Origin of the sequence: Halomonas rhizosphaerae (assembly GCF_030010555.1) — a bacterium.
Taxonomy (GTDB): Bacteria; Pseudomonadota; Gammaproteobacteria; order Pseudomonadales; family Halomonadaceae; genus Halomonas; species Halomonas rhizosphaerae.
This window is the reverse complement of the sequence record NZ_JASCQP010000009.1, coordinates 1-53,547: the sequence shown is the minus strand read 5'-3', so window position 1 is coordinate 53,547 and position 53,547 is coordinate 1. Positions and strand designations below refer to the sequence as shown.

The window sequence follows — 53,547 nt, the reverse complement described above, 5'->3', positions numbered from 1 at the left end:
GTGGTCGGCCCGGTCTGCGAGACCGGCGACTTCCTGGGCAAGGAGCGTGTGCTCGCCATCGCCGCCGGCGACCTGCTGGCGGTGCGCTCCGCCGGCGCCTACGGCTTCGCGATGGCCTCGAACTACAACAGCCGCCCGCGCCCCGCCGAGGTGATGGTCGACGGCGACCACGCCCACCTGGTGCGCCGCCGCGAACGGCTGGAGGACCTTTGGGCCGGCGAGTCGCTGCTGCCCGACGACGAGCGGGAGGCGCGCTGATGCTGCTGCATTTCACCAAGATGCAGGGGCTGGGCAACGACTTCATGGTGGTCGACCTGGTCACCCAGCGGGCACGCCTGACCGACGACCAGATCCGCCAGCTGGCCGACCGCCGCTTCGGCATCGGCTTCGACCAGCTGCTGGTCGTGGAGCCGCCGCGGGACCCGGAGATGGATTTCCGCTATCGGATCTACAATGCGGACGGCAGCGAGGTGGAGAACTGCGGCAACGGCGCTCGCTGCTTCGCCCGCTTCGTGCGCGACCAGCGCCTGACCCACAAGCACGAGATCCATGTCGAGACCGCCGGCGGCCCGCTGACCCTGGTGGTCGAGGACGACGGCCGGGTGCGCGTCGACATGGGGGCGCCGCGCTTCGCCCCCGAGGCGCTGCCCTTCGAGGCCGCCGAGGACCGCCCGCTCCAGCCGCTGGAGGTGGACGGCGAGTGCCTCGAGGTGGGCGTGGTCTCGATGGGCAACCCCCATGCGGTGCTGCGCGTCGACGACGTCGACACGGCCCCCGTCGAGCGCCTGGGGCCGGCGCTCGAGGCCCATCCGCGCTTTCCGCGGCGGGTCAATGTAGGCTTCATGCAGGTGGTGACGCCCCACGAGATTCGCCTTCGCGTGTATGAACGCGGGAGTGGCGAGACCCTGGCCTGCGGCACCGGCGCCTGCGCCGCGGTGGCCAGCGGTATCCGCCAGGGGCTGCTGGAGAGCCCGGTCACCGTGCACCTGCGCGGCGGCGACCTTTGCATCGAGTGGGCCGGCGACGACGCCTCCCTGATCATGACCGGTCCCGCCGAGCGCGTCTTCGACGGCCGCGTCGTCCTGAACTGAGTCGCCCTGCCACCAGAGGAGAAGCTCCCATGACCCGAGCCGCCCCCGACCCGCGCAAGACCCTCGACCCCGATCGGGTGGCCCAGTGGCTGGCCTGTCACCCGGACTTCTTCGTCGGTCGCGAGGGGCTGCTGCAGCAGCTCAAGGTGCCGCACCCCGAGGCCCGCGGCGCCACCTCGCTGCTCGAGCGGCTGGTCCACGACCTGCGCTCCCGCGCCGAGCAGGCCGAATGGCGCCTGGAGCAATTGCTGGAGTCGGCCCGCCATAACGAGGGCCAGTATCGCCGCACCCGCGAGTTGGTGCTGGCGCTGCTCGAGGCCGAGGACAACGACGCCCTGGGCCAGGCGCTCGCCACCCAGCTCGCCGAGCGCTTCCATACTCCGGCGGTGGCCCTGTGGTGCCCGGCCAGCCTGACCGATGCCGAGCCCCGTCCCCCCCAGGCCCCGCGCCAGGTCCTCGACGACCATGCCGGCCAGCGCCTGGCCGCGCTGCTCGACGGCCGCACCAGCCGCTGCACCCGTCTGACGCCGACCGACTGGAAGCGCCTGCTGCCCCATGTGCCGGCGCCCGACAAGGCCGGCTCCTGCGCCCTGTCGCGGCTGACCCTGGGCGAGCCGCTGGGCTACCTGGTGCTGGCGAGTCCCGACCCGGACCACTTCCGCGCCAGCATGGATACCCTGTTCACCGAGTACGTGGGCGAGGTGGTGGCGCGGCTGCTGGTACGCCTGGCCCCGGCCGCCCCGTGACCGGACACGCGCTGGACTCCGAGGTCGAGGCCTTCCTGGCCGGGCTGGCCCGCACCGCCAGTCCGGCCACGGTGGGCGCCTACCGGCGTGACCTGGCGGCCCTGGCGGCCTTCCTCGAGGCCGAGGCCATCGACGACTGGTCAGCGCTGGATGCCGCCCTGCTGCGCCGCTTCCTGGGCAGCGAGCGCATGCGGGGCCAGGCGCCGCGCAGCCTGGCCCGGCGGCGGGCGGCCATCTCGGGCTTCGCCCGCTACCTGGTGGCGGCCGGCCGGCTCCGCCACAACCCGGTGCCCCTGGTGCGGACGCCCCGCCAGCCCCGGCACCTGCCGCGGCCCCTGGACGTGGACCAGCTGGCCCGCTTCCTCGACACGCCCCACGACGACTCGCCCCTGGCCCGACGCGACCAGGCGATGCTGGAGCTCTTCTATTCGAGCGGCCTGCGCCTGGCCGAGCTGGCGGCGCTGGACCTCGGCGACCTCCAGCCGCAGCGGGTGCGGGTGCTGGGCAAGGGCGGCAAGCCCCGCCAGGTGCCGGTGGGGCGCCGGGCGCGCCAGGCCCTGGACGCCTGGCGGGCGGTCCGCGGCCAGCTGGCCGATCGCGACACGCCGGCGCTGTTCGTCGGGGTGCGCGGGGCCCGGCTGGGCCATCGCGCCATCCAGAAGCGGCTGGCCGAACTGGCCAGGGCCCGGGGGCTGGCCGAGCACCTCCATCCGCATCGGCTGCGCCACTCCTTCGCCAGCCACCTGCTGGAGTCGAGCCAGGACCTGCGGGCCGTGCAGGAGCTGCTGGGCCATGCGGACCTCGCCACCACCCAGGTCTACACCCGCCTCGACTGGCAGCACCTGGCGGCGAGCTACGACGCGGCCCACCCCCGGGCACGACGCCGCGCCGACGATGCCGGGGAGCCGTCATGACCCTGCAGGCGATCACCTTCGACCTAGACGACACCCTGTGGGACAACCGCGGCGTGATGGCGCGCACCGAGACCGGCCACTACGCCTGGCTCGACGCGGCCCTGGACGCCTGGCTGGCGCGCCGCAGCGAAGCGCATCTCGGCCGCTTCGCCGAGCGCTTCCCCCTGGCGGCCTACCAGACTAGCCGCCGCCGCCTCGCCGAGCGATACCCGCTGCGTCGGGGTGACTTCAGCTGGCTGCGCGAACGCGCCCTCGTCGAGCTGCTGGAGGCCTTCGGGCTGCCGCGCAGTGCCGCCTGGCTGTGGGCCGCGGCGACCATGGCACGCTTCCATGCCCTGCGCCTCGAGGTCTCGCCCCACCCCGAGGTGGAGCCACTGCTCGCCGAGCTCGGCGGCCGCTACCGGCTGGGGGCCATCACCAACGGCAACCTGGCGGTGCACCGCCTGGCGCTGCACCGCCACTTCCGGGTGACCATCGCTGCCGGCGAGATCCAGGCGCCCAAGCCGGACGCCCGCCCCTTCCTCGCCGCCCTGGCGCGGCTCGCCACCCCGCCTTCCCGGGCGCTGCATGTGGGGGATTCCTGGCAGGAGGATGTGCTGCCGGCCCTGCGCCTGGGCATGCACGCGGCCTGGATCGCCGCCGACACGCCCCATGCCGGCGACCTCCCCGCGGGGGTGTTCAGGCTGCAGCACGTGCGGGAACTTCCGGCCCTGGTCCAGCGCCTGGAAGGTCCGGGCTAGGGCCGCGCTCGAACCCCTTGGGGGTCAGCCCTGCTCGGGGGCGAGCAGCCACTGGTCGAGGCGCTCGTGCACCTCCTCGATGCCCTGCTTCTTGAGGGCGGAGAAGAGCTGGATGCTCACCAGGTCCTCCCACTCGCGCAGTTGCGAGCGTACCTGCTGCAGGGCGCTCTTGGCCGCACCGCTCTTGAGCTTGTCGGCCTTGGTCAGCAGGATGTGCACCGGCATGCCCGCCTCGTCGGCCCAGCCGAGCAGGGTCTGGTCGAACTCCGTCAGCGGGTGGCGCACGTCCATCACCAGCACCAGCCCGCGCAGCGAGCCGCGACGCCGCAGGTAGTCGGAGAGGTGGCGCTGCCACTCCAGCTTGACCTGCTCGGGCACCTTGGCATAGCCGTAGCCCGGCAGGTCGACCAGCCGGTGGCCACTGTCCTCGCCCAGCAAGAAGAAATTGATCAGCTGGGTACGCCCCGGCGTCTTGGAGGTGCGGGCCAAAGCCTTCTGCCGCGTCAGGGCATTGATGGCGCTGGACTTGCCGGCATTGGAGCGGCCGGCGAAGGCCACCTCGGCCCCGTCGTCGGGTGGGCACTTCGCCAGGGTCGGGGCACTGGTAAGGAAACGGGAGGCCTGGTAGTTGAGTCGCGACATGGCGGGAAAATCCTGACGTTGATCAAGGGCACCACGGCTTGCATTCCCGCGGCTCGGGTGTTCCGTTATAATGCAGTGTCTTTGTCTGCGACCCGGGGCGCGCCAGTATACCACCGTGCTCCGGCCGTCAGCGACCGACCACAGGGCGTCGGCGACGACCGGCCAGAGGGCACCCGGCCTCGAGGATCGGGCGGCACCCGGGGTACGTACCGGCCAACAACGTAACGGGATAGTGGAACAGCGATGAGAAAGCTACTGGCAAGCCTGGCAATCACCGTGGGCGCCGTCGGCGTGGCCCATGCAGACCTTCAAGCGGATGCCGATGCGGCGGCGGGCAAGGAGAAGGCGCAGGCCTGTGCCGCCTGCCATGGCCAGGAGGGCATCAGCCCGTCCGGCGCCTTCCCCAACCTGGCCGGCCAGCAGGCCTCCTACCTGGCGAAGCAGATCATGGACATCCGCGATGGCGACCGCGAGGTCGCCCAGATGGCCGGCCAGGTGGACAACTACTCCGACCAGGATGCCTGGGACGTGGCGGTCTACTTCGCCGACCTGGACCCGGCCCTGGGACAGGCCGATGCCGACGAGGCGCTGGTCGAGCGCGGCCGTGAGCTGTACCGTGCCGGCGACATGTCCAAGGGCGTCCCCGCCTGCGCCGCCTGCCACACGCCCACCGGCGAGGGCATCGGCAGTGCCGTCTACCCGGCGCTCTCCGGCCAGCATCCCGACTATACCCTGAGCACCCTGCAGGACTTCGCCTCCGGTGCCCGCAACAACGACCCGGCCAACATGATGGGCGACATCGCCTCCAAGCTGAGCGACAGCGACATGGAAGCCGTGGCCAACTATGTGCTCGGCCTGCACTGAGGCGGGCCCGTCGCACGGTGTGCTGACACCCCGAGGGCGGCCAAAGGCCGCTCTCGGTGTCTAGGGGGAACCCCACCCTCGCGGGGGACTCAAACCCAGCGATGTGCCACACCTCGGCACCTGGATCACGATTCATTCAAGGAGAACCCCATGCTCAAGCCCCTGATGCTCGTCTTCGCCGGCCTCGCCCTGCCGGGCCTGGCCACCGCCCAGTCCCTCGTCGAGGGTGAGCACTACGAGGTGCTCGACAACCCGGTGGAGACCCAGGTCGAGGACGAGCGCATCGAGGTGACCGAGGCCTTCTGGTACGGCTGTCCCCACTGCTACAACCTGGAGGACCCGCTCAATGCCTGGGTGGCCGAGCAGCCCGAGGATGTCGCCTTCCACCGCATGCCGGCCACCATGGGCGGCGACTGGAACACCCATGCCTTCGCCTTCTATGCGGCTCAGGAGCTGGAGATCCTAGACGACCTCCATGACGACTTCTTCCATGCCATCCACGAGGAGGGGCGCAGCCTGACCGATCCCGATGCCATCGCCGAGTTCTTCAGCGACTATGGCGTCAGCGAGGAGGAAGCCAAGGAGGCGCTGGGTTCCTTCGGCGTCAAGGGCAAGGTGAACCAGGCGCATGCCCGCATGCGCCAGATGCAGCTGATGGGCGTGCCGGCGCTGATCGTCGACGGCCGCTACCTGGTCTCGCCGAGCTCGGCCGGTAGCCTCGACAACATGCCGCAGGTCGCCGGCGCCCTGGTCGAACAGGTCCGCGAGGAGCGTGCAGACTGAGATGTCCCATCTGGCCGAGGCAAGGACGCCGCTGCTCGAGGGCGGCCACCTCAAGCTGCTCACCTTCAACCTGCAGGTGGGCATCCAGACCTCGGCCTACCACCATTATCTGACCCGCAGCTGGCAGCACCTGCTGCCGCACCCCAACCGGCTGCGGCGTCTGGACATGATCGGCGAGGTGCTCGGCCGCTTCGACATCGTCGGCCTCCAGGAGGCCGACGGCGGGAGCTTCCGCTCGAGCCAGGTCAACCAGGTGGAATACCTGGCCAGCCATGCCGGCTTTCCCCACCACTTCCAGCAGCTCAACCGCAACCTGGGCCGCATCGCCCAGCACAGCAACGGGCTGCTGTCGCGACTGGCCCCGACCCGCATCGAGGAGTACCGCCTGCCCGGCACCCTGCCCGGCCGCGGCGCCATCCATGCCCGCTACGGCGAGGGCCCCGATGCCCTGCACCTGTTCGTCGCCCACCTGGCGCTGAGCCACCGGGGCCGGGTGCGCCAGCTCGACTACCTCAGCGAGATCATCCAGCCGCTGCGCCATGTGGTGGTGATGGGGGACCTCAACTGCACCCCCGATCAGCTCCACGGCCATCGGCGCTTCTGTGCCTCGCTGCCGCTGCACCCGGTGCGCCCGCCACTCAGCTACCCTTCCTGGCAGCCCCGCCGGGCCCTGGACCACATCCTGCTGTCGGAGTCCCTCCAGGCCGACGAGGTGCGGGTGCTCGACCACCTCTTCTCGGATCACCTGCCCATCGCCGTGGACGTGCGGCTACCGGAGGCCTGCCTGGAAGCCTGCCTGACCGCCACCCGGGGCGAGGCCCGACGGCGGCGGCGCTGATGGCCGCCGCGCGGGCACCGTAAAGTCAACGTTGGCTCGCGAGGCTGCTGCCGGAGCGCCGGTGTGCGACCATGAAGCCCCACCAGACGCGAAGACCGAACAGCGAGACCCACACCCATGGCCCAATCCCGCGAGCTGCCAGGTGTCATTGCCTGGCTCGACCGTGCCTCGGAATGGCTCGGCAGGAGCCTCTCCTGGCTTGTCCTGCCGATGATGCTCATCCAGTTCCTGATCGTGGTGCTGCGCTACGCCTTCAGCTTCAACAGCATCCCCATGCAGGAGTCGGTGATGTACATGCACGCCGTGGTGTTCATGCTGGCCGCAGCCTGGACCCTCAAGCATGACGGCCATGTGCGTGTGGATATCTTCTATCGCGCCATGACGCCGAAGCGCAAGGCCCTGGTCGACCTCTGCGGCACCCTCTTCCTGCTGCTGCCGGTGATGGTCTTCGTGATCCTGTCGAGCACGGGCTATGTGGGCAAGTCGTGGCGCATCCTCGAGGGCTCGCCCGATACCGGCGGCATCCCCGGCGTCTTCCTGCTCAAGACGCTGATCCCGCTCTTCGCCGGCCTGATGCTCCTGCAGGGCCTGGTGGAGGCGAGCCGCCACTACCTGGTCCTCACCGGGCGCATGGATCCCCCCGCCCATGACGACGACCCCCATGTCGAGGAGCGCCTGTGATGCTGGAGTTCATGCCGCTGGTGCTCTTCCTCGTCATCTGCCTGGTGCTGATGGCCGGTTATCCCGTTGCCCTGTCGCTGGCCGGCACCGCCCTGGCCTTCGCCGGCCTGGGCCTGGGCCTCGAGGCCCTGGGGGTCGATGCCCACTTCGACGGCGGCTACCTGGGCGCTTTCCCCAACCGCCTCTACGGCATCATGACCAACCAGACGCTGCTGGCGGTGCCGCTGTTCGTGCTGATGGGGGTGTTGCTGGAGAAGTCCAGGGTCGCCGAGAACCTGCTCGACGCCATGGCGCTGCTCTTCGGTTCGCTGCGCGGGGGGCTGGGCATCTCGGTCACCCTGGTGGGCATGCTGCTGGCCGCTTCCACCGGCATCGTCGGCGCCACCGTGGTGACCATGGGCCTGATGTCACTGCCGACCATGCTCAAGCGTGGCTACAGCATGCCGCTGGCCACCGGCACCATCTGCGCCACCGGCACCCTGGGCCAGATCATTCCGCCCTCCATCGCCCTGGTGCTGCTCGGCGACGTGCTCTCCTCCGCCTACCAGCAGGCCCAGCTCTCCATGGGCATCTTCAGCCCCAAGACGGTCTCGGTGGGCGATCTGTTCATGGGCGCCCTGGTGCCGGGACTGATCCTGGTGGTGCTCTACATCGCCTATGTCTCCGTGGTCGCCTGGCTCAGGCCGCAATCCGCCCCGCCCGCCGACCGCAGGGAACTGATGGACGAGTTGGGTCATCAAGGGGGCCTGGGGCTCTTGTTGCTCAAGGGGCTGGTCCCGCCCATCTTGCTGATCGTTGCCGTGCTGGGCTCGATCCTGGGCGGCTTCGCTACCCCCACCGAGGCAGCGGGCGTCGGTGCCTTCGGTGCAATGATCCTGGCCCTGGCCTATCGTCGCCTGGACATCCAGACTCTCAAGGAAGTGCTGCGCTCGACGACCCACGTCACCACCATGGTGTTCATGATCCTGATCGGTGCCGCGCTCTTCTCGCTGGTATTCCGTGCCTATGGCGGCGAGGAGCTGGTCACCGAACTATTCGAGAACATGCCCGGCGGCGTGTTGGGCGCGACGATCATCGTGATGCTGGTGATCTTCCTGCTCGGCTTCATCCTCGACTTCATCGAGATCACCTTCGTGGTGGTGCCCATCGTCGGGCCGATCCTGCTGGCCATGGGGCTCGACCCCATCTGGCTGGGCATCATGATCGCCATCAACCTGCAGACCTCCTTCCTGACGCCGCCCTTCGGCTTCGCGCTCTTCTACCTGCGCGGCGTGGCGCCGGACTCGGTGCCCACCTCGGCGATCTACAAGGGGGTGATCCCGTTCATCGTGCTTCAGCTCTGCATGCTGTTGGCCCTGGCCTGGTTCCCGGAACTGGCCACCTGGCTGCCGGAGCAGTTCTGACCGGTCGACAGGACAAGCAAGGGGCCCTGCCCGCACGGGCCGGTGACGCCAGGACAGTCCGTTTTCCGGCACCCCCCTCGGTGCCAGCCGGTGGCCCCCGTGGCCGCCGGACACACGCCAGCCCTCGCGAGGGCTTTCCACGACAACACCCACAATACCCAGAGGGAAAGCACATGAAACTCAGATCACTCGCCGTCGCCGTCGCCATGAGCGGTGCCGTCTCCGGCCTGATGCTGGTCTCCAGCGTCGACAACACCGCGCAGGCCCAGGAAACCTTCGAGTGGAAGATGGTCACCTCCTGGCCGAAGAACTTCCCGGGCGTCGGCCAGGGCCCCGAGCGCCTCTCCGAGCTCGTCGAGGAGATGTCCGACGGCCGCCTGACCATCGAGGTCTTCGGGGCCGGCCAGCTGGTGCCGGGCTTCGAGGTGTTCGACGCCGTTGCCGAGGGCACCGCGGAGCTCGGCCATTCCGCCTCCTACTACTGGAAGGGCAAGGCGCCGGCCGCCCAGTTCTTCGCCGCCGTGCCCTTCGGCATGAATGCCCAGGAGATGAACGCCTGGCTGCACTATGGAGGCGGCCTCGAGCTGTGGAACGAGCTCTACGACGACTTCGGCGTCGATGTGCTGGTCGCCGGCGCCTCAGGCGTGCAGATGGGCGGCTGGTACAACAAGGAGATCAACTCCGTCGACGACCTCGACGGCCTGAAGATGCGCATGCCGGGCCTGGGCGGCGAGGTGATGGAGCGCATGGGCGTGGCCATCGTCAACATGCCCGGCGGCGAGATCTTCACCTCGCTGCAGTCCGGCGCCATCGATGCCACCGAGTGGATCGGTCCCTACAACGACCTGGCCTTCGGCCTGCACCAGGCCGCCGACTACTACTACTACCCGGGCTGGCATGAGCCGACCGTGATGTTCGAGGCGATCATCAACGAGGAGGCCTATGCCTCGCTGCCCGCCGACCTGCAGGCGATCCTGCGCACCGCGGTGCGCGACATCAATGCCGATGTCCTGGACGAGTACACCGCCCGCAACAACGACGCCCTGGAGACTCTGGTCAACGAGCACGGGGTGGAGCTGCGCCGCCTGCCGGACGACGTCCTCGCCCAGGCCAAGGAGCACTCCGCCGACGTGGTCGCCGAACTCGCCGAGGACAGCGAGATGGCCCGGAAGATCCACGACTCCTACCGGGCCTTCCAGGAGAAGGTGGTCGACTACCACACCATCTCCGAGCAGGCCTACTACAACGCCCGCAACCCGGACGAGAGCACCGGCAACTGAGGTCGCTGCCTCGCCGACACAATCGCCGACACAATGGGCCGCCTTCGGGCGGCCCCCTTGCGTTGCGGCGGTGATCCAGAGCCCGGCGATCAGCGGCAGAGCGGCGCCAGCCAGGCCTGTGCAAACCACAGCACCAGGGCATAGCGCGCCGCCTTGGCCAGGGTGATCAGCAGGATGGCGCGCCACCACGGCAGGCGCAGGACGCCGGCCAGCACGGTGAGCGGGTCGCCGACCACCGGCGCCCAGGAGGCCAGCAGGCTCCACTCCCCGAAACGCAGGTACCAGCGTTCGGCCCGTTCCAGCCCCTGCCGGGACACCGGGAACCAGCGGCGCCCCTGGAAGTGCCGCGCGTAGCGCCCCAGTGCCACGTTGACCAGGCTGCCCAGGCTGTTGCCGAGGGTGGCCACCGCCCACAGCAGCAGGGCCGGCTCGCCGGTGCACCATAGCCGCGCCAGCCACACCTCGGAGCCACCGGGCAGCAGGGTGGCGCTGGCCAGCGCCACCAGGAACAGGGTCAGCATGGCACCGCCCCCTCTCCCTGCAGTAGGCTATTGGCCCCCTTCGATCGCAATGACGTGACGCCGATGGCCGCCTCCCGCTCCATACCCAACACCCTGACCATCGCCGGCTCCGACCCCAGTGGCGGTGCCGGCATCCAGGCCGACCTCAAGACCCTCTCGGCCCTGGGCACCTATGCTACCAGCGTGATCACCGCCCTGACCGCCCAGAACACCCGCGGCGTCACCGGGGTTCACCCGGTGCCCGCCGGCTTCATCGCCGCCCAGCTCGAGACGCTGCTCGATGACATCGCCATCGACGCCGTGAAGATCGGGATGGTGGCCAGCCACGAGGTGGCCGAGGTGATCCGCGAGGGCCTGGCCTCCCGGCGGCCGGGCTGGATCGTGCTCGACCCGGTGATGGTGGCCAAGAGCGGCGACATCCTGGTCGACGATGCCGGCATCGCGGCGGTCCGCGAGTGCCTGGTGCCCCTGGCCGACCTGGTCACCCCCAACCTGCCGGAGGCCGCGGTGCTGCTGGACTGCCCGGTACCGCAGGATCGCGCCGGCATGGAGGCGCTGGCCCCCGGCCTGCGCGCCCTGGGGGCCGGTGCCGTGCTGCTCAAGGGCGGCCACCTGCGTGGCGAGCGCTGCCCCGACCTGCTGATCGAGGGTGACACCCTGCACTGGCTGGAAGGGACACGCATCACTACCGGTAACCTGCACGGCACCGGCTGCACCCTCTCCTCGGCGATCACCGCCCGCCTGGCGCTTGGCGACGCCCCCCGCGACGCGGTGGCCGCCGCCAAGGCCTGGCTGTCGCGGGCACTCGAGGAGAGCCACCGGCTTGACGTGGGTCAGGGGCACGGTCCGGTGCACCACTTCCACGCCTGGTGGTAGCCCGCCGGGCTTGCGCGCTCCCCCCCTGCCGCCCATGCTGAAAACTGTGCCGTGGGGATCAACCTTCCCGGGAGGGAGCCATCATGAGCCAGACCCTGCTGTTCGCCAGCGACCTCTCCGCCGAGAACCGGGCCGCCTTCGCCCGCGCCATACGCCTGGCGGTGGAGAGCGGCGCCCGCCTCGATGTCATCCATGTGCTCGACCCCTACCTGCCGCGACGGGTCCTGCATGACCTGGAGGCGGCCGTGGTGGAGGACATCCGCGCCACCCTGGTCGACATCCGCGAGGACTATGCGCTGCCCGAGCCCCAGTGCCTGATCCAGACCATGGCCGGTGCGCCCTATGCCGAGATCATCCGCGAGGCCCATGAGCGCGAGGCGGACATGATCATCCTCGGTGCCCATCGCAAGCGCGGCCAGCCCGACCTGGTCGCCGGCACTACCCTGGCCCGGGTGCTGCGCAGTGCGCCCTGCCCGGTGCTCTCGGTCAGCCACCTGGCCACCCAGGAGTGGCAGGACATCCTGGTGCCGGTGGACTTCTCGCTGACCTCGCGGCACACCCTGCGCGAGACCCTCAAGCGCTTCCCCGGCGCCCGGCTGACCCTGCTCCATGCCTGGGACATCCCGGGCGAGCGGGAACTGGGCTCCGACAGCGACTATGCCCGCTGGCGCGACCGTGAGGTGGAACGCCTGCGCACCCAGCTCGAACGCGAGACCGAGCAGCTGATGAGCGAGCTCGACGACGTCCCGGAGCTCGAGCTGGTGCTGGAGCAGGGCGAGCCTCTCGAGGTCCTGTTGACCCGCCTGCGCCGCCAGCCACCGGACCTGCTCGCGCTGGGCAGCCGCGGTCAGCTGGGTCGCCACAGCCAGATCACCGAACGCCTGCTCTCCGAGCCCCACTGCGACATCATGCTGTGCCGCGCCTGGTAGGGAGTGCCCTATAGCTATACAGAACCTTTACGAAGGGATATTGTCCGTACAGGACCATTCCCTGTCGCGAGAGGTTTACCATGTCCCTGCCCTGCACCCGAAGCGCCCTTCTGCTGGCGACCCTGACCCTCGCCACCACGGCGACGGCCGAGACGGTGGAGATAAAGGGCGCTCGCTTCCCGGCCGCCCTCGAGACCGAGGATCGCCGCTACGAGCGGATCGGCCACGGCCTCTTCCGTTACATGATCTGGGACGCCTATGCCGGCGCCTACTACCAGGCCCAGGGTTTTCCGCGCCCGGCCCCCCAGTCCGATGTGCCCCGCCGCCTCGAGCTCGAGTACTTCCACGCCATCGAGGCCGAGGAGTTCGCCGAGGCGACCCGGAAGAGCGTGCGCGAGGCCCTCGACGACGCCACCTATGCCGAGCTGGCATCGCCGCTCGAGGCCTTCAACGAGCGCTATCGCGACGTCGCGCCCGGCGACCGCTACGCGCTGGGCTGGGACGGTGACCGGCTGACCCTGGCCCTGAACGGCGAGACCCTCTTCGAGGGCAACGACCCGGCGCTCGCCAACGCCCTGTTCGGCATCTGGCTGGGCGAGGACCCGCTGGGCGAGGCGTTTCGCGACGACCTGCTGGGGCGCTGAGGCGGCGACATGCTAGGCTTGGCGGTCCGAAACGGCAGCCAAGGAGACTCCGCCCGATGAAGGCCCTGATCCAGCGCGTGAAACGTGCAAGCGTCGAGGTGGACGATCGCGAGGTGGGCGCCATCGGCACGGGCCTGCTGGCCCTGGTGGGCGTCGAGAAGGGTGACGACGAGGCGACGGCCGACCGGCTGCTGCACAAGCTGCTGCACTATCGGGTCTTTCCCGACACGGCGGGCAGGATGAACCGCAACCTGCAGCAGGCCGAGGGCGGCCTGCTGCTGGTCTCCCAGTTCACCCTGGCCGCCGACACCCGCAAGGGGCTGAGGCCCAGCTTCTCCAGCGCCGCGCCACCCGCCGAGGGCGACCGCCTCTTCCACTACCTGCTCGGGCGCGCCCATGACGCCTGGCCGAGGGTCGCCAGCGGCGAGTTCGCCGCCGACATGCAGGTCTCGCTGGTCAACGACGGGCCGGTGACCTTCCTGCTGGAGAGCTAGCCGCTGAGCTCGGCCTCCATGGCCTCCAGCGCTTCCTCGGCCTCCAGCCAGGCCTGTTCCAGGGCTTCCAGACGCGACTTGAGCTCGCCCTGACGACCGAGGCGTTCGGTGAGCTCCTCCTTGCGCGCGGGGTCGGTATAGAGCGCAGCGTCGCCCAGCGCCTCCTCCACGGTGGCGAGTTCCGCCTGGACCTTCTCCATGGCCTGCTCGGCGCGGTCCCGCTGCTTCTTCAGGGGCCGCAGCTTCTCGCGCAGCTCGGCGGCGGCGCGACGGGCCGTCTTGCGATCCTCCCTGGGCACGTCAGCCTCGGCCTGGCGGTCGGCCTTGTCGGCCCGGGCCTCGCGGCGCTCGCCCTCCAGCCGCGCCTTGAGCCAGGCCCGATAGTCCTCCAGGTCGCCATCGAAAGGCTCGACGCGATGGTCGGCCACCCGCCAGAACTCGTCCACGGTGGCGCGCAGCAGGTGGCGGTCGTGGGAGACGATGATCACCGTACCCTCGAAGCTCGCCAGCGCCTCGGTGAGCGCCTCGCGCATCTCCAGGTCCAGGTGGTTGGTGGGCTCGTCCAGCAGCAGCAGGTTGGGCTTCTGCCAGGCGACCAGCGCCAGGGCGAGACGCGCCTTCTCGCCGCCGGAGAAGCGCCCCACCTCGGCGAAGACATCGTCACCGTGGAAACCGAAGCCGCCCAGGAACTTGCGGATGTCCAGGTCGGCGGCCGTGGGCGAGAGGCGCTGCACGTGCATGAAGGGGGTGGCGGCCAGGTCCAGCCCCTCCAGCTGGTGCTGGGCGAAGTAGCCGATCGCCAGGTGCTCGCCGGCCACCCGCCTGCCGGACAGCAGTGGCAGGTCGCCGGTCAGCGACTTGATCAGCGTCGACTTGCCGGCCCCGTTGGGGCCCAGCAGGCCGATGCGCTGGCCGGGCAGCAGGGTCAGCTTGACGCCATCGAGCTGCACCGCCTCCTGGCCGGCTACGTCGCGGTAGCCCAGGCGCGCCTCGTCGAGCACCAGCAGCGGGTGGGAGACCTTGTCGGCGGCGGGAATGGTGAAGTGGAAGGGCGAGTCGGCGTGGGCCACGGCGATATCCCCCATGCGCTCGAGGGTCTTGAGTCGGCTCTGGGCGGCGCGGGCCTTGTTGGCCTGGTAGCGGAAGCGGGCCACGAAGCGCTCGATCTCCTCGCGGCGCGCCTGCTGCTTGGCGGCCTCGGCCTGCTGCAGGGCCAGCTTCTCGGCCCGGGTGCGCTCGAAGGTGGAGTAGTTGCCGCGATAGAGCACCAGGCTGCGGCGATCGAAGTGCACGATGTGGTCGCACACCGCATCGAGGAAGTCGCGGTCGTGGGAGATCAGCAGCAGGGTGCCGGGATAGCGGGTGAGCCACTGCTCGAGCCACAGCAGGGCATCCAGGTCCAGGTGGTTGGTGGGCTCATCCAGCAGCAGCAGGTCGGAGGGCTTGAACAGGGTACGCGCCAGGTTGACGCGCATCCGCCAGCCACCTGAGAACGCGGCCAGCGGCCGCTCCAGGTCGGCCTGGACGAAGCCCAGCCCGACCAGCAGCTGGGCCGCCCGGGACGGGGCGCTGTAGCCGTCCAGCGCCTCGATGGCGCCATGCAGCTCCGCCTCGCGATGGGCGTCGCCCTGTTTGCGGGCGGCCTCGAGGGCCTGTTCGGTCTGGCGCAGTTCGCGGTCGCCGTCCAGCACATAGTCGACGATCGAGCGTTCCAGCGCCTCCACCTCCTGGTCCATATGGGCGATGCGCTGGCCGCCGCTCATCTCCACCTCCCCCTTGTCCGGGGAGAGTTCGCCGAGCAGCAGCTTGAACAGGCTCGACTTTCCCGCCCCGTTGGGCCCGACGATGCCCGCCTTGTGGCCGGCGTGCAGGGTCAGGTCGGCCCCCTCGAGCAGGGTCTGGGTGCCGCGTTGCAGGGAAACTTGGCGCAGTGCGATCATGCAGGCTCCACTCGGCAGTCCGTGAGGCTGCCGCCCATCGGGACGACAGCCGTGTCATGACCCACGATTCTACCCAATTGCCGTCCGCTCTGCGGGCCCGGCTGCGTGACGCTCCCCTGTGGGAGTTCGCCCTCGCCCTCTACGGGCGCGACGGCGTCGAGGCGGCCTGCCTGATGCTCCAGGACGAGGCCGGAATCGATGTCTGCGAGCTGCTCTGGCACTGCTGGCTGCATCATCACGGGCTGGCGTGCGACGCATGCCTCGACCCGGTCCGCCGCTGGCAGCGCCAGGTCACCGCCCCCCTGCGCCGGCTGCGCCGGGAGTTGAAGCCCGAGGCCAGTCGGCACGCGTCCGTGGCCGCCCTGCGCCGGACGCTCCAGCAGGCCGAGCTTCAGGCGGAGCGGGAGGCCCTGTCGCGCCTGGAGCGGCTGGCGCTCGAGGACGAGCGGCTATCTGCCCTGCCGAGCTCCTCTACTTGCCTCGCGGAACGCCTCGCCATGCGCCTGCAAGTGCAGAAAAAACCTCATCTTAGCGCCCTGAAAACCCTGGAAAGCCAGCTTGACCCCTCATGACGGCCACGCTAGCCTGAAATTAGCCGAGTGAATGTCATGTTCACCTGTCACCTGTCGATGGCCGCATCCTCCATCACGGGACAAACCTGCAGAGGGACCACAAGAATGAAGTCACACAAGCTGTTGACTGGCGCCGGTATCGGCGCACTGATGTTCGGCATGTCCACCGCTGCTTTCGCCGACAACTGGCGCTATGCCCACGAGGAGTACGAGGGCGACGTCCAGGACGTCTTCGCCCAGGAATTCAAGCGCTACGTGGAGGAAAACTCCGACCACAGCGTCCAGGTCTACCGCTTCGGTGAGCTCGGCGAGTCCGACGACATCATGGAGCAGACCCAGAACGGCATCCTGCAGTTCGTCAACCAGTCGCCCGGCTTTACCGGCTCGCTGATTCCCGAGGCACAGATCTTCTTCATCCCCTATCTGATGCCCACCGACATGGAGCAGGTGCTCGAGTTCTTCGACGAGAGCAAGGCCATCAACGAGATGTTCCCGGAGCTCTATGCCGAGCAGGGCCTGGAGCTGCTCCAGATGTATCCGGAAGGCGAGATGGTGGTCACTGCCGACGAGCCGATCACCTCGCCGGAGGACTTCGAGAACAAGAAGATCCGCACCATGACCAACCCGCTGCTGGCGGAGACCTACAACGCCTTCGGCGCGACGCCCACCCCCCTGCCCTGGGGCGAGGTCTATGGCGGCCTGCAGACCGGCATCATCGACGGCCAGGAGAACCCGATCTTCTGGATCGAGTCCGGCGGCCTCTACGAGGTCTCCCCGCACCTGACCTTCACCAGCCATGGCTGGTTCACCACCGCGATGATGGCCAACCAGGACTTCTTCGAGGGCCTCTCCGACGAGGACAAGGAATTGGTGCGTGAGGCCTCCGAGGCGGCCTACGATCACACCATCGATCACATCCAGGGCCTGGCCGAGGAGTCGCTGGCCAAGATCCAGGAGGCCTCCGACGAGGTCACCGTGACTCGCCTTGACGATGAGCAGATCCAGGTCTTCAAGGAGCGCGCGCCCCAAGTCGAGGAAGAGTTCATCGAGATGACCGGCGAGCGCGGCAAGGAGCTGCTCGAGCAGTTCAAGGCCGACCTCGATGCCGTGACCGAAGACGCGGAGTAATCCCCGCCGGCTTCGACCTTGAAGGGGGGTGGCCTGCCCGGGCCACCCCCCTGTTGTTTCTGGGCATGAGGTTTCCGGGCATCAGGTTTCCATACATGGCAGCGTGCACCCAGCGTTGATGTCGGCGGCCACCGGTCCCCGTCGCCACGCGTATGCTGGCCATAAGGGAATCCTGATTTTCCCGCATCGCAGCCGATAGGGGAGTACGGACATGACCGACGAAGAGTCCGAAAAGCACTATCGCTCGGGTCTACCGGGCATTCTGGGTACCATCGATACCTTCATCAGCAAGCTCGAGGCGGTGATCCTGGCGCTCGGCGTGCTGCTGATGGCCTTCAACACCATCGCCAACGTCATCGCCCGCTTCGTGTTCGGCAACAGCATCTTCTTTTCCGGCGAGATCAACCGCATCCTGATCATCATGATCACCTTCGCCGGGGTCGGCTACGCGGCCCGTCACGGCCGCCATATTCGCATGTCGGCGATCTATGACGCCCTGCCGGTGGGTGGCCGCCGGGCGTTGATGATCTTCATCTCTCTGGTCACCTCGCTGGTGATGTTCTTCCTGCTCTACTACTCGATCGTCTATGTTCTGGACCTGCACTCCAAGGGCAGGATCCTGCCGGCGCTGGGCTTCCCGATCTGGATCATCTACGTCTGGGTACCCCTGGGCTTCCTGATCACCGGGATCCAGTACCTGCTCACCGCGATCAAGAACCTGACGTCACGGGACGTCTACCTGTCGACCGGCGTGCTCGACGGCTACAAGGACACGGAAACGGAAGTCTGACGCAGGGCAGAACGCCCGGGGGAACGCACGATGACGACAATAATGGTTACCACCATGATCGCCCTGCTGCTGCTGGGCTTTCCCATGATGATCCCGCTGATCACCGCGGCGGTCATCGGTTTCTACATGATGTTCAACGGCCTGGGCCAGATGGACACGCTCATCCAGCAGATGATGGCCGGCATCCGCCCCGCCTCGTTGATCGCGGTACCGATGTTCATCCTCGCCGCGGACATCATGACGCGAGGCCAGTCGGCCGAGCGGCTGATCAACATGGTGATGTCCTTCATCGGCCACGTGAAGGGCGGCCTGGCGGTCTCCACGGCGGCCTCCTGCACCCTGTTCGGCGCGGTGTCGGGCTCCACCCAGGCCACGGTAGTAGCCGTGGGTTCACCGCTGCGACCCAAGCTGCTCAAGGCCGGCTACTCGGACTCCTTCACGCTGGCGCTGATCATCAACGCCAGCGATATCGCCTTCCTGATCCCGCCCAGCATCGGCATGATCATCTACGGGGTCATCTCGGGGACCTCCATCGCCGAACTGTTCATCGCCGGCATCGGGCCCGGGCTGATGATCCTGCTGATGTTCTCGATCTACTGCGTGATCTACGCCATCGTGCGCAAGGTGCCCACCGAGCCCAAGTCGAACTGGGGAGAGCGTTTCACCGCGGTTCGCCTGGCCCTGTGGCCGCTGGGCTTCCCGGTGATCATCGTCGGCGGCATCTACGGCGGCATCTTCAGCCCCACCGAGGCGGCCGCGGCCTGTGTGCTCTACGCCATCTTCCTGGAGTTCCTGATCTTCCGGTCGCTGAAGGTCAATGACATCTATGCCATCGCCAAGTCCACCGGCCTGATCACCGCCGTGGTGTTCATCCTGGTAGCGGTGGGCAATGGCTTCTCCTGGATCATCTCCTTCGCCCAGATCCCCCAGGAGATCCTGGCGGCAGCGGGCATCAACGAGGCCGGCCCCACGGGCGTGCTGATCGCCATCTGCGTCGCCTTCTTCGTGGCCTGCATGTTCGTCGACCCCATCGTGGTGATCCTGGTGCTGACGCCGATCTTCGCCCCGGCCGTGGCGGCCACCGGGCTCGACCCGGTGCTGGTGGGCATCCTGATCACCCTGCAGGTGGCCATCGGCTCGGCGACGCCGCCCTTCGGGTGCGACATCTTCACCGCCATCGCCATCTTCAAGCGCCCCTACCTGGACGTGATCAAGGGCACCCCGCCCTTCGTGTTCATCCTGATCCTGGCCGCGGCCCTGCTGATCATGTTCCCGCAGATCGCCCTGTTCCTGCGTGACCTGGCGTTCGCCTGACCCCAAGGAGTAACGACCATGTTCAATCGGATACTGGTCCCGGTGGATGGCTCCAAGGGCGCCCTAAAGGCGCTGGAGAAAGGCGCCGGCCTGCAGTTGCTGACCGGGGCGGAGCTCTACATCCTGTGCGTCTTCAAGCACCACAGCCTGCTCGAGGCCTCGCTCTCCATGGTACGCCCCGACAAGCTGGAGATCCCGGATGATGCCCTCAAGGAGTACGCCACCGAGATCGCGGTCCACGCCAAGTCCCATGCCGTGGAACTCGGGGTGCCGGCCGAGAGGGTACGCGCCTTCGTCAAGGGGGGCCGGCCATCGCGCACCATCGTGCGCTTCGCCCGCAAGCGCGAGTGCGACCTGATCGTGATCGGCTCCCAGGGCACCAACGGCGACAAGAGCCTGCTGCTGGGCAGCGTCGCCCAGCGGGTGGCCGGCTCCGCCCACTGCCCGACCCTGATCGTCTGACCCTCACGCACGTCTCTCGCCGGGCCGGTTTCCCCCGCATGCCATGCGGGTGCGGAACCGGTCCGGCACTGTTAGAGTCCCATGCATTCCATGCATTCCCTTACATCCACCCGAGGCGCGTGCGCGCCAACGTACAAGGTTCCTTCATGAAGACACTGCTGACCTCCGCTTCCCTGGCGGCCCTGCTGGCCGCCACTCCCCTGGCACTGGCCGCCACCCCGGAGACCGACGACGAGAAGCTGGGCTACAGCCTCGGCGTGACCCTGGGCCAGAGCATCCAGCAGGACGTCGAGGACCTGGACATCGACGCCTTCACCCAGGCCATCCGTGACGTCTTCGACGGCGGCGAACTGGAAATGAGCGACGAGGAGATGGCCGAGGCCCTGACGACGTTCCAGCAGGAGGCCATGGCCGCCCGCGAGGCCGAGGCCGAACAGCAGTCCGCGGCCAACCGCGCCGAGGGCGAGGCCTACCTGGCCGAGAACGCCGAACAGGACGGGGTGACGGTCACCGACTCTGGCCTGCAGTATCGCGAGCTGGAGTCCGGTGAGGGTGCGACCCCCGCCGCCGACGACACCGTCGAGGTCCACTACGAGGGCACCCTGATCGACGGCACCGTCTTCGACAGCTCCTATGAGCGCGGCGAGCCGGTGAGCTTCCAGGTCGGCCAGGTCATCGAGGGCTGGCAGGAAGCCCTCCAGCTGATGAGCGTGGGCGACACCTGGGAGGTGGTGATTCCCTCCGACCTCGCCTACGGCGACCAGGGACAGGGTCCCATCGGCCCCCACGAGACGCTGATCTTCAAGGTCGAGCTGCTCGACGTGGCCGGTGAATGATCCGGTCGCGATGAACGCCCTCCGTTGCCTGGCCGCCGCCGGCCTCTGCCTGGGGCTGGTCACCCCGCTGCTCGCCCAGGAACCGCCGGCACAGCTGCCGCGCTTCGGCGTCGACCAGGACGGGGCCAGCGTGCTCGGTGTCTCTTCGGGGGGGTATATGGCCACCCAGTTGGCGGTGGCGTGGCCCGAGCGTTTCGCCGGGCTGGGCGTCGCCGCCGCCGGCCCCTGGGCCTGTGCCCGCGGCTCCCTGGGTCTGGCCCTGGGCCAGTGCATGACGACCCGGCGAGGCATGCCGGACCCGGCGGAGCTGCAGACCCGCTACCGGGAGTACCGCCAGCGCGAGCTGGTCGGCGACCCCGAGGCCCTGTCCGAGCTGCGGGTCTTCATCTGGCATGGCGCGGAGGACGAGACCGTGGTCCCGTCACTGGGTCGCGCCCTGGCCGAGCAGTTCCGCGACTGGCTGGCCTCCCCCGATGACCAGCTGGTGTTCATGGAGAGCGAGGAAGCCGGCCACGGCTGGCCGCTGGCAGCGCGCCCGGGCACGCCCGTGGACGCGCTGGCGGACTGCCGAAGCGGGGGCGGAACCCACCTGCTGGCCTGCGACCTGGACATCGCCGGTGAGATGCTGGACTGGCTGCACGGCGACCAGGTGCCCCCCGAGCCAGGCAAGCCCAAGGGCGAGCTCGTGCGCTTCGACCAGTCGGATTTCGACGCTCGAGGGCTGGGTGACACCGGCTACCTGTTCGTGCCGGCGGGCTGCGAGGACGGCGGCTGTGAGCTGACCATGGCGCTGCATGGCTGTGCCATGGATGTCGAGCAGATCGACCAGGCCTTCGTTCGCTACAGTGGCCTCAACGAGTGGGCCGCCACCAATCGACGGGTGGTGCTCTACCCCCAGGCGGAAACCAGCCTGCCCAATCCCCAGGGGTGCTGGGACTGGTGGGGCTTTGCCGAGAGCACCTGGCAGCTCGACCCCCTGCATGACAGCCGTCAGGGTTCCCAGACGGGCGCGCTGATGGCCATGGTCGAGCGACTGCAGCAGTCACCCGACGAGAAGTGAGACGGCCATTCCCGTGGCGGCACGTCAGCCCTCGGCCAGCGCCTTCTCCAGGGCGGCCTGCAGCGGGCCGGAGGTGGGGGAGTGCAGCACCCGGCGGTGAATCTCGCCGTCGCGGTCCACCAGGAACAGCGAGGCGCTGTGGTCGATGGTGTAGTCCATGGCCGAGTCCGGAGTCTCCACCTTGCGCCAGATCACGCCGTAGCGCTCGGCCAGTTCCTCGAGCGCTTCCTGGCTGCCGGTGGCGCCGATGAACTCCTCCCCGAAGAAGGCCAGGTACTCCTCGAGCCGAGCCAGGGTGTCCCGCTCGGGGTCCACCGAGACCATCAGCGGGACCACCCGGCGCCGCTGTTCGGGGTCGAGACGCCCCATCACCTGACGCACCACGGCGAGGCTCATCGGGCAGACATCCGGGCACCAGGTGTAGCCGAAGAAGACCACCGCCAGCTGGTCATCATCGAGCTGGCTGAGCGAGAACTCGCCCTCGGTCGACGGCAGCTCGATCGGCCCCCCCTGGGGTTCGCCGTTCGCCGGGCCCCTCAGCTGCTGCTGGTAGAGAACGAGGCCAACCGCGACCACCACCAGTATCGCGCCCAGCCCCAGCCAGATGCCTCGCCGCTTCATGATCACCGCCTCGTCACTTCGAAGTCGAACCAGCTTCCCAGACGCCCCTGCGGCGTGTCCACTACCACCTTCGCGCGCCAGGGCATGACCGCCTCGGTACAGATCGCCACCTGCCCCTCCCCGCGGAAGACGCCGCCCCCCATGGCCTCGAGGGGGAAGCGGTGCAGCCCCATGTCCATGTCGCGGCCGACGAAGTCGACGCGGGCGGACTCGGCCGGCATGCCGGTCAGTCGCACCTCCAGCGGCAGGCGCTCCAGGGCCCGGATGGGACCGTCCGACTCGACCGCCAGGCGCAGTGCGATGCCCTGCCCCAGGTTCACCGTGCAGGGGGCCGCATGGAGATTGCAGCGGTCCGCCGCCGGCGGAGACCAGTGCACGCCGGCCTCGTCGCGCAGGCTGTAGCGGGTCAGGTACCAGAGCGCCACGGCGAGGGTCAGCAGGGTGAGAATGATCAGCAGGCGCAGCAGCGGGGGCCGAGCCGCGCCGGTCGACGACAGGATGCGCTGTGGCATGGCGGAGAACAGGGCCTCCATCGGTGGCAGGATGACGGTAAGCTTATCAGCATTTGCCTGCGGCGAAGTGCGCAAGGATGTCGCAGGGGAGACCATCGGGAGGGAGGTGTCATGGAAGGCGTGGGCAATGCACTGGGGCCGCTGTTCCTGCTGATCCTGCTGGGCGCCGGGCTCGGCTGGTGGCGCCAGCCGGGCGGCGACTTCTGGCCGCGCATGGAACGGCTGATCTACTTCCTGCTGTTCCCCGCCATGCTGGTCTCGACCCTGGCCACCGCGGACGTCGGCCAGGTGCCGGTCGCCCGGCTGGCCGTGGCCCTGCTCGGCGCCATGGGCCTGTTCGGCCTGCTGCTGTGGGGGCTGCGAGACCGGCTGCGACTCGATGCCCCCGCCTTCACCTCGGCCTTCCAGGGCGCGCTGCGCTTCAACACCTATGTCGGCGTGGCCGGGGCCGCCGCCCTGCACGGCAGTGCCGGGGCCACGGTGGCGGCGGTCGCGGTGGCGCTGATGGTGCCGGTGGTCAACGTGCTCTGCGTGGCCAGCTTCATCGCTGCCGGCACCCTGGGCTCGGCGAGCCTGGGCAGGAGCCTCGCCGCCCTGACCCGCAACCCGCTGATCCTGGCCTGCCTGACCGGCATCGCCCTCAACCTGAGCGGGATCGGCCTGCCCGGCTGGAGCCAGCCCGGCATGGAGCTGCTGGGTCGTGCCGCCCTGCCGCTGGGCCTGGTGGCGGTGGGCGTGGCGCTGCGCCCCGCCGCCCTGCTGAGACTCGACCGCGGGGTCTGGGCCGCCAACCTGGTCAAGCTGGGACTGATGCCGGCCCTGGTGCTCGCCCTGGTCCTGCTGCTGGGCCTCGATCCGGTGACCCGCGACATTGCCCTGCTCTTCGCCGCCCTGCCCACCGCCACCTCGGCCTATATCCTGGCCCGCCAGCTGGGCGGGGACGCCGAGCTGATGGCGGCCCTGATCACCGGCCAGACGCTGCTGGCCATGGTGACCCTGCCGCTCTGGCTGCGCTTTGCCGGCTGAAGAAACGCTGCTAACGAAAAGCGTTCGCATTTGTATTGACAGCGCAAACGAGAATGGTTACGCTTAAATCGTGGCGTTGATGAGGCGCCACACCGGGCAGGAACCCGCCAGTTTCCTGCCCTGGTTTCTCCCTCTCATTGCTAGTCACGGTCCCTTTGCCGCCCCTCCCGGGGCGGCTTTCTTTTGTCCGGACGACGGCGCCCGGCGCCTGACACGGATTCCGGGGGCGCCGAACGAGAACAGCAGGGCGGAGGTCAGTCGACCCGCTTGAAGATCAGGTCCCAGACGCCGTGGCCCAGCTTCTCGCCACGCGCCTCGAACTTGGTCAGCGGGCGAAACTCGGGGCGTGGCACATAGGGGGCCGTCTCGGTGCCGGCGGTGTTGGCAATGCCGGGGGCGGCGTCCATCACCTCGGCCATCCACTCGGCATAGGCCTGCCAGTCGGTGGCCATGTGCAGGGTGCCACCGAGCTTGAGGCGGGTGCGCACCAGCTCGACGAAGGCCGGCTGCACGATGCGGCGCTTGTGGTGCTTCTTCTTCGGCCAGGGGTCGGGGAAGAACAGCTGCAGGGTATCGAGGCTCGCCTCGGGCAGGCACTGCTCGAGCACCGCCAGGGCATCCTCGCGGTAGACGCGCAGGTTGGTCAGGCCACGCTTGTCGGCCTCGTCGAGCAGCTTGCCGACCCCCGGCGCATGCACCTCGATGCCGATGAAGTCGGTGTCCGGGTGGCGCTCGGCCTGCTCGACCAGGGAGGCCCCCATGCCGAAGCCGACCTCCAGCACCCGGGGCGCCTGCCGTCCGAACAGGGCATCGAGGTCCTGGCGGCCATCGGCGAGGGAGAGCCCCAGGCGCGGCCAGACCTCCTCGAGCCCCCGGGTCTGGGCCTGGGTCATGCGGCCGGCGCGCAGCACGTAGCTCTTGATGCCGCGGCGGTGCAGCGGGGCGTCCGGCCTCTCGGGGCCGGTCATCTTGTCGTCGTGTCGCGGGTCGGTCATGGCGCGGGAGCTCTTGTCGGGAGAAACGCTTGCCTGGAAGCAACTGGGGGCGCGTATTGTAGCGGCTCAGGACGCCGCCGGGTACGGTAGGCAGTCCAAGCTAACGTGACACCCGAGGCTGATCCGGCGCCTCTCGCGAATCCGCGCAACCATAACGGTCAGTCAAGACAAGGAGGGTCAGAATGCAGGACAGGGGATGGTGGCTGGGCACGGCGCTCTCCGGCGCCCTGATGGTGATCGCCGGCGCCTTCGGCGCCCACGCGCTGGAGAGCCAGCTGGCCCCGCGGCTGGCGGCGGCCTTCGAGACCGGGGTGCGCTACCAGGCCTGGCATACCCTGGCGCTGCTGGCGTTGCTGGCCTGGCGGGCATCGCGACCCCAGGCGGGCCAGCGGCTGGCCATGGGGCTCTGGGCAGCCGGCATGGCGCTCTTCTCGGGCTCGCTCTACGCCATGGCGCTGACGAGCCTTGGTGGCCTGGGCATGGTCACCCCGGTGGGCGGTGTGCTGATGATCGGCGGCTGGCTGGCGCTGGCCGTGGCGGTGCTGCGTGCCCGGCCAACGGGTCAGTCGCCGTCCGGCAGCGCATAGGTCGCGGTGACCAGGGCCACCGGCCGCTCGTCGCCGTCGGAGAAGAGCTGCACCTCCCCCACCGCAAGGCGGCGCCCCAGCTTGAGGATCCGGGCGTTGGCGATGATGTCGCGATCGCCCCGGGGCCGGCGCAGGAAGCGGCAGTGCAGGTCGCTGGTCACGGCCATGGGCTCGGGGCCGATCTGGGCCAGTATCGCCACGTAGAGGCAGACGTCGGCCAGCCCCATCAGGGTGGGGCCGGAGACGCTGGCCCCGGGCCGCAGGTGCTCGTCGTCGATGGCCAGGCTCATGGTCGCGCGCATCTCGTCAACGCCCTCGATGGTCCCCATCCGCTGGGGAAAGATCTCGTCGAGAAAGTCCTCGATGGCGGCGGCGGTCATCACGGTCATCGGCAGGCTCCTTGCGGTGGTGGTGGCGAGGCAGGCCCCACGATAGCCGAGCCCGCCCCTGGCCGACAGTCGCCGAACGTCGAGCGCTTCAACGCCGGCCCCATCATGGAAACGCCCCCGCGGCCGATACCGCGGGGGCGTTCTGTACCGGGGCTCGGCGCTGGCCGGCGCCCCATTCGTCGATGGCGTTACTTGGCCTTGTGCACGGCGCGCCAGTGGTGCAGCAGCGGCTCGGTATAGCCGGCGGGCTGCTCGCGGCCCTTGAAGATCAGGTCGCTGGCGGCCTGGAAGGCAGTCGAGGCGGCGAAGTCGGCGCTCATCGGCGTGTACGCCGGGTCACCGGCGTTCTGCTGATCGACCACCTTGGCCATGCGCTCCAGGGTCTCCTGGACCCGGGGGGCATCGACCACGCCGTGGTGCAGCCAGTTGGCGATGTGCTGGCTGGAGATCCGCAGGGTGGCGCGGTCTTCCATCAGGCCCACGTCATGGATGTCCGGCACCTTGGAGCAGCCCACGCCGTGCTCGACCCAGCGCACCACGTAGCCGAGGATGCCCTGGCAGTTGTTGTCCAGTTCCTGCTGGAGCTCCTCGTCGCTCCACTGCGGTGACTCGGCGACCGGCACGGTGAGCAGGTCATTCAGGAAGTCCACCTCGCCCTGGCCTTCCATCTCGCGCTGCAGGGCCGCCACGTCCACCTGATGGTAGTGCAGGGCATGCAGGGTGGCGGCGGTGGGCGACGGCACCCAGGCGGTGTTGGCCCCGGCCTTGGGATGGCCGACCTTCTGCTCGAGCATGGCGGCCATCAGGTCCGGCATGGCCCACATGCCCTTGCCGATCTGGGCGCGGCCGCGCAGGCCGCAGGCCAGGCCGACCTGGACATTGTTCTTCTCGTAGGCCTGGATCCAGGCGGAGCCCTTCATGTCGCCCTTGCGGATCATCGGGCCCGCCTCCATGGCGGTGTGCATCTCGTCGCCGGTGCGGTCGAGGAAGCCGGTGTTGATGAACACCACCCGCGAGCTGGCCTCCGCGATGCAGGCCTTGAGGTTGACCGAGGTGCGACGCTCCTCGTCCATGATGCCCATCTTCAGGGTATCGCGGGCCATGCCGAGGATGTCCTCGATGCGACCGAACAGCGCATTGGAGAAGGCGACCTCCTTCGGGCCGTGCATCTTCGGCTTGACGATGTACATGGAGCCGGTGCGCGAGTTGCGCGGCTCGTTCTCGCCCTTCTTCAGGTCGTGCAGGGCGACCAGGCCGGTGACGATACCGTCGAGGATGCCCTCGGGCAGCTCGTTGCCGTCGGCATCCAGCACCGCCGGCGTGGTCATCAGGTGGCCCACGTTGCGCACGAACATCAGCGAGCGGCCCGGCAGGGTGATGGTTCCCCCGTCGGTGTTGTGCCAGGTGCGATCGGCATTGAGGCGGCGAGTGATAGTCTTGCCGCCCTTCTCGACCTGCTCCTCCAGGTCGCCCTTCATCAGGCCCAGCCAGCTGGCATAGACTCCGACCTTGTCCTCGGCATCCACCGCGGCCACGGAGTCCTCGCAGTCCATGATGGTGGTCAATGCCGCCTCGACCACCACGTCCTTGACGCCGGCCGGGTCGGTCTTGCCGATCGGGTGGCTCGGATCGATCTGGATCTCCAGGTGCAGGCCGTGGTTGGCCAGCAGTACGGACTCGGGGCTCTCGGCCGGGCCGTTGAAGCCCACCAGCTTGCCCGGGTCCTTGAGGCCGGTCTCGCGACCGCCGTCCAGGGAGACCACCAGGTGACCGTCACGCAGGGCATACTTGACGGCATCGTGGTGGGAGCCGGTGGCCAGCGGGGCAGCGCGGTCGAGCACGCCGCGGGCATAGCCGATGACCTTCTCGCCGCGCTTGGGGTTGAAGCTCGCGCCCTTCTCGGCCCCGCCCTCCTCGGAGATGGCGTCGGTGCCGTAGAGGGCGTCATAGAGGCTGCCCCAGCGGGCATTGCCGGCGTTCAAGGCATAGCGCGGGTTGTTGACCGGCACCACCAGCTGCGGGCCGGCCTGGACGGCGATCTCGCGGTCCACGTTGGCGGTGGTCACGCTGACGCTGGCCGGTGCCTCCACCAGGTAGCCGATCTCCTCGAGGAAGGCACGGTAGGCGGCCATGTCGCGGATCGGCCCAGGATGCTCGCGATGCCAGGCATCGAGCTTCTCCTGCAGGCGGTCGCGTTCGGAGAGCAGTTCGCGGTTCTGCGGGGTCAGATCATGAAAGAGGGCGTCGACGCCGGCCCAGAAGGCCTCGGGGTCGACACCGGTGCCCGGCAGGGCCTGTTCGTTGATGAAACGGTCCAGCTCGGCGGCCACCTGAAGGCGATGGCGAGTGATGCGTTGGGTCATGGGTCGTGCTCCTCATGCTTGGCTGCTCGGTGCCCCCTGGCACCGACCGGCCGGACAGGGAATGGTGACTGCGTAGCATCAATTTTGTGGAAAATGCTTCCATATGTAAACCCGTACCTGCCGCCTGCCGCCCCGAGCTAGACCAAATGATGAGGCCGACACCGGTCACCGAGGCATTGCTGGCCGGGCCGTCGGCTTGGCGCTAGCATGAACGGGCATTGCGGAGAAACCGATGAGCGACTTCACCCCCCTGCAGGCCCTGGGCCCCCTCGCCCCTGCGGACCTGTCCGGACAGGACCTCGAGCACTACCTGGGTCACTACGGCCTGGCGCCCCTGCTTGCCGAGCATGTGGGGCTCTATGTGGGGTACCTGGAGGCCGGTGGCTTCCGCCTCTGGACCCAGGTCTGGAGTCCCGACTCGCCCATCGGCACGGCCTTCGTGGTACACGGCTACTTTGACCATCTCGGCCTCTACCGTCACCTGCTGGAGTGCCTGCTCGCGCGGGGCTGGCGGGTCGTGCTCTGGGACCTGCCCGGCCATGGTCTCTCCAGCGGCCGCCGTGCCTCCATCGACGACTTCAAGGACTATGGCAGCTGCCTGCACCACTTGCAGCAACATCTCGAGGAAGAAGGGCTGGCCCCCCGCCCCTGGCTGGGCGTCGGCCAGAGCACCGGGGCGGCGATTCTCGCCACCGACGCCCTGACCCGCGGCGACGATGGTGCCTGGTCGGGCCTGGCGCTGCTGGCGCCGCTGGTGCGTCCCTGGGGCTGGAACCAGTCGAGCTGGCTGCACCGCCTGGTGGGCCCCTTCGTGGAGTCGATCCCGCGCAAGTTCCGCGCCAACTCCACGGATGCCGACTTCGCCGACTTCCTGCGCGAGGGCGACCCCCTCCAGGCGGACCGCCTGGCGATGGACTGGGTGGGGGCCATGCGCCGCTGGATGCCGCAGCTGCTGGCGCTGCCACCGAGCCCGGTTGCCACCCTGATCCTGCAGGGTGAGCAGGACCTGACGGTAGACTGGGAGTGGAACCTCGAAGTGCTGGCGCGCAAGTTCCCTAACGCCGAGATCCATCGCCACCCCGAGGCCCGTCACCATCTGGTCAACGAGGCGGAGCCGATCCGTCGCGAGTTGTTCACGGTGCTCGACCGCTTCATTGCCCGACTGGAACCGGCCGACACCTCGCCCCGGGAGACGACCTCGCCATGAAACCCCACTTGCCCCTGCTGCTGGTGACCCTGCTTGCCGGCTGTGCCGCTGCCCCGGAGCAGCCCGCCACCCTGCGCCAGGCCCTGTTCGGGCTTGGCGAGCGCGCCGCCGAACGGGTCACGGCGACGCCGCCCATGCCCAGACCGGCGGCCGACCAGGTCCTGCTGCTGGCCAGGCCGGAGGTCGACCCCGACCTGGGGCTCGGCGAAGAACGCGTGCTCGAGAGCCTGACCCGTGCCCTGCTGGCGGTTTCAGACGGCCCCCAGGTGCTGGAGTGGCGGGACGCCATGGCCGAGGGGGGCGGCGACAACCAGTGGCGCCTGGAAAGCCGACTCGAGGCCGACGGCCCCCGGCTGCAGCTCTCCGACCGCGAGCTGCTGCCCTATCGACTGAGCCTGGAGCTGCGACGCGCGGGGAGCGACGCGCCAGAGTGGGGCAGCGAGATCAGCGGGGCCCTGGACGCCACCGCCCTCTGAGCGGATTCCCTCACCCCTTGAGCAGGCGATCGAGCTGGCGGTAGCCGATCGCCTCGATCAGCTGGTCACGCCCGGGACGCGCCTCGCCGGCCAGGTCGGCCAGGGTCAGGGCCACCCGCAGGACCCGGTGGTAGGCCCGGGCCGACAGCTTGAGACGCTCCAGCACGCCGGCCAGCCAGGCGCGATCCGTCGCCTGCAGGGCGCAGGCCTCCTCCAGGGCCTGACCGGCCAATTGCGCGTTCAGCGCGCCGCGGGCCGCCTGACGCGCCCGGGCCGACAGCACCCGCTCGCGCACCACCGCCGAGGACTCACCCGGTTCACGGGAGGTGAGCTGCTCCGGGGCCAGCGCCGGCACCTCCACCTGCAGGTCGATGCGATCGAGCAGCGGTCCCGAGAGGCGCGCCTGGTAGCGCTGGATCTGGGCCGCCGTGCAATGGCAGGCCTGGCGCGGGTCGCCCAGGTGGCCGCAGGGGCAGGGGTTCATGGCCGCCACCAGCTGGAAGCCGGCAGGGTAGCGCCGCTCGTGGCTGGCCCGGGCGATATGGATCTGCCCCGACTCCATGGGTTCGCGCATCACCTCCAGCACATGCCGCGGGAACTCGGGCAGCTCATCGAGGAACAGCACCCCGCGGTGGGCCAGGGAGATCTCGCCGGGCCGCGGCCGGGAGCCGCCACCCACCAGGGCCACGGCGCTGGCGGTATGGTGCGGGGCACGGAAGGGGCGCACGCCCCACTGCTCGGCATGCGAAAGCCCGCTGACCGAGCGGATCGCCGCCACCTCGAGGGCCTCCTCCTCGGAGAGCGGCGGCAGGATCCCCGGCAGGCGGCTGGCCAGCATGGTCTTGCCGGTCCCGGGAGGACCGGCAAACAGCAGGTTGTGCCCGCCGGCCGCGGCCACCTCCAGGGCGCGCCGGGCCTGGTGCTGGCCCCGTACCTCCGCCAGGTCGGGGCCCGCCTCGGGTGTCGGGACGACGCTCGATGGCCGATGGGGCGCGATGGGCGCCTGACCCAGCAGGTGGGCCACCACCTCCAGCAGGTGATCCGCGGGCAGCACCTCGAGATCGCCGGCCAGGGCCGCCTCGTCGGCATTGGCCTGCGGCACGATCAGCCGCCGGCCGGCGCGGCGTGTCGCCATGGCCAGCGGCAGGACGCCGGTCACCGGGCGCAGCCGACCATCCAGGGCCAGCTCGCCGGCGCATTCGACGCCCGCCAGCGCCTCGGGCGGTACCTGGCCGGAGGCCACCAGCAGGCCCAGGGCGATGGGCAGGTCGAAGCGCCCCCCCTCCTTGGGCAGGTCGGCGGGCGCCAGGTTGAGGGTGATGCGCCGCAGCGGGAAGTCGAAGCCGGCATTCACCAGGGCACTGCGCACCCGCTCGCGGCTCTCCTTGACGGCGGCTTCCGGCAGGCCCACCAGGGTCATGCCGGGCAGTCCATTGGCCAGGTGCACCTCGACCAGCACCTCGGGCGCCTCGAGCCCGAGGCCGGCCCGGGTGTGGATGATTGCCAGCGTCATCGGCGATCCCTCGCAGCCCGTCTGACCTCAGGCTAGCCCAGGCCGCCGGGATCCGCCCGGCGCCGGCCGGGGATCAGCGGTCGGTCTCGCCAGCGCCGGCATCCTCCTCGGGGCTCGGCGCCTCCGGCAGCGCGCCCGGGGGCTCACTCGGCGCCGCCTCCCGCGACGCATTGCTGTCCAGCGCCGCCTCGAGGGCCGCCACCTGCGTCTCCAGCGCCTCGACACGCGCCCGGGTACGCTGCAACACGTCCATCAGGATGTCGAAATCCTCCCGCGAGACCAGCTCGAGGCGGTCGAAGGCGCCCTTCACCACTTGCTGGATACCCTTCTGCACCTCCTCCGGGGCCTGGGAGGCGCCCTGCAGGCGATCGCCGATCTGCTGGGCCAGGCGGCTGATGCGATCATGGCTCACCATGGTGTCTCTCCTGAATCGTGATGGGATGCCTGCCCACAGGATACGCAAGGCCCCCGCCCGGCGCATTCCCCACCGCCGCCCTCTTGTGGGGCATGCGCACCACGACCGCGCACCACAACAGGGCAGTCGCGACCACGCGGCGGTTGCCCGTGTCGGAAACTCCCCCCGCCTCTCACCTCATGACGCTGATATCAAAGCCATATTCCGGAACATGGCACGGTTTGCGCTTGGGCAGGGCAGCCACCCATCGCGCGGCATCACGCCGCCGACATCCAGCAGGGGAGATCCGGGATGAAGCTGATCACTGCCATCATCAAGCCGTTCAAGCTCGACGACGTGCGCGAGGCACTCGCCGACAACGGCGTTCAGGGCATCACCGTCACCGAGGTCAAGGGCTTCGGTCGCCAGAAGGGCCACACCGAGCTCTACCGCGGTGCAGAGTACGTCGTCGACTTCCTGCCCAAGGTGAAGGTCGAGGTCGCGGTGGACGACTCACGGCTGGAGACGGTGCTCGATGCCATCTGCAGCGCGGCCAACAGCGGCAAGATCGGCGACGGCAAGGTCTTCGTCACGCCGCTGGAGGACGTCATCCGCATCCGCACCGGTGAGCGCGGCGCCGATGCCGTCTGACCGACGCCCCCTTCCCATTCCTGACGTGGAGAGACCCTCATGGTCGAATTACCGGAGCTGAGCTACGCGCTCGATACCTTCTACTTCCTGATCTGCGGCGTCCTGGTGATGTGGATGGCCGCCGGCTTCTCGATGCTCGAGGCGGGCCTGGTACGCTCCAAGAACACCGCCGAGATCCTGACCAAGAACATCGCGCTGTTTGCCATCGCCTGCACCATGTACCTGCTGGTGGGCTACTACCTGATGTACTCCAGCGGCGCAGGCGGCTTCCTGCCCAGCCTCGGCGTGCTGATCGGTAGCGAGAACGGCGTCGACGCGGTGCTGGCCGGCGGTGACGATGCCCCCTACTACTCGATGCGGTCGGACTTCTTCTTCCAGGTCGTGTTCGTGGCCACCGCCATGTCCATCGTCTCCGGTGCCGTGGCCGAGCGCATGAAGCTGTGGTCCTTCCTGGCCTTCGCCGTGGTCATGACCGGCTTCATCTATCCGGTGTCGGGCTACTGGACCTGGGGCGGCGGCTGGCTGGCCGAGGTCGGCTACTCCGACTATGCCGGCTCCGGCATCGTGCACCTGGCCGGCGCCGCCGCGGCCCTGGCCGGCGTGCTGGTGCTCGGTCCGCGCAAGGGCAAGTACGGCAAGGACGGCAGCATCTACGCCATCCCCGGCGCCAACCTGCCGCTGGCCACCCTGGGCACCTTCATCCTGTGGATGGGCTGGTTCGGTTTCAACGGCGGCTCCGAGCTGAAGATGTCCGACGTCGGTTCCGCCAACAACGTGGCCCAGGTGTTCGTCAACACCAACGCGGCCGCTGCCGGGGGCGTGATCGCCGCCCTGGTCCTGGCCAAGCTGTGGTTCCGCAAGGCCGACCTGACCATGGCCCTGAACGGTGCCATCGCCGGCCTGGTGGCCATCACCGCCGACCCGCTATCGCCCAGCGCCCTGGGTGCCGTGCTGATCGGTGCCGTGGGTGGCCTGCTGGTCGTCACCTCCATCGTCGTCCTCGACAAGCTCAAGCTCGACGACCCGGTGGGTGCCATCTCCGCCCACGGCGTGGTGGGCATCTGGGGCGTGCTGGCGGTCCCCTTCACCAACGCCGAGGCCGGTTTCGGCCCCCAGATCATCGGCATCCTCGGGATCTTCGTCTGGGTGTTCGTGGCCAGCCTGGTCGTCTGGCTGATCCTCAAGGCCGTGATGGGCATCCGGGTCACCGAGGAGGAAGAGTACGAAGGCGTCGACCTGGCCGAGTGCGGCCTGGAGGCCTACCCCGAGTTCAGCGCTTCCAAGAAGTGAGGCAGGCCCCAGAGTGAGCTGGCGTGCTCCTCCTGGCCCCCTTCGGGGGGCCTTTTTTATTCCTCCCGCACCGGGTGTATGCTCTGGCACAATGAACGTAGCAGGGGTGGCGGCCAGCGCCACCGACCAACGGACACGACGAGGATCAAGACCATGAAACTGGTGACCGCCATCATCAAGCCGTTCAAGCTCGACGACGTACGGGAGTCGCTCTCCGAGATCGGCGTCCAGGGCATCACCGTTACCGAGGTCAAGGGCTTCGGTCGCCAGAAGGGCCACACCGAGCTCTATCGCGGCGCCGAGTACGTGGTCGACTTCCTGCCCAAGGTGAAGCTTGAGGTGGCCGTGGATGACGAGATGGCCGAGAAGGTGATCGACGCCATCACCCAGGTCGCGAATACCGGCAAGATCGGCGACGGCAAGATCTTCGTCACCGCCCTGGAGCAGGTGCTGCGCATCCGCACCGGCGAGACCGGCAAGGACGCCGTCTAACCGACATCGTCCAGGTCGCACCGACACATTCAGCAAGATCGGCGACGGCAAGATCTTCGTCACCGTGGAGCAGGTGCTGCGCATCCGCACCGGCGAGACCGGCAAGGACGCCGTCTAACCGACATCCTCCAGGTCGCACCGACACATTCAGCTAGATCGGCGACGGCAAGATCTTCGTCACTGCCCTGGAGCAGGTGATCCGCATCCGCACCGGCGAGACCGGCAAGGACGCCGTCTAACCGACATCTTCCAGGTCGCACCGACACATTCAGCAAGATCGGCGACGGCAGGATCTTCGTCACCGCCCTGGAGCAGGTCATCCGCATCCGTACCGGCGAAACGGGAAAAGACGCCGTCTAAGCGCCAAGCGGCCAGGCAGAGTCTTGGTCAAAGTGACAAGTAACCAGAAACCCCACCAGAGGTTAGCCCGGTGGGGTTTGGCGTTTCTGCCTCGCTAACTATCGCGCATCACCGAACAGCTTGGCGGCTCGGCGCTTGTAGCTCGGCGCTGCTTACTTCTCGACGAAGGCCCGCTCGATCACGTAGTCGCCGGGCTCGCCCATGCGCGGCGAGATGGTGAAGCCGAGCTCGTCGAGCAGCGTGCTGGTGTCGTCGAGCATCGCCGGGCTGCCGCAGATCATGGCGCGATCCTGCTTGGGGTCGATGGCCGGCAGGCCGGTGTCCTCGGCCAGCTTGCCGCTGCGGATATGGTCGGTCAGCCGCCCCATGGTGTGAAAGGCCTCGCGGGTCACGGTGGGGTAGTAGACCAGCTTCTCGCTGATCTCCTCGCCGAGGTACTCGTGGGCGGGCAGGTCCTTCTGGATGAAGTCGGCATAGGCCAGCTCGCTGACGTTGCGCACGCCGTGCACCAGCACCACCTTCTCGAAGCGCTCGTAGACCTCCGGGTCCTGGATGAGGCTCATGAACGGGGCCAGGCCGGTGCCGGTGGAGAGCAGGTAGAGGTTGCGCCCCGGCAGCAGGTCGTCGGTGACCAGGGTGCCGGTGGGCTTGCGGCTGACCATGATCTGGTCCCCCACCTGGAGGTGCTGGAGGCGCGAGGTCAGGGGGCCATCGGGCACCTTGATGCTGAAGAACTCCAGGTGGTCCTCGTAGTTGGGGCTGGCGATGGAGTAGGCCCGCATCAGCGGCTTGCCGTTCACCTCGAGGCCGATCATCACGAACTGGCCGTTCTTGAAGCGCAGGCTGCGCTCGCGGGTGGTCCGGAAACTGAACAGGGTATCGTTCCAGTGGTGCACACTCAGAACGTCCTCAAGCGCAAACTTGCTCATGCCGACTCCTTGATATTCCAGAATAGAATAGATCGGACAGCCAATCTTTGAGTGCAATTCTAAGAGCCGGGGCAATATCTGTTAAATGGATTGTATGGATAACACTTATCTATACTATGGATATCAAATCCCCCGAGGAGCGTCATGCGTTACACCCTGCGCCAGCTGGAAGTCTTCGTCGCCGTGGCCCAGCACGAGAGCGTCTCCCGGGCGGCCCGCGCCCTGGCGCTCTCCCAGTCGGCGACCAGTACCGCCCTCGCCGAGCTGGAGCGGCAGTTCGATTGCCGCCTGCTCGACCGCATCGGCAAGCGCCTCAAGCTCAATGCCCTGGGGTTCCAGCTGCTGCCCAAGGCGGTGGCCCTGCTCGACCGGGCCGAGGAGGTGGAGGAGCTGCTGCGTGGCCAGCAGGGCATCGGCACCCTGGACGTGGGCGCCACCCTGACCATCGGCAACTACCTGGCGACCCTGCTGATCAGCGACTTCATGCAGCGCCATCCGGGCAGCCGGGTGCGCCTCTCGGTGCGCAATACCCGGACCATCATCGACAGCGTTCGCCAGCACGGGCTCGACCTGGGGCTGATCGAGGGGCAGTGCGAGGAGGAGGACGTGATCACCCAGCCCTGGGTGGAGGACGAGTTGGCGGTGTTCTGCTCGCCCCGCCATCCGCTCGCTACGGCCGGCCCGGTGGAGCTGGACCGGCTGCTGCGCGAGGCCTGGATCATGCGCGAGCAGGGCTCCGGCACCCGGCTGACCCTGGAGCAGGCGGCCCGGCACCGCCGCGGTCGCTTCAACATCCTGCTGGAGCTGGAGCATACCGAGGGCATCAAGCGGGCGGTGGAATCTGGGCTCGGCATCGGCTGCGTCTCGAAACTGGCCCTGCGCGACGCCTTCCGCCGCGGCAGCCTGGTACCCATCGCCACCCCGGAGCTGGACCTGAGCCGCCAGTTCACCTTCATCTGGCACCGCCACAAGTACCTGGCCACCGGCATGCGCGAGTTCCTCAAGCTGTGCCGGCAGATGACCGAGGGCATCCGTCGCAGCGACCAGATCGACCTGCCTCAGGTGCCCTGACGCAGCGCGGCCCGGCGACAGGGCCGGGCCGCAAGGAAGGCGACAGCGGGAGGCTAGCGGAGGTCGCTGACCGCCTCCCGGATATCGGCGAGGGAGGCCTTGGTGAGATCCTTGGCCAGGGTGTGAATCACCAGCTTGGCGGTGGGGCCATCGACCTTGTCCCGCAGCTGGCCGAGGAAGCGAGGCGGCGCGACCAGGATCAGCTTCTCCATGGTGTTGTCGACGCGCGCGCGATAGAGCCGGTCGGCGACCTCGCGGGCGAAGATCTCCTCGTGGTGCTGGGTTGCGACGTTCTCCCCGCCGGCGCTGCGCGCGGTCGTCGAGGTCGACTCGTGGACGTCGCCACCGCGGTCCGTCACCAGGTCCCCCTCGTGCATGCGCCCCTCGGCATGGACGAGACTGTCCTTCTCGCTGACCTTGAGCCCATCGCGGGTGAACAGTCGCGCCCGCGCCGCATCAGCCACCACGATATAGGTTGTCATAGCCGCTCCTTGATGCTGGTGAGTTGACGGAAGTCCTCCCGACGGGACACCCACTTCCGCCTCTCGTTCCACATTGGCAAGCCCGCTCCCGTTGGTCAACCTGGCGACACGCGATGACTGCAGGGCGGCGGAATCTGGGGTAGCATCCTGCCCTGGCCGGCACGGAAGTCGGCACGACTCATCACCACGATGTGCATCCCCGGGAGGACCCCGATGCGACAGTTCCTGTTTCCCCGCCGGCCGCTGGCCCGCACCACCCTGCTGACCTGCCACCTGCTGCTGCAGTTCGGTCTGCTGGCCGGCGCGGCCCTGTGGCTGGCCCCTCGCACGCCCTGGCTCGCTCCCGTCGACTGGGCCTCCGCCTGGCCCACCCTGGCCCTGGCCGGCGGGGCCTGGCTGCTCGCCGCCGTGGCCCTGCGCCTGCTCGCCGAGCTCTGGCTGCTGCCCCACCACCTGGGCGCCCAGCGCCCCGGTTTCGCCCCCGGCGCCGTGGTCACCCGTTCCTGGGAGCGACGCCCGGCGGTGCATGACCGCGAGGCCGCCTGGACCAGCGCGGCGAGCAGCGTCGCGCCCGAGGAGGAAAGCGTGCTGGGCAGCGCCCGGGTGATGCGCCCCGCCGAACGCCACCGCCCCCAGCGCACCGCCAGCGAGCCGACCCTGGACCTCGCGACCGACGGCCAGGCGGAGCCCGACACCAGCCGTGAGCCGCGCCTCTAGGGGCGCGGCACGCGCCGAGGCGGACGGCGCAGGCAGACCCGGCGGAAGGCATGGAGCAGGACTGCCGCCGAGGCGGCACCCAGGCCGTTGGCCAGGATGTCGGCCCAGTCACCGCCGCTGCGGCCGGGCACCGGGAGCTGGGCAAACTCGATGACGATGCCCAGCAGCAGCACGGCCAGGAAGGCCAGCGGCAGGCGCACACCGGCGAGCCCGACCAGGCCCGCCAGGCCGGCATAGCCGATGAAGTGGCTGGCCTTGTCCCAGGGCAGGGTGTCGGGCAACTCGCTGCCGGGCGTCAGGCTGCCCCAGGCGATCACCAGGGCCGCCAGGCAGGCCAGCACCGCCCAGCGACGGCGCCACCCTCTGTCCTCCCCGGCGGCCAGCCGGTCCAGCCAGTCAGCCATGAGGGATGTTGCGATGGTAAGCCGGGCTCAGGTCATGGAGGGCCTCCATGAAGGCCGTCACATGGTCCGGGTCGGTGAACTGGTTGATGCCGTGCCCCAGATTGAAGACATGGCCGGGCCCGTGGCCGAAGCTGTCCAGGGTGCGCGCCACCTCGGCACGGATCGCCGAGGGGCGGGCAAACAGCACGTGGGGGTCGAGGTTGCCCTGCAGGGCGACGCGATGGCCGACCCGGGCCCGGGCATCGGAGAGTTCGGTGGTCCAGTCCAGGCCGACGGCATCGGAGCCGGCCGCCGCGATGTCCTCGAGCCACTGGCCGCCGTTCTTGGTGAAGAGGATCACCGGCACTCGGCGTCCCTCGTGCTCTCGGATCAGGCCGGCGACGATCTGCTCCATGTAGCGCAGCGAGAACTCCAGGTAGGCCGGCGTGGAGAGCGCACCGCCCCAGGTATCGAAGACCTGGACCGCCTGGGCGCCGGCGCGGATCTGGGCGTTGAGGTAGTCGGTGACGGCATGGGCCAGGGTATCGAGCAGCCGATGCATGGTGTCCGGCGCATCGTAGAGCATCGTCTTGACGTGGCGGAAGTCCTTGCTGGAGGCGCCCTCCACCATGTAGGTGGCCAGCGTCCAGGGGCTGCCGGAGAAGCCGATCAGCGGCACCCGGCCGTTCAGCTCGCGGCGGATGGTCGAGACGGCCCGCATCACGTAGTCAAGGTCACGCTCGGCGTCCGGCGCCTGCAGGGCATCCACCTCGGCCGAGGTGCGCACCGGCTTGCGGAATTTCGGGCCCTCGCCGGTCTCGAAGTAGAGCCCCAACCCCATGGCATCGGGGATGGTCAGGATGTCCGAGAAGAGAATGGCCGCATCCAGCGGATAGCGCTCCAGCGGCTGCAGGGTGACCTCGCAGGCCAGCTCCTGGTTGCGGCACAGGTCCATGAAGCTGCCGGCATGGCCGCGCACCTCGCGATACTCCGGCAGGTAGCGGCCGGCCTGACGCATCATCCACACCGGGGTGCGGTCGACGGGTTGACGCGCCAGGGCGCGCAGAAAGCGGTCGTTCTTGAGTTCCATGCGGGCGCTCGTCCACGGAAAATGTGGGCGCCATTGTACCCCATCGAACGGCCCGGGGATGAGCCCCGTGACACAACGGTGAGCCGGCCAGGCCTTCCTGATAGAATGGCCCTCCACCCGTCGGCAACGCCGTGGTCTTCCACCGAGGTACATCGTGACGATTCGATTCATCGCCGCCTCCCGGCTCCCCACCCCCTGGGCCACCTTCACCATGCATGGCTTCGAGGACGATGCCACCGGCAAGGATCACATCGCCCTGACCCTGGGCGACGTGGCCGATGGCGAACCGGTGCTGGGACGGGTCCACTCCGAGTGCCTGACCGGCGATGCCCTCTTCTCCATGCGCTGCGACTGCGGCTTCCAGTTGCAGGAAGCGCTCAAGCGCATCGCCGAGGAAGGGCGGGGCGTGCTGCTCTACCTGCGCCAGGAAGGCCGCGGCATCGGCCTGCTCAACAAGATCCGTGCCTATCACCTCCAGGATGCCGGCGCCGACACCGTGGAAGCCAACGAGCAGCTGGGCTTCGCCGCCGACCTGCGCCGCTACGATCTCTGCGTGCCGATGCTCGACCATCTGGGGGTCAAGGCGCTGCGCCTGATGACCAACAACCCCCGCAAGGTCGACGCCCTGACCCAGGCCGGCGTGGTGGTCGTGGAACGCGTTCCGCTGACCACCGGTCTAAACCCGCATAACGAGCAGTACCTCACCACCAAGGCCGGCAAGCTGGGCCACATGATGGCGCTGGGCGACTTCACCCAGGCCAGCGACGTGGATATCGAGCGCAAGCCCTGAGCCACCGGGTCCCGGCATCGGGCTGGCTCCTCGACAGGAGGCTCCCCGATGACGCACCCCACCCGCGACGACGAGACACCCTTCACTAGCCTCGAGGAACTGGTGCACAGCATCAGCCATGGCATCGGCGCGGCGCTCAGCCTCGTGGGGGTCGTGGTGCTGCTCGTGCTGGCCAGTATGGCCACCCGGATCGATCCCTGGAAACTCGTCGGCATCGGCTTCTACGGATTCAGCCTTGTGCTGCTCTACACCGCCTCCACCCTCTACCACGGCGTCCGCCACCCGCGGCTGAAGGGCCTGTTCCAGTCGCTCGACCACTGCGCGATCTACCTGCTGATCGCCGGCACCTACACGCCTTTCCTGCTGGTCAACCTGCGCGGTCCGACCGGCTGGACGCTGTTCGCCACCGTCTGGTTCCTGGCCCTGGCCGGCATCGCCTGCAAGCTGGCCTGGCCGCACCGCTTCGCCGGGCTGCGGGTCGCCATCTACCTGGTGATGGGCTGGCTGGTCGTCTTCGCCGGCGACGAACTGGCGGCCCGCCTGTCCGATACCGGCCTCGCCCTGCTGGTCGCCGGCGGCGTCACCTACACCCTGGGCGTGGCCTTCTATGCCATCAGCGCCATCCCCTTCAATCACGCGATCTGGCACCTGTTCGTCATGGGCGGCAGCACCTGCCACTACTTCGCGGTCTACACCGCGGTGCTGCCCTTCGCGGCCTGAGCGTGCCTCACGCCGGTTCGGCCGCGGCACGCTCCCGGGCCACCGCCCTGGCCAGGGCCGGGCGGGAAGCGCAGCGCTGCCGGTAGGCCTCCAGCGCCGCCGGCAGGCGGGTCTTGAACTGCACCGCCCAGCTCAGGGTGTGCCCCAGCAGCAGGTCCGCCAGACTGAAGTGGTCGCCCACCAGCCAGCCCTCGCCCTCGAAGCGCCGCGCCAGGGCCTCGAGTGCCTGCTGGAACTCCCAGGCCGCGGTGGGCAACACCGCCGGCACACGCCGCCCCCGGGGCAGGGCGAACTTGTGCTTGGCCTGGGTCCAGAGCGCCTGCTCCAGCTCGCCCGTGGTGAAGAACAGCCACTGGTCGACCCGGGCGCGATCCTCGAGGGAGGCCGGCAGCAGGCCCCCCGGCTCGCCGTAGCGTTCCGCCAGGTAGCGGCAGATCGCCGCCGACTCGAACAGCGTCAGGTCGCCATCCACCAGCACCGGCACCTTGCCATCGGGATGGCGGTCGAGATGGGCGCCTTGCCGGGCCTCGCCGGCGGCCAGGTCCACGTGCTGGCAGGCGTAGTCGAGCCCCAGCTCCTCCAGGGTCCAGGCGACCCGCAGCGAACGGGAGGAGGGAAAGCTGTACAGGGTAATCATCGGGCGACTCCGTGGGCAGTCCATCGATCCCGATACGCTAGCGCAGCACGCCGCCGGTGGCGAGGCAGATGCCAGCACCGGGCATGGGATGCGGGCGGCTCGGGAGGGGGAGGGAAGCGGCCGCCTGGCCAGCGTCAGGCGGCGCGGGCCTTGCGGATGCGCTCGTAGGCGCTGCCGATCTCGCTGGTGCGCTCCTTGGCGACCTCGCGCATGCTCTCGGGCAGTCCCTTGGCGGCGAGCTTGTCGGGATGGTTCTCGCTCATCAGGCGGCGGTAGGCCTTCTTGATCTCGGCGTCGCTGGCATCCTGCTCGACGCCCAGCACACGGTAGGCATCCTCCAGCGACGGGCCCTGTTCGCCCGCCCCCCGGGGGCCGCCGCGCAGCATGGCCTCGATCTGGGCAATCTCGGCCTCGCTGCACCCCAGGCCCCGCACGACCCGCATCAGCATCTCGTGCTCGGCGGGGTGCAGCTCACCATCGGCGGCGACCGCGGCCAGCTGCACCTGCAGGAAGACCTGGCGCAGCGCGGGCTGGTGTGCCGCAATGCGGCGAATCCTGGCCAGCTCGGCGTCCAGGTCGAAGTCGGGGCTCTTGCCGCGGGTAAAGTCGGCGCGGGCCTGCGCGCGCTGGGCCTCGCTGAGCCGCAGCCGATCCCATAGCTTTCGTGAGGCTTCCAGCTCGTCCTCGGAGACCTGACCATCGGCCTTGCACAGGCACCCCATGACGGCGAAGGTCGATTCCAGGAATTGTGACTGGACGCCGACCAGCTTTTTCATCAGCCGATTTCGCAGGCCCTTGCCCAGCCCGTAGCCCAGGGCGCCACCTACCAGCAGGCCGATGGGGCCGCCGATGGCGAGCCCCAGCAGGGCACCGATCAGTATCAGGAACAGCATCGCAACCTCGTGAGAAAGACGTGACGTGTCAGGGCAGCCGGGCGCGGATCGAGGCCTCGATGCCGTCCGCGTCCAGGCCGCACTCGGCGAGCAGTTCGGCGGGCTTGCCGTGCTCGACGAAGGCATCGGGCAGCCCGAGGTTGAGCACTTCCACCTGGACTCCCTCGGCCATCAGTAGCTCGTTGACCGCACTGCCGGCACCTCCGGCGACCACGTTTTCCTCCAGGGTCACCAGCAGGTCGTGCTCGTCGGCCGCGGCCAGCACGGCGTCACGGTCCAGCGGCTTGATCGAGCGCATGTTGAGGTGGCTGGCGTCGAGGCGCTCGGCCACCTCCGCCGCCGGGCCGTTGAGGCTGCCGAAGGCCAGCAGGGCCACCCGCGTCGCGTTGCCGCTGCCACGACGCCGCCACTCGGCGCGGCCGATCGCGATCGGCTCGAGGTGGTCGGGTGTCGCGACGCCCGGGCCGGTGCCGCGCGGGTAGCGCACCGCGGCGGGGCCGGGATGGTGGTAGGCGGCACTGAGCATCGCCCGGCACTCGGCCTCATCGGCGGGAGCCAGCACCACCAGCCCCGGCACGCAGCGCAGGTAGGAGAGATCCAGGCTGCCGTGGTGGGTAGGGCCGTCCTCGCCCACCAGGCCGGCGCGGTCGATGGCGAAGGTGACATCGAGCGCCTGCACCGCCACGTCGTGGATCAGCTGGTCATAGCCGCGCTGCAGGAAGGTGGAGTAGATCGCCAGCACCGGTTTCATGGCCTCGCAGGCCAGGCCGGCGGCCAGGGTCACCGCATGCTGCTCGGCGATGGCCACGTCGAAGTAGCGCTCCGGGTACTCCTTCGAGAAGCGCACCAGGTCGGAGCCCTCGCGCATGGCCGGGGTGATGCCGACCAGGCGCTCGTCCACCGCCGCCATGTCGCACAGCCAGTTGCCGAAGACACGGCAGTACTTCTGCTTGCTGCTGGCCGGCGGGCTGGCCGGCTTGAGCGGCGGTGGCGTCTCGCCGTTCTTCTCCAGCTTGGTGATGGCGTGATAGCCGATAGGGTCGGCCTCGGCGGGCAGGAAGCCCTTGCCCTTGCAGGTCTTCACATGGAGGAACTGGGGCCCCTCCAGATCGCGCATGTTGCGCAGGGTCTGTACCAGCAGCGGCAGGTCGTGACCGTCGATGGGCCCGATGTAGTTGAAGCCCAGTTCCTCGAAGAGCGTGGCCGGGCTGATCATGCCCTTCATGTGCTCCTCGGTGCGGCGCGCCAGCTCCAGGGCCCCGGGCAGGTGGGAGAGCACCCGCTTGCCGCCCTCGCGCATGCTGGTGTAGGGCTTGCTGGTGAGGATGCGTGCCAGGTAGCTGGCCATGCCGCCGACGTTCTCGGAGATCGACATCTCGTTGTCGTTGAGCACCACCAGCAGGTTGGCATCCACGTGGCCGGCATGGGCCAGGGCCTCGAAGGCCATCCCGGCGGTCAGGGCACCGTCGCCGATCACCGCACAGACCCGGCGCTGCTCGCCGCGGGTGCGGGCGGCCAGGGCCATGCCCAGGGCGGCCGAGATCGAGGTGCTCGAATGGCCCACGCCGAAGGTGTCGTACTCCGACTCGGTCCGCCGCGGGAAGGCGGCGAGACCGCCATGCTGGCGGATGCCGGTCATCGCCTCACGACGCCCGGTAAGGATCTTGTGGGGATAGGCCTGATGGCCCACGTCCCATACCAGGCGATCGAAGGGGGTCTCCAGCGCCTGATGCAGGGCCACGGTGAGCTCCACCACGCCCAGGCCGGCACCGAAATGGCCGCCGGAGACGCCCACGCTGTAGAGCAGGTAGGCACGCAGCTCGTCGGCCACCTGGGCCAGCTGGCCGGCATTCATCGCGCGCAGCGCGGCCGGAGCGTCCAGGGTATCGAGCAGCGGCGTGGCCGGACGCTCGACGGGAATGTCATCGAACAGCTTCATGTGGGCCCTGTAGTGTCAATGGTCACGCTCGATCATGTAGCGGGCCAGGTCGGCCAGGGAAGTGGCGGCCTCGCCCAGCGGCGCCAGGGCCGCCACGGCCGTCTCGACCAGCTCGTCGGCCCGTCGGCGGGCGCCCTGGAGCCCCAGCAGGCTCGGGTAGGTGGGCTTGGCCCGGGCGGCGTCGGCCCCGGAGGTCTTGCCCAGGGTGGCGGTGTCGCCGGTCACGTCGAGGACGTCGTCGTGGATCTGGAAGGCCAGGCCGATGGCATCGGCATAGGCGTCCAGGGCGACCAGCCGAGGGTCGGCCTCGTCGACGGCGACCAGGCCGCCGAGGCGCACCGCGGCGCGGATCAGCGCGCCGGTCTTGAGGCCATGCATGGCCGCCAGGGCTGCCGCGTCGGGATGCCCGCCGACGGCGGCGAGGTCAAGCGCCTGGCCGGCCACCATGCCGTCTCGCCCGGCGGCCCCGGCCAGGCCGGCGACCAATGCCGGCAGCCGGGGGGGGGCGGCCCGCGCCAGCACCTCGAAGGCCAGGGCCTGCAGGGCGTCACCGGCGAGGATCGCGGTGGCCTCGTCATAGGCCCGGTGCACCGTGGGCTGGCCGCGGCGCAGGTCATCGTCGTCCATCGCCGGCAGGTCGTCGTGGACCAGCGAATAGGCGTGGACCAGCTCCAGCGCCATGGCCGGGGCATCCAGGTCGTCGTCCGCCGCCCCCAGGGCGCGACCGGCGGCATAGACCAGCACCGGCCGCAGCCGCTTGCCGCCCACCAGCAGGCCGTGGCGCATGGCCGCCTCGAGGCGCGGCGAGGGAGCCGAGCGCGCCGCGAAGAGCGCCTCGAGACGGGCATCGACCCGGGAACGATCCGCGATCAGTTGGCTTGCCAGGCGATCAGCGCTCACCATCGTCCTCCGCGGAGGGCGCGGCGAAGGGCTGCAGGTCAACGCCGCCGGCCTCGCCCTCGGTCAGGGTGCGCACCCTGAGCTCCGCCTCGTCGAGCCGACGCTGGGCGTCGCGGGTCAGGCGAACCCCCTGCTCGAAGGCGGCCAGCGACCCCTCCAGGGACAGCTCGCCGGACTCCAGTCGCTCGACGAGCTGCTCGAGCCGCTCGACGGTGGCGGCGAAGTCGGCCGGTGCCGGCTCGTCGCCGCTGCCTTGGCTGTGCTGTTCCGCCATCGCCTCTCTCGCTGGTGGCTGGTTCATGGGCGGACAGTATACACGCTCTCCCCGGGGGGTCGTCTGCCCCGGCCGGCCCCCGGACAACTTGCATGCCATTCATCCATGGCGCTTAGCATTTTCATCCTCGCTCATGGCGGCTGTGGTAAGCTATCGGCCCTGTTTCGAGCCTGCCCTTGGGCCCCAGGCTCTTCAGCATCTTCATGACACATGCATGCGGCGCGCGCCGACGAAGGGGTTGAATCGACCATGGCCAAAACGTCCCTGGACAAGAGCAAGATCAAGATCCTGCTGCTCGAGGGCGTCCACCAGAGCGCGGTGGACAACCTACTCAATGCCGGTTACACCAACATCGAGCACCTGCCGACCTCGCTGGACGAGGCGACGCTGATCGAGAGGATCCGCGACGTCCACTTCATCGGCATCCGCTCGCGCACCCAGCTCAACGAGCGCGTCTTCGACGCGGCCGAGAAGCTGGTGGCGGTGGGCTGCTTCTGCATCGGGACCAACCAGGTGGATCTCGATGCCGCCCTGGTGCGCGGCATCCCGGTCTTCAACGCCCCCTTCTCCAACACCCGCTCGGTGGCGGAGCTGGTGCTGGCCGAGGCGATCATGCTGCTGCGCGGCATCCCTGAGAAGAGCGCCCGCGCCCATCAGGGCGGCTGGCTGAAGTCGGCGAAGAACGCCCACGAGGCGCGCGGCAAGTCGCTGGGCATCATCGGCTATGGCAGCATCGGTTCGCAGCTTTCGGTGCTCGCCGAGTCGCTGGGCTTCGACGTCATCTACTACGATGTGGTGACCAAGCTGGCGATGGGCAACGCCCGCCAGGTGGCCAGCCTCGAGGAACTGCTGGCCCGCGCCGACGTGGTCAGCCTGCACGTGCCGGACCTGCCCTCCACCCGCTGGATGATCGGTGAGGCCGAGATCGCCCTGATGAAGCCGGGCGGCATCCTGATCAACGCCTCCCGCGGCAGCGTGGTGGTGATCGAGGCCCTGGCCGAGGCCCTGAAGGCCGGCCGCCTCAACGGCGCCGCCATCGACGTCTTCCCGGTGGAGCCCAAGGGCAATGACGAGGAGTTCGAGAGCCCGCTACGCGGCCTGGCCAACGTCATCCTCACCCCGCACATCGGCGGCTCCACCCTCGAGGCCCAGGAGAACATCGGCATCGAGGTCTCCGAGAAGCTGGTCACCTACTCCGACAACGGCACCACCGTCAGCTCGGTTAACTTCCCCGAGGTGGCCCTGCCGGCCCACCCGGGCAAGCACCGCCTGCTGCACATCCACGAGAACGTGCCCGGGGTCCTCTCAGAGATCAACCGCGTGCTCTCCGAGAACGACATCAACATCCTCGGCCAGTACCTGCAGACCAACGAGCGCATCGGCTACGTGGTCATCGACGTGGACAAGGCCTACGGCTCGCGGGCGCTGGAGGCCCTGCGCCAGGTGAAGCAGACCCTGCGCGTGCGGGTGCTCTACTCCGAGAGCCGCTACGCCGACTGACCCCGTCTCATTCCGGCAGACCGGAGCCGCCGCGTCGATGACGCGGCGGCTCTTTTTTCATGCATGGGGTGCCCGCAGCAGGCTTGCTTTCCTGCACGCCTTCCCCTCCTGACAAGACCATGCCAACCGGTCCGCTCTCGAGCGGAGGAGCGTTGAGTATCACGGTCTTGACAGTTGTCCCGAAGCCTCCCATTTTGTACACAATATATGCCGTGCATTGGCTGACACCGTAAGTACACACATGATGTCGAAGGCACCTGAACCAAGACGCCGCTGCCCGGCCATGCTTGGGTAACCCTTTGTCCATTCAGCGGCCGCTCGACGGCCCACCGGGAGGACAACATGCCCCAGCCCAACCCGACCCTGTGGATCCGCCGGCCGCTCGCCTGCAGCGATGCGCACGCCGCCGGCGGCGTGGTGATTCAGGGAGGACGTATCGTGGAAGCGGTGCCCGCTGGTGCCGCACCGACAACGCCGGTGGATGAGGTCTTCGACGCCTCGGCGCATGTGCTGTTACCGGGGCTGGTGAATACCCATCATCACTTCTACCAGACCCTGACCCGGGCCTACTCGCCGGCCCTGAACAAGGAACTCTTCCCCTGGCTGACGACCCTCTATGACGTCTGGGCCAACCTCACCGAGCGCCAGCTGGCACTCGCCAGCGAACTCGCCATGGTCGAGCTGCTGATGTCCGGCTGCACCACCGTGGCAGACCACCACTACGTCTTCTCCGGCGCGCTGGAGAGCGCCATCGACGTCCAGGTGGAGACCGCCCGCCGCCTCGGTGTGCGTGCCGCCCTGACCCGGGGTTCGATGAGCGTGGGCCGCGACGATGGCGGCCTGCCGCCCCAGTCGGTGGTGCAGGACGAGGCCACCATCCTCGACGAGAGCAGCCGGCTCATCGACGCCCACCACCAGCGTGGCGACGGCGCCATGACCACCATCGCCCTGGCCCCCTGCTCGCCTTTCTCGGTGAGCCGCGAGCTGATGCAGGAGAGCGCCCGACTGGCCGAGGAAAAGGACGTGCGCCTGCACACCCACCTGGCCGAGACCGAGGACGAGACGGCCTACTGCCAGCGGCTCTTCGGCATGCGCCCGCTGGACTACCTGGAGGCCACCGGCTGGCTGGGGCCGCGCACCTGGCTGGCCCATGGCATCCACTTCACCGACCCCGAAATCGCTCGCCTGGGGCAGGCCGGCACCGGCATCGCCCACTGCCCGTCGTCCAACATGGTGCTGGGCTCCGGCATGTGCCGCACCCTGGAGCTCGAGGCCGCCGGCTGCCCGGTGGGCCTGGCGGTGGACGGCTCGGCCTCCAATGATCACTCCAACCTGGCCGAGGAGATGCGCCAGGCCCTGCTGCTGGGCCGGCTGCGCTACTCGCCGAGCCGGGTGTCCCACGACGACGTGATCCGCTGGGCCACCCGCGGCTCGGCGGCCTGCCTGGGGCGCACCGACATCGGCGGGCTGGCGCCCGGCCAGCAGGCCGACCTGGCGCTGTTCCGGCTGGACGAGGCCCGCTTCTCCGGCGCCGAGAACCCGGTCGCGGCCCTGCTGCTGTGCGGAGCCCACCGCGCCGACCGGGTGATGGTCGCCGGGCGCTGGCGCCTGATCGATGGCCGGCCACGGGAGGTCGACCTCGATGCCCTGCTGGCCCGGCATGACCAGGCCGCCAGCGAGCTGCGTGGGTCGCTCTGATTCCCTTCCCGTTTCCCTCTGTTCTCAACCACCTCCAACAACGACAACAGGAGACACCCCATGACCACTGAGTCCAGCGCCGCAACCACGGAGCACCGGGTGCGCAGCACCCAGGACGTCGATGCCATGCCGCCCCTGGGGCGCGCCATCCCCCTGGGACTGCAGCACGTGCTGGCGATGTTCGTCGGCAACGTCACCGTGCCCATCATCATCGCCGGTGCCGCGGACCTTTCCGCGGAGCAGACCACCTTCATGATCCAGGCCGCCATGTTCGTGGCCGGGGTGGCGACCCTGGTGCAGTCCCTGGGGCTCGGTCCCATCGGGGCCCGCCTGCCCATCGTCATGGGCACCAGCTTCGGCTTCGTGCCGGTGCTGATCCCCATCGCCGTGGGCATGGGGCTGCCGGCGGCCCTGGGCGCGGCACTGTGCGGCGGGGTCGCCATGGCCCTGGTGGGGCTCTTCCTGCCCTGGTTCCGCTTCCTCTTCCCGCCGGTGGTCACCGGCACCTTCGTGATCATGCTCGGCACCCTGCTGATGCCGGTGGGCCTGGCCTATGTCGGCGGCGGCTTCGGCGCCGAGGATTTCGGGGCCTCGCACCACCTGCTGCTGGCGGGGCTGGTGCTGGTCATCACCCTGGGCCTGCACCAGTTCGGTCGCGGCATCTGGTCGGAGGCGGCCCCGCTGATCGGCCTGCTGGTCGGCTACGCCGCGGCCACGGCCTTCGGCCTGGTGGACTTCTCCGCCATCGGCGGCGCCGCCTGGCTCTCGCTGCCCACGCCGCTGGCCATCGGCCTGGAGTTCCACTGGGCCGCCGTGCTGCCGGTGGTGCTGCTGGCCGTGGTGACCTGCGCCGAGTCGATCGGTGACATCGCCGGCACCACCGCCGGGGGGCTGGATCGCGCGCCCACTCCGAAGGAGCTCTCCGGCGGGGTGATGGCCGACGGCCTGGCCAGCGTCTTCGCCGCCATCTTCAATGCCTTCCCCCAGATCAGCTTCAGCCAGAACGTCGGCATGGTGGCGCTGACCGGCGTGGTCAGCCGCTACGTGGTGGCCATCGGCGGCGGCTTCCTGGTCATCGCCGGCCTGCTGCCCAAGCTCGGCGCCATCGTCTCCAGCATCCCCAATGCGGTGCTCGGCGGGGCGGTGGTGATCATGTTCGGCATGATCGCCAGCGCCGGCATCAAGATGCTCTCCCACATCAGCTTCAACAAGCGCAACATGGTGATCATCGGGGTCTCGCTGTCGGCGGCCATCGGCCTGCCGGCCCAGGAGGGGCTCTACGCCGACCTCTCCGACAACCTCCAGGCGATCATCGAGTCGGGGCTGATTCCCGGCGCGCTCTGCGCCATCGTCCTCAACCTGATCCTGCCCCACGAGGAGCGTCCCTTCCGCAGCGACGTCTGAGGTCGACGAGCCCGTCCCGCCACCTCGTCGAGGCGGCGGGGCATCGTGCGCTGTGGGTCAGAAGCAGGTCTCGAGGACCTCGACCACCGCCAGCGACGCGTCGACCCGACACAGGCGCCGCCACTTGTCGAAGGTCAGGCAGGGATGGGAGATGCCGAAGGCGACGATGTCGCCCACACGCACGTCGCCTACACGCCTGTCGCCCGCCACCTCGGGCAGGCGCACGAAGGCGTGCTGGTCCATGAGCTTCTCCACCCGCCAGCCTTCGACCGACAATGTCCGGTCCGCCGTCCCGCCCTCGCGATAGCGGCGCAGCGCCAGCGGCAGGCGGTCGCCGCCGACATCGCGACGCCCCATGGCGACGATGGCCAGCCCCGGCTCCGGCAGCGACTGCACCTGGGCGACGACCTCCAGGGCCGGGCGCAGCCCCTCGCCGAGGGTCGGCCGACGCCCCAGCACCCGGGCCTGGGCCTCGCCGTAGAGCCCGTGGTCGTGTGTCACGTAGCAGCCGGGACGCATCACCCTTCGGACCCGGCCGTCCAGCCCGGCATCGCGGAAGGCCTCGGCGACGATGTCGTGCCAGGCGGACCCGGAGGCGGTGACCAGCGGCCGCGCCACCGCCAGTCGGCCGGCCCGCTGCAGGGCGGTGAGGGTGTCGACCAGGTCGGCCGCATAGGCCGCCACCGCCGCCTCCGGAGACGCCTCCGCCTCGGCCTGGACCAGGCCCTCGTAGCCCTCCACGCCGGACAGCTCGAGGCCGGCCGCTTCGTGGACCACGTCGGCCAGCGCCAGCACCTCCTCGCGGCCGCGACAGCCACAGCGCCCGCCCGGCACCCCCCGCTCGATCAGCACCGGCAGGCGCAGGCCACGCCCGGCGAAGAAGGCGTCCAGCTCACGGGCGTTGTCGGCGGAGTCCACCAGGCACCAGAGCTCGGCACCAGCCTCGAGCAGGTCCGCCACGATGGCCATGTTGGCCCGCCCCACCAGCTGGTTGGCCAGCAGCAGGCGCGTCGCGCCATGAGCGAAGGCGGCCCGGCACTGGGGAGCGGTGGCCAGGGTGATAGCCCAGGCGCCGCTTTCCAGCTGGCGGCGAAAGAGCGCCGGGGCCATGGTGGTCTTGCCATGGGGCGCCAGCAAGGCGCCGTGGTCGTCGCAGAAGGCCTGCATCCAGCCCAGGTTGTGGGCCAGCGATGCCTCGTGCAACACCGCCGCCGGCAGGCTCACGTCCGCCAGCAGGCGCAGGCCGGTCTCGGGCACCCCCTTGTGCTCTGTGCGGGTGGGGTCCGCCAGGAAGGCGGTGGACTCGGGGGAAACGTCGCTCATGGGCACTCCTCGCCAGGGACCGTCTTTGGTCGCAAGCCTAACGAAAGCGCTGCCCGGGGCGCTAGGCTGGAGGCTCTTCCTTCCACCGGAGTCCCCACGATGCAGGATGACAGCCCCCTGGTACGCCGCCACGATCTCGACGGCGTGACCACCCTGACGCTGAACCGGCCGACGCACTTCAACGCACTCTCCGAGGAGATGCTCGAGGCATTGGGCGGCGAGCTCGACCGCGTGGCCGACGACGCGCATGTGCGCTGCGTGGTGATCGCCGCCGAGGGCCGCGCCTTCTGTGCCGGTCACGACCTCAAGCAGATGCGTGCCAACCCCGACGAGGCCTACTACCAGCAGCTCTTCGCGCGCTGCGGGGCCCTGATGCAGGCCATCGTCGACCTGCCGGTGCCTGTGATCGCCCGGGTGCAGGGCATCGCCACGGCCGCGGGCTGCCAGCTGGTGGCCAGCTGTGACCTGGCCGTGGCGGCACGCTCGGCACGTTTCGCCGTCTCGGGCATCAATGCCGGGCTGTTCTGCTCCACCCCGGCGGTGGCACTCTCACGCAATGTCGGCCGCAAGCGAGCCATGGAGATGCTCTTCACCGGCGAGTTCATCGACGCCGACCAGGCCCGCGACTGGGGGCTGGTCAACCGGGTCGCCGACGACGAGGCCCTCGACGAGGCGGTGGGCGCGCTAACCGCCAGCATCTGCGCCAAGAGCGCGGTCGCGGTGCGCACCGGCAAGGCCATGTTCCACCGCCAGCTCGCCATGCCGCTGGACGAGGCGTACGCCTATGCCGGCGAGGTGATGGCCTGCAACATGATGGCCGAGGATGCGGGCGAGGGGATCGACGCCTTCATCGAGAAGCGCCCGCCCGAGTGGCGACATCGCTGAGATCGCGACGTCATCGCTGGATGGAAGCCATTTCCGCAACCGCGACAGCGCCCAGCTGACACGGTATCCTGTGGCCTCGAGAGAATGCGGCAGGAGGACAATCCGGGTGAGCGAAGGCAAGCGCAGGACAGCGGGACGGCCCGCCGGGTCGGGCAAGAGCACCAGCGGCCACAGCCAGTCGCTGGTGCGCGGGCTCAACCTGCTCGAGCGCCTGGCGGCCAGCCCCGGCGGCCTGGCCCTCTCCGAGGTGGCCGAGCAGGCGGAGCTCGCCCCCTCCACTACCCACCGGCTGCTGCAGGCCCTGCAGAGCCAGGGGTTCGTCGCCCAGGACAGCGAGCTCGGCGTGTGGAAGATCGACGTCAAGACCTTCCGCATCGGCAACAGCTTCCTCGAGGCCCGCGACTTCGTCGGCACCAGCCGCCCCTTCCTGCGTCGCCTCACCGTCCAGACCGGCGAGACGGCCAACCTCGGCGTGCGCGACGACGGCACCGCGGTCTTCCTGGCCCAGAGCGAGTCGCCGCAGATGATGCGCATGATCACCCGGCTCGGCTCCCGGGCCCCGCTTCACGCCTCGGGCGTCGGCAAGGCGCTGATGGCCTGGCTGCCGGACGACGAGTTCGAGCGCATCCTCGACGAGCGGGGCCTGGCGCGCGTCACCGAGAACACCCTGCATACCCCCGAGTCGCTGAGGGAGGGACTGGCCGAGATCCGCCGCCAGGGCTTCGCCTGCGATCGGGAGGAGCACGCCATCGGCCTGCAGTGCGTGGCCGCCTGCATCCACGACGAGCACGGCACCCCGCTGGCCGCCATCTCGGTCTCCGGCCCCAAGGCCCGCATCCCCGAGGCGCGGCTGGCCGAGCTGGGTGCCCTGGTGCGCGACACCGCCGCCGAGATCACCGCGCGGTTAGGCGGCAAGGTCCCGACGGCCTGACCGCCGCCCTGCCCCTGACCGACACGACAGCGCCCGGCCTTGTGAACTGCACCCCGAAAGTTGGACACCCAATTCAACCTTCGGGGTGTTTCTATGAGGAACCAGTACAGCGACCACTTTAAGTTGCAAGTGGTGCAGCAATACCTGGATGGGGATGTCGGCCTAGAAGTGGTCGCCCACCACTTTGGTCTGGACTATTCCATGGTCAGGCGATGGGTGGAGCAGTACCGGCAGCATGGGCCTTCAGGATTGTGCCAGACACGCCGTCACTACAGCCCAGCGTTCAAGCGCGAGGTGCTGGAAAGGATGTGGCGCGACGGCTTGTCGATCCGGCAGACCGAGGCCCTGTTTGATATCCGTGCCGCTGGCGCTATTGGCAGATGGGAGCGCCAGTACCATAGTGGTGGCCTAATCGCCTTGGAACCGAAACGTACGGGACGCCGCCCGATGCCCCAGAAGCCCCCATCTCCACCGCCCGAGCCTCCCTCCGATGGTGAGCGCTCCCATGAGGAGCTGCTCGAGGAGCTGGCATATCTGCGGGCGGAGAATGCCTATCT

At 69.1% G+C, this 53,547-nt stretch carries 59 protein-coding genes (1 of these 59 only partly in view); 39 read left to right on the top strand and 20 right to left on the bottom strand.

What is annotated here, in order from left to right:
- The 5 genes in view from lysA to QLQ83_RS03050 are tightly spaced (at most 29 nt apart) and all read left to right on the top strand, a layout consistent with a single transcriptional unit that may run on beyond the window.
- Positions 1–258 carry the 3' end of a diaminopimelate decarboxylase gene (gene lysA / locus QLQ83_RS03070; RefSeq protein WP_282734097.1) on the top strand. The gene continues 1,023 nt to the left of window position 1, outside the view, so the window shows 258 of its 1,281 coding nt (coding positions 1,024–1,281); its start codon lies beyond the left edge, outside the window; its stop codon occupies positions 256–258.
- Complete coding sequence (gene dapF / locus QLQ83_RS03065) at positions 258–1,091, top strand: diaminopimelate epimerase (protein WP_282734096.1); 834 nt, start codon at positions 258–260, stop codon at positions 1,089–1,091. Before lysA ends, dapF begins: the two co-directional genes overlap by 1 nt.
- A gap of 29 nt (positions 1,092–1,120) precedes the next feature.
- Positions 1,121–1,837 (top strand): DUF484 family protein, encoded by a 717-nt coding sequence (locus tag QLQ83_RS03060; protein WP_282734095.1) that lies wholly within the window; start codon positions 1,121–1,123, stop codon positions 1,835–1,837.
- Complete coding sequence (locus QLQ83_RS03055; protein WP_282734094.1) at positions 1,834–2,751, top strand: tyrosine recombinase XerC; 918 nt, start codon at positions 1,834–1,836, stop codon at positions 2,749–2,751. The genes QLQ83_RS03060 and QLQ83_RS03055 overlap by 4 nt, the downstream gene beginning before the upstream one ends.
- A complete protein-coding gene (locus QLQ83_RS03050) occupies positions 2,748–3,491 on the top strand; it encodes an HAD family hydrolase (RefSeq protein ID WP_282734093.1) in 744 nt (247 codons plus the stop codon). The genes QLQ83_RS03055 and QLQ83_RS03050 overlap by 4 nt, the downstream gene beginning before the upstream one ends.
- A gap of 24 nt (positions 3,492–3,515) precedes the next feature.
- Here the strand turns inward: QLQ83_RS03050 and yihA are convergent, their stop codons facing one another.
- Positions 3,516–4,133: a ribosome biogenesis GTP-binding protein YihA/YsxC gene (yihA, locus tag QLQ83_RS03045; RefSeq protein ID WP_282734092.1), complete on the bottom strand. Its 618-nt coding sequence runs from the start codon at positions 4,131–4,133 to the stop codon at positions 3,516–3,518.
- A gap of 243 nt (positions 4,134–4,376) precedes the next feature.
- On the opposite strand from yihA, the gene QLQ83_RS03040 reads away from it, so the two are divergent.
- The 6 genes from QLQ83_RS03040 (at position 4,377) to QLQ83_RS03015 (ending at position 9,982) form a co-directional block, all read left to right on the top strand.
- Positions 4,377–4,997 (top strand): c-type cytochrome, encoded by a 621-nt coding sequence (locus QLQ83_RS03040; protein ID WP_282734091.1) that lies wholly within the window; start codon positions 4,377–4,379, stop codon positions 4,995–4,997.
- Between the two features lie 150 nt (positions 4,998–5,147).
- On the top strand, positions 5,148–5,780 hold the full coding sequence (locus QLQ83_RS03035; protein WP_282734090.1) for a thiol:disulfide interchange protein DsbA/DsbL: 633 nt from the start codon (positions 5,148–5,150) through the stop codon (positions 5,778–5,780).
- Position 5,781: 1 nt separating this feature from the next.
- On the top strand, positions 5,782–6,618 hold the full coding sequence (locus tag QLQ83_RS03030) for an endonuclease/exonuclease/phosphatase family protein (RefSeq protein ID WP_282734089.1): 837 nt from the start codon (positions 5,782–5,784) through the stop codon (positions 6,616–6,618).
- A gap of 117 nt (positions 6,619–6,735) precedes the next feature.
- Positions 6,736–7,299, top strand: a complete 564-nt coding sequence (locus QLQ83_RS03025) for a TRAP transporter small permease subunit (protein WP_282734088.1) — start codon at positions 6,736–6,738, stop codon at positions 7,297–7,299.
- The gene (locus tag QLQ83_RS03020) at positions 7,299–8,702 is read left to right on the top strand and encodes a TRAP transporter large permease (RefSeq protein ID WP_282734087.1); all 1,404 of its coding nucleotides are present in this window, start codon (positions 7,299–7,301) and stop codon (positions 8,700–8,702) included. Before QLQ83_RS03025 ends, QLQ83_RS03020 begins: the two co-directional genes overlap by 1 nt.
- A gap of 173 nt (positions 8,703–8,875) precedes the next feature.
- On the top strand, positions 8,876–9,982 hold the full coding sequence (locus tag QLQ83_RS03015) for a TRAP transporter substrate-binding protein (RefSeq protein ID WP_282734086.1): 1,107 nt from the start codon (positions 8,876–8,878) through the stop codon (positions 9,980–9,982).
- Between the two features lie 89 nt (positions 9,983–10,071).
- Here the strand turns inward: QLQ83_RS03015 and QLQ83_RS03010 are convergent, their stop codons facing one another.
- Positions 10,072–10,503 (bottom strand): YqaA family protein, encoded by a 432-nt coding sequence (locus QLQ83_RS03010; RefSeq protein ID WP_282734085.1) that lies wholly within the window; start codon positions 10,501–10,503, stop codon positions 10,072–10,074.
- Between the two features lie 63 nt (positions 10,504–10,566).
- Between QLQ83_RS03010 and thiD the strand changes: the two genes are divergently transcribed.
- The 4 genes from thiD to dtd all read left to right on the top strand — a co-directional run bounded on the left by thiD (position 10,567) and on the right by dtd (position 13,446).
- A complete protein-coding gene (thiD, locus tag QLQ83_RS03005) occupies positions 10,567–11,379 on the top strand; it encodes a bifunctional hydroxymethylpyrimidine kinase/phosphomethylpyrimidine kinase (RefSeq protein ID WP_282734084.1) in 813 nt (270 codons plus the stop codon).
- An 83-nt stretch (positions 11,380–11,462) separates the two neighbouring features.
- Positions 11,463–12,308 carry a universal stress protein gene (locus tag QLQ83_RS03000; RefSeq protein WP_282734083.1) on the top strand — a complete coding sequence of 282 codons (846 nt, stop codon included), beginning with the start codon at positions 11,463–11,465 and terminating at the stop codon, positions 12,306–12,308.
- A gap of 80 nt (positions 12,309–12,388) precedes the next feature.
- Complete coding sequence (locus QLQ83_RS02995; protein WP_282734082.1) at positions 12,389–12,952, top strand: chalcone isomerase family protein; 564 nt, start codon at positions 12,389–12,391, stop codon at positions 12,950–12,952.
- Between the two features lie 56 nt (positions 12,953–13,008).
- The gene (gene dtd / locus QLQ83_RS02990; RefSeq protein WP_282734081.1) at positions 13,009–13,446 is read left to right on the top strand and encodes a D-aminoacyl-tRNA deacylase; all 438 of its coding nucleotides are present in this window, start codon (positions 13,009–13,011) and stop codon (positions 13,444–13,446) included.
- On the opposite strand, the gene QLQ83_RS02985 is transcribed toward dtd, so the two are convergent.
- Entirely contained in the window at positions 13,443–15,386 is a 1,944-nt protein-coding gene (locus QLQ83_RS02985) for an ATP-binding cassette domain-containing protein (protein ID WP_282734080.1), read from the bottom strand. The genes dtd and QLQ83_RS02985 overlap by 4 nt on opposite strands.
- Before the next feature lie 56 nt (positions 15,387–15,442).
- Here QLQ83_RS02985 and QLQ83_RS02980 point away from each other — a divergent pair, with 56 nt between their 5' ends.
- The 7 genes from QLQ83_RS02980 (at position 15,443) to QLQ83_RS02950 (ending at position 21,548) form a co-directional block, all read left to right on the top strand.
- Positions 15,443–15,958, top strand: coding sequence for a TIGR02444 family protein (locus QLQ83_RS02980; protein ID WP_282734079.1), 516 nt, complete (start codon positions 15,443–15,445; stop codon positions 15,956–15,958).
- A 105-nt stretch (positions 15,959–16,063) separates the two neighbouring features.
- Positions 16,064–17,086, top strand: coding sequence for a TRAP transporter substrate-binding protein (locus QLQ83_RS02975; protein ID WP_282734078.1), 1,023 nt, complete (start codon positions 16,064–16,066; stop codon positions 17,084–17,086).
- 211 nt (positions 17,087–17,297) lie between these two features.
- A complete protein-coding gene (locus tag QLQ83_RS02970) occupies positions 17,298–17,876 on the top strand; it encodes a TRAP transporter small permease (RefSeq protein WP_282734077.1) in 579 nt (192 codons plus the stop codon).
- A gap of 30 nt (positions 17,877–17,906) precedes the next feature.
- A complete protein-coding gene (locus tag QLQ83_RS02965; RefSeq protein WP_282734076.1) occupies positions 17,907–19,190 on the top strand; it encodes a TRAP transporter large permease in 1,284 nt (427 codons plus the stop codon).
- 18 nt (positions 19,191–19,208) lie between these two features.
- A complete protein-coding gene (locus tag QLQ83_RS02960) occupies positions 19,209–19,652 on the top strand; it encodes a universal stress protein (RefSeq protein ID WP_282734075.1) in 444 nt (147 codons plus the stop codon).
- A gap of 146 nt (positions 19,653–19,798) precedes the next feature.
- Positions 19,799–20,488 (top strand): FKBP-type peptidyl-prolyl cis-trans isomerase, encoded by a 690-nt coding sequence (locus QLQ83_RS02955; RefSeq protein WP_282734074.1) that lies wholly within the window; start codon positions 19,799–19,801, stop codon positions 20,486–20,488.
- A 10-nt stretch (positions 20,489–20,498) separates the two neighbouring features.
- A complete protein-coding gene (locus QLQ83_RS02950; protein WP_282734073.1) occupies positions 20,499–21,548 on the top strand; it encodes a prolyl oligopeptidase family serine peptidase in 1,050 nt (349 codons plus the stop codon).
- A 24-nt stretch (positions 21,549–21,572) separates the two neighbouring features.
- Here QLQ83_RS02950 and QLQ83_RS02945 read toward each other — a convergent pair whose 3' ends face one another.
- Together QLQ83_RS02945 and QLQ83_RS02940 are read right to left on the bottom strand one after the other, a co-directional pair.
- Positions 21,573–22,169: an SCO family protein gene (locus QLQ83_RS02945; RefSeq protein ID WP_282734072.1), complete on the bottom strand. Its 597-nt coding sequence runs from the start codon at positions 22,167–22,169 to the stop codon at positions 21,573–21,575.
- A 2-nt stretch (positions 22,170–22,171) separates the two neighbouring features.
- The gene (locus QLQ83_RS02940) at positions 22,172–22,681 is read right to left on the bottom strand and encodes a hypothetical protein (protein WP_282734071.1); all 510 of its coding nucleotides are present in this window, start codon (positions 22,679–22,681) and stop codon (positions 22,172–22,174) included.
- A 111-nt stretch (positions 22,682–22,792) separates the two neighbouring features.
- On the opposite strand from QLQ83_RS02940, the gene QLQ83_RS02935 reads away from it, so the two are divergent.
- Complete coding sequence (locus QLQ83_RS02935; RefSeq protein WP_282734070.1) at positions 22,793–23,707, top strand: AEC family transporter; 915 nt, start codon at positions 22,793–22,795, stop codon at positions 23,705–23,707.
- Between the two features lie 254 nt (positions 23,708–23,961).
- On the opposite strand, the gene trmB is transcribed toward QLQ83_RS02935, so the two are convergent.
- A complete protein-coding gene (trmB, locus tag QLQ83_RS02930) occupies positions 23,962–24,702 on the bottom strand; it encodes a tRNA (guanosine(46)-N7)-methyltransferase TrmB (RefSeq protein ID WP_282734069.1) in 741 nt (246 codons plus the stop codon).
- Positions 24,703–24,884: 182 nt separating this feature from the next.
- Between trmB and QLQ83_RS02925 the strand changes: the two genes are divergently transcribed.
- Entirely contained in the window at positions 24,885–25,289 is a 405-nt protein-coding gene (locus QLQ83_RS02925; protein ID WP_282734068.1) for a DUF423 domain-containing protein, read from the top strand.
- Here the strand turns inward: QLQ83_RS02925 and QLQ83_RS02920 are convergent.
- Positions 25,265–25,678, bottom strand: coding sequence for a PaaI family thioesterase (locus QLQ83_RS02920; RefSeq protein ID WP_282734067.1), 414 nt, complete (start codon positions 25,676–25,678; stop codon positions 25,265–25,267). The two genes, QLQ83_RS02925 and QLQ83_RS02920, sit on opposite strands and share 25 nt — an antisense overlap.
- A gap of 188 nt (positions 25,679–25,866) precedes the next feature.
- Positions 25,867–28,041 carry a malate synthase G gene (locus QLQ83_RS02915; RefSeq protein WP_282734066.1) on the bottom strand — a complete coding sequence of 725 codons (2,175 nt, stop codon included), beginning with the start codon at positions 28,039–28,041 and terminating at the stop codon, positions 25,867–25,869.
- A gap of 232 nt (positions 28,042–28,273) precedes the next feature.
- On the opposite strand from QLQ83_RS02915, the gene QLQ83_RS02910 reads away from it, so the two are divergent.
- Both QLQ83_RS02910 and QLQ83_RS02905 read left to right on the top strand, forming a co-directional pair.
- On the top strand, positions 28,274–29,248 hold the full coding sequence (locus tag QLQ83_RS02910) for an alpha/beta hydrolase (RefSeq protein ID WP_282734065.1): 975 nt from the start codon (positions 28,274–28,276) through the stop codon (positions 29,246–29,248).
- Positions 29,245–29,724 (top strand): hypothetical protein, encoded by a 480-nt coding sequence (locus tag QLQ83_RS02905; RefSeq protein ID WP_282734064.1) that lies wholly within the window; start codon positions 29,245–29,247, stop codon positions 29,722–29,724. The genes QLQ83_RS02910 and QLQ83_RS02905 overlap by 4 nt, the downstream gene beginning before the upstream one ends.
- 10 nt (positions 29,725–29,734) lie before the next feature.
- Here QLQ83_RS02905 and QLQ83_RS02900 read toward each other — a convergent pair whose 3' ends face one another.
- Both QLQ83_RS02900 and QLQ83_RS02895 read right to left on the bottom strand, forming a co-directional pair.
- The gene (locus QLQ83_RS02900) at positions 29,735–31,237 is read right to left on the bottom strand and encodes a YifB family Mg chelatase-like AAA ATPase (RefSeq protein ID WP_282734063.1); all 1,503 of its coding nucleotides are present in this window, start codon (positions 31,235–31,237) and stop codon (positions 29,735–29,737) included.
- Positions 31,238–31,310: 73 nt separating this feature from the next.
- Positions 31,311–31,652, bottom strand: a complete 342-nt coding sequence (locus tag QLQ83_RS02895) for an accessory factor UbiK family protein (protein ID WP_282734062.1) — start codon at positions 31,650–31,652, stop codon at positions 31,311–31,313.
- Positions 31,653–31,943: 291 nt separating this feature from the next.
- On the opposite strand from QLQ83_RS02895, the gene QLQ83_RS02890 reads away from it, so the two are divergent.
- The 3 genes from QLQ83_RS02890 to glnK all read left to right on the top strand — a co-directional run bounded on the left by QLQ83_RS02890 (position 31,944) and on the right by glnK (position 34,064).
- A complete protein-coding gene (locus QLQ83_RS02890) occupies positions 31,944–32,282 on the top strand; it encodes a P-II family nitrogen regulator (protein ID WP_106231078.1) in 339 nt (112 codons plus the stop codon).
- 39 nt (positions 32,283–32,321) lie between these two features.
- The gene (locus QLQ83_RS02885) at positions 32,322–33,572 is read left to right on the top strand and encodes an ammonium transporter (RefSeq protein ID WP_282734061.1); all 1,251 of its coding nucleotides are present in this window, start codon (positions 32,322–32,324) and stop codon (positions 33,570–33,572) included.
- A gap of 153 nt (positions 33,573–33,725) precedes the next feature.
- Entirely contained in the window at positions 33,726–34,064 is a 339-nt protein-coding gene (gene glnK, locus QLQ83_RS02880; protein ID WP_151442144.1) for a P-II family nitrogen regulator, read from the top strand.
- Between the two features lie 512 nt (positions 34,065–34,576).
- Here glnK and QLQ83_RS02860 read toward each other — a convergent pair.
- A complete protein-coding gene (locus tag QLQ83_RS02860; RefSeq protein ID WP_282734060.1) occupies positions 34,577–35,353 on the bottom strand; it encodes a ferredoxin--NADP reductase in 777 nt (258 codons plus the stop codon).
- A 144-nt stretch (positions 35,354–35,497) separates the two neighbouring features.
- Here QLQ83_RS02860 and QLQ83_RS02855 point away from each other — a divergent pair, with 144 nt between their 5' ends.
- A complete protein-coding gene (locus QLQ83_RS02855; RefSeq protein ID WP_106231082.1) occupies positions 35,498–36,424 on the top strand; it encodes a LysR family transcriptional regulator in 927 nt (308 codons plus the stop codon).
- 53 nt (positions 36,425–36,477) lie between these two features.
- Here the strand turns inward: QLQ83_RS02855 and QLQ83_RS02850 are convergent, their stop codons facing one another.
- Positions 36,478–36,906, bottom strand: coding sequence for a host attachment protein (locus QLQ83_RS02850; protein WP_282734059.1), 429 nt, complete (start codon positions 36,904–36,906; stop codon positions 36,478–36,480).
- A 213-nt stretch (positions 36,907–37,119) separates the two neighbouring features.
- On the opposite strand from QLQ83_RS02850, the gene QLQ83_RS02845 reads away from it, so the two are divergent.
- Positions 37,120–37,623 (top strand): hypothetical protein, encoded by a 504-nt coding sequence (locus QLQ83_RS02845; protein WP_282734058.1) that lies wholly within the window; start codon positions 37,120–37,122, stop codon positions 37,621–37,623.
- On the opposite strand, the gene QLQ83_RS02840 is transcribed toward QLQ83_RS02845, so the two are convergent.
- A complete protein-coding gene (locus tag QLQ83_RS02840; RefSeq protein ID WP_282734057.1) occupies positions 37,620–38,027 on the bottom strand; it encodes a VanZ family protein in 408 nt (135 codons plus the stop codon). The two genes, QLQ83_RS02845 and QLQ83_RS02840, sit on opposite strands and share 4 nt — an antisense overlap.
- A complete protein-coding gene (hemE, locus tag QLQ83_RS02835) occupies positions 38,020–39,096 on the bottom strand; it encodes a uroporphyrinogen decarboxylase (RefSeq protein ID WP_282734056.1) in 1,077 nt (358 codons plus the stop codon). The genes QLQ83_RS02840 and hemE overlap by 8 nt, the downstream gene beginning before the upstream one ends.
- 154 nt (positions 39,097–39,250) lie before the next feature.
- Here hemE and ribA point away from each other — a divergent pair, with 154 nt between their 5' ends.
- Together ribA and trhA are read left to right on the top strand one after the other, a co-directional pair.
- Positions 39,251–39,886 carry a GTP cyclohydrolase II gene (ribA, locus tag QLQ83_RS02830; protein ID WP_282734055.1) on the top strand — a complete coding sequence of 212 codons (636 nt, stop codon included), beginning with the start codon at positions 39,251–39,253 and terminating at the stop codon, positions 39,884–39,886.
- Positions 39,887–39,934: 48 nt separating this feature from the next.
- A complete protein-coding gene (trhA, locus tag QLQ83_RS02825) occupies positions 39,935–40,606 on the top strand; it encodes a PAQR family membrane homeostasis protein TrhA (protein ID WP_282734054.1) in 672 nt (223 codons plus the stop codon).
- Positions 40,607–40,613: 7 nt separating this feature from the next.
- Here the strand turns inward: trhA and QLQ83_RS02820 are convergent, their stop codons facing one another.
- The 5 genes from QLQ83_RS02820 to QLQ83_RS02800 form a co-directional block, all read right to left on the bottom strand.
- Positions 40,614–41,243, bottom strand: a complete 630-nt coding sequence (locus QLQ83_RS02820) for a glutathione S-transferase family protein (protein WP_282734053.1) — start codon at positions 41,241–41,243, stop codon at positions 40,614–40,616.
- Positions 41,244–41,377: 134 nt separating this feature from the next.
- The gene (gene djlA / locus QLQ83_RS02815; protein WP_282734052.1) at positions 41,378–42,136 is read right to left on the bottom strand and encodes a co-chaperone DjlA; all 759 of its coding nucleotides are present in this window, start codon (positions 42,134–42,136) and stop codon (positions 41,378–41,380) included.
- Positions 42,137–42,164: 28 nt separating this feature from the next.
- Positions 42,165–44,075: a 1-deoxy-D-xylulose-5-phosphate synthase gene (dxs, locus tag QLQ83_RS02810; protein ID WP_282734051.1), complete on the bottom strand. Its 1,911-nt coding sequence runs from the start codon at positions 44,073–44,075 to the stop codon at positions 42,165–42,167.
- A 15-nt stretch (positions 44,076–44,090) separates the two neighbouring features.
- Positions 44,091–44,978, bottom strand: a complete 888-nt coding sequence (locus QLQ83_RS02805) for a polyprenyl synthetase family protein (protein ID WP_282734050.1) — start codon at positions 44,976–44,978, stop codon at positions 44,091–44,093.
- Positions 44,965–45,249 carry an exodeoxyribonuclease VII small subunit gene (locus QLQ83_RS02800; RefSeq protein WP_282734049.1) on the bottom strand — a complete coding sequence of 95 codons (285 nt, stop codon included), beginning with the start codon at positions 45,247–45,249 and terminating at the stop codon, positions 44,965–44,967. Before QLQ83_RS02800 ends, QLQ83_RS02805 begins: the two co-directional genes overlap by 14 nt.
- A gap of 249 nt (positions 45,250–45,498) precedes the next feature.
- Here QLQ83_RS02800 and serA point away from each other — a divergent pair, with 249 nt between their 5' ends.
- From serA to QLQ83_RS02785, 3 genes are all read left to right on the top strand, one after another.
- Positions 45,499–46,749, top strand: coding sequence for a phosphoglycerate dehydrogenase (gene serA, locus QLQ83_RS02795; RefSeq protein ID WP_282734048.1), 1,251 nt, complete (start codon positions 45,499–45,501; stop codon positions 46,747–46,749).
- A 342-nt stretch (positions 46,750–47,091) separates the two neighbouring features.
- The gene (locus QLQ83_RS02790) at positions 47,092–48,447 is read left to right on the top strand and encodes an 8-oxoguanine deaminase (protein WP_282734047.1); all 1,356 of its coding nucleotides are present in this window, start codon (positions 47,092–47,094) and stop codon (positions 48,445–48,447) included.
- A 60-nt stretch (positions 48,448–48,507) separates the two neighbouring features.
- Entirely contained in the window at positions 48,508–49,851 is a 1,344-nt protein-coding gene (locus QLQ83_RS02785) for a uracil-xanthine permease family protein (RefSeq protein ID WP_282734046.1), read from the top strand.
- A 57-nt stretch (positions 49,852–49,908) separates the two neighbouring features.
- On the opposite strand, the gene QLQ83_RS02780 is transcribed toward QLQ83_RS02785, so the two are convergent.
- The gene (locus QLQ83_RS02780) at positions 49,909–51,174 is read right to left on the bottom strand and encodes an amino acid deaminase (RefSeq protein WP_282734045.1); all 1,266 of its coding nucleotides are present in this window, start codon (positions 51,172–51,174) and stop codon (positions 49,909–49,911) included.
- Between the two features lie 99 nt (positions 51,175–51,273).
- Here QLQ83_RS02780 and QLQ83_RS02775 point away from each other — a divergent pair, with 99 nt between their 5' ends.
- The 3 genes from QLQ83_RS02775 to QLQ83_RS02765 all read left to right on the top strand — a co-directional run.
- Positions 51,274–52,059, top strand: coding sequence for an enoyl-CoA hydratase (locus QLQ83_RS02775; RefSeq protein WP_282734044.1), 786 nt, complete (start codon positions 51,274–51,276; stop codon positions 52,057–52,059).
- Between the two features lie 106 nt (positions 52,060–52,165).
- Complete coding sequence (gene bhcR / locus QLQ83_RS02770) at positions 52,166–52,990, top strand: HTH-type transcriptional regulator BhcR (RefSeq protein ID WP_282734043.1); 825 nt, start codon at positions 52,166–52,168, stop codon at positions 52,988–52,990.
- Between the two features lie 93 nt (positions 52,991–53,083).
- The coding region (locus QLQ83_RS02765) for a transposase (RefSeq protein WP_282733626.1) at positions 53,084–53,547 on the top strand (464 nt) is incomplete at its 3' end.

Coding starts and splice junctions, on each gene's coding strand:
- QLQ83_RS02955 (WP_282734074.1), top strand. CDS start 19,799: ATGAAGACACTGCTGACCTCCGCTTCCCTGGCGGCCCTGCTGGCCGCC.
- QLQ83_RS02910 (WP_282734065.1), top strand. CDS start 28,274: ATGAGCGACTTCACCCCCCTGCAGGCCCTGGGCCCCCTCGCCCCTGCG.
- QLQ83_RS02820 (WP_282734053.1), bottom strand. CDS start 41,243: ATGATTACCCTGTACAGCTTTCCCTCCTCCCGTTCGCTGCGGGTCGCC.
- QLQ83_RS03040 (WP_282734091.1), top strand. CDS start 4,377: ATGAGAAAGCTACTGGCAAGCCTGGCAATCACCGTGGGCGCCGTCGGC.
- QLQ83_RS02940 (WP_282734071.1), bottom strand. CDS start 22,681: ATGCCACAGCGCATCCTGTCGTCGACCGGCGCGGCTCGGCCCCCGCTG.
- QLQ83_RS02980 (WP_282734079.1), top strand. CDS start 15,443: ATGACCCACGATTCTACCCAATTGCCGTCCGCTCTGCGGGCCCGGCTG.
- QLQ83_RS02925 (WP_282734068.1), top strand. CDS start 24,885: ATGCAGGACAGGGGATGGTGGCTGGGCACGGCGCTCTCCGGCGCCCTG.
- hemE (WP_282734056.1), bottom strand. CDS start 39,096: ATGGAACTCAAGAACGACCGCTTTCTGCGCGCCCTGGCGCGTCAACCC.
- QLQ83_RS03060 (WP_282734095.1), top strand. CDS start 1,121: ATGACCCGAGCCGCCCCCGACCCGCGCAAGACCCTCGACCCCGATCGG.
- dtd (WP_282734081.1), top strand. CDS start 13,009: ATGAAGGCCCTGATCCAGCGCGTGAAACGTGCAAGCGTCGAGGTGGAC.
- QLQ83_RS02975 (WP_282734078.1), top strand. CDS start 16,064: ATGAAGTCACACAAGCTGTTGACTGGCGCCGGTATCGGCGCACTGATG.
- QLQ83_RS02845 (WP_282734058.1), top strand. CDS start 37,120: ATGCGACAGTTCCTGTTTCCCCGCCGGCCGCTGGCCCGCACCACCCTG.
- QLQ83_RS03035 (WP_282734090.1), top strand. CDS start 5,148: ATGCTCAAGCCCCTGATGCTCGTCTTCGCCGGCCTCGCCCTGCCGGGC.
- QLQ83_RS02995 (WP_282734082.1), top strand. CDS start 12,389: ATGTCCCTGCCCTGCACCCGAAGCGCCCTTCTGCTGGCGACCCTGACC.
- QLQ83_RS03050 (WP_282734093.1), top strand. CDS start 2,748: ATGACCCTGCAGGCGATCACCTTCGACCTAGACGACACCCTGTGGGAC.
- QLQ83_RS02970 (WP_282734077.1), top strand. CDS start 17,298: ATGACCGACGAAGAGTCCGAAAAGCACTATCGCTCGGGTCTACCGGGC.
- thiD (WP_282734084.1), top strand. CDS start 10,567: ATGGCCGCCTCCCGCTCCATACCCAACACCCTGACCATCGCCGGCTCC.
- QLQ83_RS02945 (WP_282734072.1), bottom strand. CDS start 22,169: ATGAAGCGGCGAGGCATCTGGCTGGGGCTGGGCGCGATACTGGTGGTG.
- QLQ83_RS02800 (WP_282734049.1), bottom strand. CDS start 45,249: ATGGCGGAACAGCACAGCCAAGGCAGCGGCGACGAGCCGGCACCGGCC.
- QLQ83_RS03020 (WP_282734087.1), top strand. CDS start 7,299: ATGCTGGAGTTCATGCCGCTGGTGCTCTTCCTCGTCATCTGCCTGGTG.
- QLQ83_RS03010 (WP_282734085.1), bottom strand. CDS start 10,503: ATGCTGACCCTGTTCCTGGTGGCGCTGGCCAGCGCCACCCTGCTGCCC.
- QLQ83_RS02890 (WP_106231078.1), top strand. CDS start 31,944: ATGAAGCTGATCACTGCCATCATCAAGCCGTTCAAGCTCGACGACGTG.
- QLQ83_RS02860 (WP_282734060.1), bottom strand. CDS start 35,353: ATGAGCAAGTTTGCGCTTGAGGACGTTCTGAGTGTGCACCACTGGAAC.
- QLQ83_RS02920 (WP_282734067.1), bottom strand. CDS start 25,678: ATGACCGTGATGACCGCCGCCGCCATCGAGGACTTTCTCGACGAGATC.
- QLQ83_RS02855 (WP_106231082.1), top strand. CDS start 35,498: ATGCGTTACACCCTGCGCCAGCTGGAAGTCTTCGTCGCCGTGGCCCAG.
- dapF (WP_282734096.1), top strand. CDS start 258: ATGCTGCTGCATTTCACCAAGATGCAGGGGCTGGGCAACGACTTCATG.
- QLQ83_RS02785 (WP_282734046.1), top strand. CDS start 48,508: ATGACCACTGAGTCCAGCGCCGCAACCACGGAGCACCGGGTGCGCAGC.
- QLQ83_RS03000 (WP_282734083.1), top strand. CDS start 11,463: ATGAGCCAGACCCTGCTGTTCGCCAGCGACCTCTCCGCCGAGAACCGG.
- QLQ83_RS02905 (WP_282734064.1), top strand. CDS start 29,245: ATGAAACCCCACTTGCCCCTGCTGCTGGTGACCCTGCTTGCCGGCTGT.
- yihA (WP_282734092.1), bottom strand. CDS start 4,133: ATGTCGCGACTCAACTACCAGGCCTCCCGTTTCCTTACCAGTGCCCCG.
- djlA (WP_282734052.1), bottom strand. CDS start 42,136: ATGCTGTTCCTGATACTGATCGGTGCCCTGCTGGGGCTCGCCATCGGC.
- QLQ83_RS02775 (WP_282734044.1), top strand. CDS start 51,274: ATGCAGGATGACAGCCCCCTGGTACGCCGCCACGATCTCGACGGCGTG.
- QLQ83_RS02805 (WP_282734050.1), bottom strand. CDS start 44,978: ATGGTGAGCGCTGATCGCCTGGCAAGCCAACTGATCGCGGATCGTTCC.
- QLQ83_RS02885 (WP_282734061.1), top strand. CDS start 32,322: ATGGTCGAATTACCGGAGCTGAGCTACGCGCTCGATACCTTCTACTTC.
- QLQ83_RS02780 (WP_282734045.1), bottom strand. CDS start 51,174: ATGAGCGACGTTTCCCCCGAGTCCACCGCCTTCCTGGCGGACCCCACC.
- trmB (WP_282734069.1), bottom strand. CDS start 24,702: ATGACCGACCCGCGACACGACGACAAGATGACCGGCCCCGAGAGGCCG.
- QLQ83_RS02935 (WP_282734070.1), top strand. CDS start 22,793: ATGGAAGGCGTGGGCAATGCACTGGGGCCGCTGTTCCTGCTGATCCTG.
- QLQ83_RS02960 (WP_282734075.1), top strand. CDS start 19,209: ATGTTCAATCGGATACTGGTCCCGGTGGATGGCTCCAAGGGCGCCCTA.
- QLQ83_RS03015 (WP_282734086.1), top strand. CDS start 8,876: ATGAAACTCAGATCACTCGCCGTCGCCGTCGCCATGAGCGGTGCCGTC.
- QLQ83_RS02985 (WP_282734080.1), bottom strand. CDS start 15,386: ATGATCGCACTGCGCCAAGTTTCCCTGCAACGCGGCACCCAGACCCTG.
- QLQ83_RS02950 (WP_282734073.1), top strand. CDS start 20,499: ATGAACGCCCTCCGTTGCCTGGCCGCCGCCGGCCTCTGCCTGGGGCTG.
- QLQ83_RS02790 (WP_282734047.1), top strand. CDS start 47,092: ATGCCCCAGCCCAACCCGACCCTGTGGATCCGCCGGCCGCTCGCCTGC.
- QLQ83_RS02840 (WP_282734057.1), bottom strand. CDS start 38,027: ATGGCTGACTGGCTGGACCGGCTGGCCGCCGGGGAGGACAGAGGGTGG.
- QLQ83_RS02850 (WP_282734059.1), bottom strand. CDS start 36,906: ATGACAACCTATATCGTGGTGGCTGATGCGGCGCGGGCGCGACTGTTC.
- trhA (WP_282734054.1), top strand. CDS start 39,935: ATGACGCACCCCACCCGCGACGACGAGACACCCTTCACTAGCCTCGAG.
- dxs (WP_282734051.1), bottom strand. CDS start 44,075: ATGAAGCTGTTCGATGACATTCCCGTCGAGCGTCCGGCCACGCCGCTG.
- QLQ83_RS02900 (WP_282734063.1), bottom strand. CDS start 31,237: ATGACGCTGGCAATCATCCACACCCGGGCCGGCCTCGGGCTCGAGGCG.
- QLQ83_RS02895 (WP_282734062.1), bottom strand. CDS start 31,652: ATGGTGAGCCATGATCGCATCAGCCGCCTGGCCCAGCAGATCGGCGAT.
- QLQ83_RS03025 (WP_282734088.1), top strand. CDS start 6,736: ATGGCCCAATCCCGCGAGCTGCCAGGTGTCATTGCCTGGCTCGACCGT.
- QLQ83_RS02965 (WP_282734076.1), top strand. CDS start 17,907: ATGACGACAATAATGGTTACCACCATGATCGCCCTGCTGCTGCTGGGC.
- QLQ83_RS03030 (WP_282734089.1), top strand. CDS start 5,782: ATGTCCCATCTGGCCGAGGCAAGGACGCCGCTGCTCGAGGGCGGCCAC.
- glnK (WP_151442144.1), top strand. CDS start 33,726: ATGAAACTGGTGACCGCCATCATCAAGCCGTTCAAGCTCGACGACGTA.
- serA (WP_282734048.1), top strand. CDS start 45,499: ATGGCCAAAACGTCCCTGGACAAGAGCAAGATCAAGATCCTGCTGCTC.
- QLQ83_RS02915 (WP_282734066.1), bottom strand. CDS start 28,041: ATGACCCAACGCATCACTCGCCATCGCCTTCAGGTGGCCGCCGAGCTG.